Annotated in this window: 50 protein-coding genes and 6 pseudogenes (1 of these 56 running past the window's edge); 35 read left to right on the top strand and 21 right to left on the bottom strand. The window is 65.0% G+C overall.

The genetic code is table 11. The annotated features are described in order from the left end of the window. Positions 1–2,354, bottom strand: the 5' portion of a protein-coding gene (locus ACWDTP_RS04860; RefSeq protein ID WP_450017121.1) for an aldehyde dehydrogenase family protein. Its footprint begins 226 nt before the window's first position; 2,354 of the gene's 2,580 nt are visible here — the first part of the coding sequence; it begins with the start codon at positions 2,352–2,354; the stop codon falls past the left edge of the window. 213 nt (positions 2,355–2,567) lie between these two features. Here ACWDTP_RS04860 and ACWDTP_RS04855 point away from each other — a divergent pair, with 213 nt between their 5' ends. Together ACWDTP_RS04855 and ACWDTP_RS04850 are read left to right on the top strand one after the other, a co-directional pair. Next, positions 2,568–3,530, top strand: coding sequence for a PDR/VanB family oxidoreductase (locus ACWDTP_RS04855; RefSeq protein WP_450017119.1), 963 nt, complete (start codon positions 2,568–2,570; stop codon positions 3,528–3,530). Between the two features lie 217 nt (positions 3,531–3,747). Continuing rightward, positions 3,748–4,935 carry an amidohydrolase family protein gene (locus ACWDTP_RS04850; RefSeq protein ID WP_450017117.1) on the top strand — a complete coding sequence of 396 codons (1,188 nt, stop codon included), beginning with the start codon at positions 3,748–3,750 and terminating at the stop codon, positions 4,933–4,935. Positions 4,936–5,112: 177 nt separating this feature from the next. Here ACWDTP_RS04850 and ACWDTP_RS04845 read toward each other — a convergent pair whose 3' ends face one another. Next, positions 5,113–6,186: a peroxiredoxin family protein gene (locus ACWDTP_RS04845; RefSeq protein WP_450017115.1), complete on the bottom strand. Its 1,074-nt coding sequence runs from the start codon at positions 6,184–6,186 to the stop codon at positions 5,113–5,115. 261 nt (positions 6,187–6,447) lie between these two features. On the opposite strand from ACWDTP_RS04845, the gene ACWDTP_RS04840 reads away from it, so the two are divergent. After that, entirely contained in the window at positions 6,448–7,314 is an 867-nt protein-coding gene (locus ACWDTP_RS04840) for a haloalkane dehalogenase (protein ID WP_450017113.1), read from the top strand. Between the two features lie 83 nt (positions 7,315–7,397). Here the strand turns inward: ACWDTP_RS04840 and ACWDTP_RS04835 are convergent. From ACWDTP_RS04835 to fabG, 3 genes and pseudogenes are all read right to left on the bottom strand, one after another. Then, a pseudogene (locus tag ACWDTP_RS04835) lies at positions 7,398–8,436 on the bottom strand (IS3 family transposase). Between the two features lie 51 nt (positions 8,437–8,487). Next, positions 8,488–9,699 carry an acetyl-CoA C-acetyltransferase gene (locus ACWDTP_RS04830; RefSeq protein ID WP_450017111.1) on the bottom strand — a complete coding sequence of 404 codons (1,212 nt, stop codon included), beginning with the start codon at positions 9,697–9,699 and terminating at the stop codon, positions 8,488–8,490. 37 nt (positions 9,700–9,736) lie between these two features. Continuing rightward, positions 9,737–10,477: a 3-oxoacyl-ACP reductase FabG gene (fabG, locus tag ACWDTP_RS04825; RefSeq protein ID WP_450017109.1), complete on the bottom strand. Its 741-nt coding sequence runs from the start codon at positions 10,475–10,477 to the stop codon at positions 9,737–9,739. 394 nt (positions 10,478–10,871) lie between these two features. Here fabG and ACWDTP_RS04820 point away from each other — a divergent pair, with 394 nt between their 5' ends. From ACWDTP_RS04820 to ACWDTP_RS04810, 3 genes are all read left to right on the top strand, one after another. Next, the gene (locus tag ACWDTP_RS04820; RefSeq protein ID WP_450017107.1) at positions 10,872–11,453 is read left to right on the top strand and encodes a TetR/AcrR family transcriptional regulator; all 582 of its coding nucleotides are present in this window, start codon (positions 10,872–10,874) and stop codon (positions 11,451–11,453) included. A 172-nt stretch (positions 11,454–11,625) separates the two neighbouring features. After that, a complete protein-coding gene (locus tag ACWDTP_RS04815) occupies positions 11,626–12,255 on the top strand; it encodes an Mce protein (protein ID WP_450017105.1) in 630 nt (209 codons plus the stop codon). Positions 12,256–12,300: 45 nt separating this feature from the next. After that, complete coding sequence (locus ACWDTP_RS04810; RefSeq protein ID WP_450017103.1) at positions 12,301–12,936, top strand: hypothetical protein; 636 nt, start codon at positions 12,301–12,303, stop codon at positions 12,934–12,936. 12 nt (positions 12,937–12,948) lie between these two features. Here ACWDTP_RS04810 and ACWDTP_RS04805 read toward each other — a convergent pair whose 3' ends face one another. The 4 genes from ACWDTP_RS04805 to ACWDTP_RS04790 form a co-directional block, all read right to left on the bottom strand. Beyond that, on the bottom strand, positions 12,949–13,884 hold the full coding sequence (locus ACWDTP_RS04805) for an alpha/beta hydrolase-fold protein (protein ID WP_450017159.1): 936 nt from the start codon (positions 13,882–13,884) through the stop codon (positions 12,949–12,951). Positions 13,885–13,897: 13 nt separating this feature from the next. Continuing rightward, positions 13,898–14,008, bottom strand: a complete 111-nt coding sequence (locus tag ACWDTP_RS04800) for a hypothetical protein (protein WP_450017101.1) — start codon at positions 14,006–14,008, stop codon at positions 13,898–13,900. Positions 14,009–14,069: 61 nt separating this feature from the next. After that, a complete protein-coding gene (locus ACWDTP_RS04795) occupies positions 14,070–14,540 on the bottom strand; it encodes a CAP domain-containing protein (protein ID WP_450017099.1) in 471 nt (156 codons plus the stop codon). Positions 14,541–14,614: 74 nt separating this feature from the next. Beyond that, complete coding sequence (locus ACWDTP_RS04790; RefSeq protein WP_450017097.1) at positions 14,615–15,823, bottom strand: cytochrome P450; 1,209 nt, start codon at positions 15,821–15,823, stop codon at positions 14,615–14,617. A 350-nt stretch (positions 15,824–16,173) separates the two neighbouring features. Here ACWDTP_RS04790 and ACWDTP_RS04785 point away from each other — a divergent pair, with 350 nt between their 5' ends. After that, on the top strand, positions 16,174–17,322 hold the full coding sequence (locus ACWDTP_RS04785) for an acyl-CoA dehydrogenase family protein (RefSeq protein WP_450017095.1): 1,149 nt from the start codon (positions 16,174–16,176) through the stop codon (positions 17,320–17,322). Then, positions 17,319–18,407 (top strand): acyl-CoA dehydrogenase family protein, encoded by a 1,089-nt coding sequence (locus ACWDTP_RS04780; RefSeq protein ID WP_450017093.1) that lies wholly within the window; start codon positions 17,319–17,321, stop codon positions 18,405–18,407. Before ACWDTP_RS04785 ends, ACWDTP_RS04780 begins: the two co-directional genes overlap by 4 nt. A 122-nt stretch (positions 18,408–18,529) precedes the next feature. Here ACWDTP_RS04780 and ACWDTP_RS04775 read toward each other — a convergent pair. Next, positions 18,530–19,107, bottom strand: a pseudogene (locus tag ACWDTP_RS04775) (TetR/AcrR family transcriptional regulator). Between the two features lie 106 nt (positions 19,108–19,213). On the opposite strand from ACWDTP_RS04775, the gene ACWDTP_RS04770 reads away from it, so the two are divergent. Further along, a complete protein-coding gene (locus ACWDTP_RS04770; protein ID WP_450017091.1) occupies positions 19,214–20,122 on the top strand; it encodes an SDR family NAD(P)-dependent oxidoreductase in 909 nt (302 codons plus the stop codon). A gap of 311 nt (positions 20,123–20,433) precedes the next feature. On the opposite strand, the gene ACWDTP_RS04765 is transcribed toward ACWDTP_RS04770, so the two are convergent. The 4 genes from ACWDTP_RS04765 to ACWDTP_RS04750 all read right to left on the bottom strand — a co-directional run bounded on the left by ACWDTP_RS04765 (position 20,434) and on the right by ACWDTP_RS04750 (position 24,955). Then, positions 20,434–21,570 carry an acyl-CoA dehydrogenase family protein gene (locus ACWDTP_RS04765; RefSeq protein ID WP_450017089.1) on the bottom strand — a complete coding sequence of 379 codons (1,137 nt, stop codon included), beginning with the start codon at positions 21,568–21,570 and terminating at the stop codon, positions 20,434–20,436. A 31-nt stretch (positions 21,571–21,601) separates the two neighbouring features. After that, positions 21,602–22,723, bottom strand: a complete 1,122-nt coding sequence (locus ACWDTP_RS04760; protein WP_450017087.1) for an acyl-CoA dehydrogenase family protein — start codon at positions 22,721–22,723, stop codon at positions 21,602–21,604. A 128-nt stretch (positions 22,724–22,851) separates the two neighbouring features. Then, complete coding sequence (locus ACWDTP_RS04755) at positions 22,852–24,171, bottom strand: SLC13 family permease (protein ID WP_450017086.1); 1,320 nt, start codon at positions 24,169–24,171, stop codon at positions 22,852–22,854. A 40-nt stretch (positions 24,172–24,211) separates the two neighbouring features. Next, the gene (locus ACWDTP_RS04750; protein ID WP_450017084.1) at positions 24,212–24,955 is read right to left on the bottom strand and encodes an amidohydrolase family protein; all 744 of its coding nucleotides are present in this window, start codon (positions 24,953–24,955) and stop codon (positions 24,212–24,214) included. Between the two features lie 263 nt (positions 24,956–25,218). Between ACWDTP_RS04750 and ACWDTP_RS04745 the strand changes: the two genes are divergently transcribed. Continuing rightward, positions 25,219–26,703 (top strand): aldehyde dehydrogenase, encoded by a 1,485-nt coding sequence (locus ACWDTP_RS04745; protein ID WP_450017082.1) that lies wholly within the window; start codon positions 25,219–25,221, stop codon positions 26,701–26,703. 58 nt (positions 26,704–26,761) lie between these two features. On the opposite strand, the gene ACWDTP_RS04740 is transcribed toward ACWDTP_RS04745, so the two are convergent. After that, entirely contained in the window at positions 26,762–27,949 is a 1,188-nt protein-coding gene (locus tag ACWDTP_RS04740) for a thiolase family protein (RefSeq protein ID WP_450017080.1), read from the bottom strand. A 336-nt stretch (positions 27,950–28,285) separates the two neighbouring features. Here ACWDTP_RS04740 and ACWDTP_RS04735 point away from each other — a divergent pair, with 336 nt between their 5' ends. After that, complete coding sequence (locus ACWDTP_RS04735; RefSeq protein WP_450017078.1) at positions 28,286–28,651, top strand: DUF732 domain-containing protein; 366 nt, start codon at positions 28,286–28,288, stop codon at positions 28,649–28,651. A 36-nt stretch (positions 28,652–28,687) separates the two neighbouring features. Here ACWDTP_RS04735 and ACWDTP_RS04730 read toward each other — a convergent pair. Next, positions 28,688–28,975: pseudogene (locus ACWDTP_RS04730) on the bottom strand (transposase); the annotation flags it as partial. Positions 28,976–29,032: 57 nt separating this feature from the next. On the opposite strand from ACWDTP_RS04730, the pseudogene ACWDTP_RS04725 reads away from it, so the two are divergent. The 5 genes and pseudogenes from ACWDTP_RS04725 to ACWDTP_RS04705 form a co-directional block, all read left to right on the top strand. Then, a pseudogene (locus ACWDTP_RS04725) lies at positions 29,033–29,304 on the top strand (DDE-type integrase/transposase/recombinase); the annotation flags it as partial. Between the two features lie 285 nt (positions 29,305–29,589). Continuing rightward, a pseudogene (locus tag ACWDTP_RS04720) lies at positions 29,590–30,495 on the top strand (type VII secretion protein EccE); the annotation flags it as partial. A gap of 81 nt (positions 30,496–30,576) precedes the next feature. After that, entirely contained in the window at positions 30,577–32,415 is a 1,839-nt protein-coding gene (gene eccA / locus ACWDTP_RS04715; RefSeq protein WP_450017076.1) for a type VII secretion AAA-ATPase EccA, read from the top strand. Positions 32,416–32,463: 48 nt separating this feature from the next. Continuing rightward, positions 32,464–32,667: a hypothetical protein gene (locus ACWDTP_RS04710; RefSeq protein WP_450017074.1), complete on the top strand. Its 204-nt coding sequence runs from the start codon at positions 32,464–32,466 to the stop codon at positions 32,665–32,667. 40 nt (positions 32,668–32,707) lie between these two features. After that, positions 32,708–33,349, top strand: a pseudogene (locus tag ACWDTP_RS04705) (endonuclease domain-containing protein); the annotation flags it as partial. On the opposite strand, the gene ACWDTP_RS04700 reads toward ACWDTP_RS04705, so the two are convergent. From ACWDTP_RS04700 to ACWDTP_RS04690, 3 genes are all read right to left on the bottom strand, one after another. Then, positions 33,315–34,100 carry a sce7726 family protein gene (locus ACWDTP_RS04700; protein ID WP_450017072.1) on the bottom strand — a complete coding sequence of 262 codons (786 nt, stop codon included), beginning with the start codon at positions 34,098–34,100 and terminating at the stop codon, positions 33,315–33,317. The pseudogene ACWDTP_RS04705 and the gene ACWDTP_RS04700 sit on opposite strands and share 35 nt — an antisense overlap. A gap of 366 nt (positions 34,101–34,466) precedes the next feature. Continuing rightward, positions 34,467–35,045, bottom strand: coding sequence for a hypothetical protein (locus ACWDTP_RS04695; RefSeq protein WP_450017070.1), 579 nt, complete (start codon positions 35,043–35,045; stop codon positions 34,467–34,469). Between the two features lie 68 nt (positions 35,046–35,113). Continuing rightward, positions 35,114–35,821 carry a hypothetical protein gene (locus ACWDTP_RS04690; RefSeq protein ID WP_450017068.1) on the bottom strand — a complete coding sequence of 236 codons (708 nt, stop codon included), beginning with the start codon at positions 35,819–35,821 and terminating at the stop codon, positions 35,114–35,116. A 212-nt stretch (positions 35,822–36,033) separates the two neighbouring features. On the opposite strand from ACWDTP_RS04690, the gene ACWDTP_RS04685 reads away from it, so the two are divergent. From ACWDTP_RS04685 to ACWDTP_RS04625, 13 genes are all read left to right on the top strand, one after another. Beyond that, positions 36,034–36,369: a hypothetical protein gene (locus tag ACWDTP_RS04685; RefSeq protein ID WP_450017066.1), complete on the top strand. Its 336-nt coding sequence runs from the start codon at positions 36,034–36,036 to the stop codon at positions 36,367–36,369. Positions 36,370–36,400: 31 nt separating this feature from the next. After that, positions 36,401–38,356, top strand: coding sequence for a hypothetical protein (locus ACWDTP_RS04680; RefSeq protein WP_450017064.1), 1,956 nt, complete (start codon positions 36,401–36,403; stop codon positions 38,354–38,356). After that, positions 38,353–39,084, top strand: coding sequence for a hypothetical protein (locus ACWDTP_RS04675; RefSeq protein ID WP_450017062.1), 732 nt, complete (start codon positions 38,353–38,355; stop codon positions 39,082–39,084). The genes ACWDTP_RS04680 and ACWDTP_RS04675 overlap by 4 nt, the downstream gene beginning before the upstream one ends. 42 nt (positions 39,085–39,126) lie before the next feature. Next, positions 39,127–40,047 carry a hypothetical protein gene (locus ACWDTP_RS04670; protein ID WP_450017060.1) on the top strand — a complete coding sequence of 307 codons (921 nt, stop codon included), beginning with the start codon at positions 39,127–39,129 and terminating at the stop codon, positions 40,045–40,047. 124 nt (positions 40,048–40,171) lie between these two features. Continuing rightward, entirely contained in the window at positions 40,172–40,414 is a 243-nt protein-coding gene (locus ACWDTP_RS04665) for a hypothetical protein (RefSeq protein ID WP_450017058.1), read from the top strand. Between the two features lie 4 nt (positions 40,415–40,418). After that, positions 40,419–43,247, top strand: coding sequence for an ATP-binding protein (locus ACWDTP_RS04660; protein ID WP_450017056.1), 2,829 nt, complete (start codon positions 40,419–40,421; stop codon positions 43,245–43,247). Positions 43,248–43,261: 14 nt separating this feature from the next. Then, positions 43,262–45,265, top strand: coding sequence for a hypothetical protein (locus ACWDTP_RS04655; RefSeq protein WP_450017055.1), 2,004 nt, complete (start codon positions 43,262–43,264; stop codon positions 45,263–45,265). Further along, positions 45,262–46,152: a hypothetical protein gene (locus ACWDTP_RS04650; protein ID WP_450017053.1), complete on the top strand. Its 891-nt coding sequence runs from the start codon at positions 45,262–45,264 to the stop codon at positions 46,150–46,152. The genes ACWDTP_RS04655 and ACWDTP_RS04650 overlap by 4 nt, the downstream gene beginning before the upstream one ends. Then, positions 46,149–46,526 carry a hypothetical protein gene (locus ACWDTP_RS04645; protein ID WP_450017051.1) on the top strand — a complete coding sequence of 126 codons (378 nt, stop codon included), beginning with the start codon at positions 46,149–46,151 and terminating at the stop codon, positions 46,524–46,526. The genes ACWDTP_RS04650 and ACWDTP_RS04645 overlap by 4 nt, the downstream gene beginning before the upstream one ends. Beyond that, positions 46,523–48,358, top strand: a complete 1,836-nt coding sequence (locus tag ACWDTP_RS04640) for a hypothetical protein (RefSeq protein WP_450017049.1) — start codon at positions 46,523–46,525, stop codon at positions 48,356–48,358. Before ACWDTP_RS04645 ends, ACWDTP_RS04640 begins: the two co-directional genes overlap by 4 nt. A 32-nt stretch (positions 48,359–48,390) precedes the next feature. Further along, positions 48,391–48,747: a hypothetical protein gene (locus ACWDTP_RS04635; RefSeq protein ID WP_450017047.1), complete on the top strand. Its 357-nt coding sequence runs from the start codon at positions 48,391–48,393 to the stop codon at positions 48,745–48,747. A 133-nt stretch (positions 48,748–48,880) separates the two neighbouring features. Next, positions 48,881–49,489, top strand: coding sequence for a hypothetical protein (locus ACWDTP_RS04630; RefSeq protein WP_450017045.1), 609 nt, complete (start codon positions 48,881–48,883; stop codon positions 49,487–49,489). A gap of 207 nt (positions 49,490–49,696) precedes the next feature. Beyond that, positions 49,697–50,713 (top strand): hypothetical protein, encoded by a 1,017-nt coding sequence (locus tag ACWDTP_RS04625; RefSeq protein WP_450017043.1) that lies wholly within the window; start codon positions 49,697–49,699, stop codon positions 50,711–50,713. A 103-nt stretch (positions 50,714–50,816) separates the two neighbouring features. On the opposite strand, the gene ACWDTP_RS04620 is transcribed toward ACWDTP_RS04625, so the two are convergent. After that, on the bottom strand, positions 50,817–51,911 hold the full coding sequence (locus ACWDTP_RS04620; RefSeq protein WP_450017041.1) for a DUF3560 domain-containing protein: 1,095 nt from the start codon (positions 51,909–51,911) through the stop codon (positions 50,817–50,819). A 171-nt stretch (positions 51,912–52,082) separates the two neighbouring features. On the opposite strand from ACWDTP_RS04620, the gene ACWDTP_RS04615 reads away from it, so the two are divergent. The 4 genes from ACWDTP_RS04615 (at position 52,083) to ACWDTP_RS04600 (ending at position 54,606) form a co-directional block, all read left to right on the top strand. After that, complete coding sequence (locus tag ACWDTP_RS04615) at positions 52,083–52,460, top strand: hypothetical protein (RefSeq protein ID WP_450017039.1); 378 nt, start codon at positions 52,083–52,085, stop codon at positions 52,458–52,460. 41 nt (positions 52,461–52,501) lie between these two features. Continuing rightward, on the top strand, positions 52,502–52,819 hold the full coding sequence (locus ACWDTP_RS04610; protein ID WP_450017037.1) for a hypothetical protein: 318 nt from the start codon (positions 52,502–52,504) through the stop codon (positions 52,817–52,819). Between the two features lie 3 nt (positions 52,820–52,822). After that, on the top strand, positions 52,823–53,905 hold the full coding sequence (locus tag ACWDTP_RS04605) for a DNA cytosine methyltransferase (RefSeq protein ID WP_450017035.1): 1,083 nt from the start codon (positions 52,823–52,825) through the stop codon (positions 53,903–53,905). A gap of 206 nt (positions 53,906–54,111) precedes the next feature. Further along, complete coding sequence (locus tag ACWDTP_RS04600; protein WP_450017033.1) at positions 54,112–54,606, top strand: DUF2511 domain-containing protein; 495 nt, start codon at positions 54,112–54,114, stop codon at positions 54,604–54,606. A gap of 104 nt (positions 54,607–54,710) precedes the next feature. Here ACWDTP_RS04600 and ACWDTP_RS04595 read toward each other — a convergent pair whose 3' ends face one another. After that, positions 54,711–55,118: a hypothetical protein gene (locus tag ACWDTP_RS04595; RefSeq protein WP_450017031.1), complete on the bottom strand. Its 408-nt coding sequence runs from the start codon at positions 55,116–55,118 to the stop codon at positions 54,711–54,713. 584 nt (positions 55,119–55,702) lie between these two features. Between ACWDTP_RS04595 and ACWDTP_RS04590 the strand changes: the two genes are divergently transcribed. Both ACWDTP_RS04590 and ACWDTP_RS04585 read left to right on the top strand, forming a co-directional pair. Beyond that, on the top strand, positions 55,703–56,437 hold the full coding sequence (locus tag ACWDTP_RS04590; RefSeq protein ID WP_450017029.1) for a hypothetical protein: 735 nt from the start codon (positions 55,703–55,705) through the stop codon (positions 56,435–56,437). Position 56,438: 1 nt separating this feature from the next. After that, entirely contained in the window at positions 56,439–56,882 is a 444-nt protein-coding gene (locus tag ACWDTP_RS04585) for a DUF3846 domain-containing protein (RefSeq protein ID WP_450017027.1), read from the top strand. Positions 56,883–57,671 lie beyond the last annotated feature (789 nt).

Genomic DNA, 57,671 nt, shown 5'->3' with positions numbered 1-57,671 from the left:
GAGACGGTGGTCTCGGACATCGGATGCATGTTCGTGATCACGCATCGACCCCGCTTGCCCAGCAGCGCCATGACCGAGGCCATCAGGTCCCCGCGACCGATTCCGATCGAGCAGACGACCTTGTCGCACATCTGGCCCCACGTCTCCTCGCGGATCGCCTCGATGGATTCCTCGATTGACGAGTAGACGTGCGTAGCACCGAATTTCGGAGCCAGATCGCGCTTGAGCTGGACGGGGTCGATCGCGATGATACGACCGGCTCCCGCTGCTCGCGCGCCTTGCAGGGCGGCCGCGCCGATACCGCCGATGCCGATCACCGCAACGGTCTCACCCGGCTGCACCTCTGCCGCGTACACCGATGAGCCCCACCCGGTCGAAACCCCGCAACTCACCAGGGCGGCGAGTTCGAGCGGGATGTCCTTGTCGATCTTGATGCACGAGAGTTCGTTCACAACACTGTATTTGGCGAAGGTGCCGAGACATACCATCGTGGGGACATCCTGGCCCCGCGCGTGGTGGCGCGCCGTACCGTCCATCTGCAGTCCGTGCGCGATGTTGGCGCCGTTGTCACACAGGTTGGAGTGCCCCTTGACGCACGACGTGCAGTGTCCACACGACGGGATGAAACCCATGACGACGTGGTCTCCCGGCGCGACCCGCGTCACCCCGGCGCCGACCTCGACGACCACGCCGGCCCCCTCGTGTCCGCCGAGGATCGGGTACAGCCCGCCCTGGTCACCCGTGACGAGATGGTCGTCGGAGTGACAGAGTCCCGACGCGGCGAACTCCACGAGCACCTCACCGGCTTTGGGCGGATCCAGGTCGATGGACTCGACACTCCACTCCTCGTTCTGTCCCCAGACGATCGCGGCGTCGGTCTTCAGGCCCGCGGCCCAGCCGGTCGCCGACTGAACGGTCACGTGCGGTGCGGAGATGCTCTTGAGCTCCGTGTAGGCGTCGATCCCCTCACGGCCGAGTTCGCGCCCGAGTCCCGAGTTCTTGAAACCGCCGAACGGGGCCACGAAGTCGGGCATGTACTGGTTAACGCCGTAGGTACCGGCGCGGACCCGGCGCGCGATCGACATCCCCTGGTCGATATCGGCGGTCCACACCGACCCACCCAGCCCGTAGTCGCTGTCGTTGGCCAGCGCCACCGCGTGGTCGACGGTGTCGAACGGGATCACGGTGAGCACCGGGCCGAAGATCTCCTCCCGTGCGATCCGCATGTCGTTCGACGCGTCGGCGAAAACCGTTGGGCGGATGTACCATCCGCGCTTCTGCCCCTCGGGACGTCCGTTGCCGCCGACGACGACGCGGGCACCCTCCTCCTGCCCCAGCGTGATGTACTTCTGGACGCGTCGGTGCTGGCGTTCGGTCGCCAGGGGTCCGACCTCGGTAGCGGGATCGGCCGGATCTCCGACAGTCAGGCCGTCGACCATGGCCGCCAGGGCGTCCACTACCTCGTCGTAGCGTTCGCGACTGGCGAGGATGCGGGTCTGCGCTGCGCACGCCTGACCGTTGTTGGCGAGTGAGGCAAGCTTCAGGCCCTCCATCGTCGTCGCGAGGTCCGCGTCGTCGAGGATGATCGCCGCCGATTTGCCGCCGAGTTCGAGGCTCACGCGCTTGAGTCGCTTACCGCATGCGGCGGCGACCTTCCGGCCCGCCGCCGTCGATCCGGTGAAGGAGACCTTGTCGACTCCCGCGTGACGGACCAGGTGATCGCCGGCGTCGGCCCCACCGGGCAGGATGTTCACGACACCGGGCGGCACCCCGGCCTCTTCGAGGATCTCGGCGAGGATGTAGGCGTCGAGGGGCGCCTCCGGCGAGGGCTTCATAACGACGGTGCAGCCGGCCAACAGCGACGGGGCCAGCTTGGCCATCGCGAGGTACTGCGGCGCGTTCCACGGCACGATCGCCGCGACGACTCCGACCGCTTCGCGACGCACCAGGACATCGGATCCGAAGGCGCCGCTGCGGATCTCCTCGAACGGGTACGCCTTGCCGATGTCGATGAACGTGTTGAGCATCATCCAGGCACCCCCCGCCTGCGCGGCGTTGGCGAAGGAGATGGGCGAGCCCACCTGTGACGTGATCGCCTCGGCGATCTCCGGCACCCTCGGCGCGTAGGCGGCGGCGATGCGTTCGACCACGGCCAGGCGCTCGGCGAGCGGGGTGGAACTCCAGTCGTCGAAGGCCGATCGTGCCGCGGTGACCGCCGCGTCGATGTCATCGGACGTGGCGGCGGGGACCACGGCGATCTTCTGCTCCGTATGCGGGGAGACCACGCGAATCCGTTCGGACGACGAGGGCCTGGCCCATCGGCCTCCGATGTAGAAAGCGCTCCGGTCTGCCATGAGTACTCCTTCGTTGACTGAGCGTTAAGCGTCGTTAATGACGTTTCACTGCTGAGATACGCGTCACTTTAAGCGATATCTGTGACCAATGATAGCTTTCAGTTAACGTTGGTTTGCAACGGCGCTCCATCCGAATCGCCTCGCCTCCGGCCCCGCGGAGGGTGGCCGTCTTCAGGACGCCGACGTAGAAGTCCAGAACTGGAGGTTCGACGAGTGAGCGGGTTGACCGACACGCGGACGCTGCGCGTACGCACAATGAGCTGGGAGGCCGACGGAGTCCTGTCCCTCGTCCTGGCGGGCGACGACGGTGGTGATCTGCCCGAGTTCCTCTGCGGCGCACACCTCGACGTGCACCTGGGGGACGGTCTCATTCGCCAGTACTCCCTCTGCGGCGATCCGTCGACGAGGGACCGGTGGACCATCGCCGTACTCCTGGAGCCGACGAGCCGCGGTGGATCGAGGTTCGTGCACGAGGTGCTCCGCCCTGGCATGGAGCTCTCCGTCGCGGGTCCTCGCAACAACTTCCCGTTGGTGGACAGCGCGCGTTACCTGTTCATCGCCGGCGGCATCGGAATCACGCCGATCCTGCCGATGGTGCGCGCCGCAGCTGCGGCGGACAAGGACTGGACGCTGCTCTACGGCGGACGCCGGCGCTCGTCGATGGCGTTCCTCGCAGAACTGGCCGGCTTGGGACCCCGAGTGCGGGTCCGTCCCGAGGACGAGTACGGACTTCTCGACCCGCAGGGCGAGATCGAGTCACTCCCCGCCGACACCGCGGTGTACTGCTGCGGGCCGGAACCGTTGATCTCCGCGGTGGAGAGCGTCTGCGCCTCCCTCGGGCGCGATGATCCGCACGTCGAGCGTTTCGGGGCCCGTGCACGTCTCGCCGCCCCGGACGAGCGCGAGAGCGGTGAGTTCGTGGTCGTGCTCGCAGGCTCCGGCCGGCGGGTACGCATACCCGCGGGCAGGAAGATCACCGACGTACTGGAGGAATCCGGCATAGAGGTGGCGACGTCGTGCACCGAGGGATTCTGTGGGACCTGCGAGACCGAGGTGATCCGCGGTGTGCCCGACCATCGGGACGATTACCTGTCCGAGCGGGATCGCGCATCCAACAAGTCGATCATGATCTGCGTCAGCAGAAGCAGGTCACCGGAGATCGAGCTGAACCTCTGAGCAGTCCGACTCCCGGTCGCATCGCTCGCCCGGCTGCCGCGGCCGCGAGCGATCAAACATCAGAGATAACAATCGTTTACTTGGTCTATGACCTGTCGATGTGCAATGAAAAACCATTTCAATAGGTATTTGTCTGACTGGCTTGACCTTCTAAGTGAGGTGCAGTTAACTTCATGGCATGAGTACAGACAACGATCGCACGCCGGAACCCTCATGGGTGATCGTCGACACCGATTCACACATCACCGAACCGCCTGACGTGTGGACCTCGCGCGTCTCACAGAAGATCGTTGACGTGGTGCCGCGCGTCGGAGTGCACCCGAAGACCGGCCGCAGGCATTGGCGGGTCGGCGACGTCTGGTACTGGCCCGTCGCTGGCGGCGGGACGAGCCAGGCCGGCTGGCACGAGTTTCTGCCGTCGAGTCCGTGGGAGTATGACGAGATCGATCCGGCTGCGTTCCGTGCGGAGGACCGGCTGAAGCGGCTCGACGAATACGGTGTCGACATTCAATTCGTGTATCCCAACATCATCGGTTTCGTCTCGTCCGCGCTCATGCCGCTCGGGACCGACATCGCGAACGAGTGCGTGCGCGCGTGGAACGACTTCATCTGGGAGTGGTGCTCCGCCGACCACCGCCGGCTGCAGTCGCTGGCGATGCTGCCCTTCTGGGACATCGACGCGTCCGTCACCGAGATGCGGCGTTGCGTCGAAATGGGCTTCAAGGGGGTGCTGTTCGCGAACAAGTTCGAGCGAATCGGCCTGCCGGCCTTCACGTCCACCCACTGGGATCGCGTGTACGCCGCGGCGCAGGACTTCGACGTGCCGATCAACTACCACCTGGGGTTCGAGGCCATGGAGGACCGGATGGCGGAGGACACGGGCGCGCGGGCGAAGATCCGCGAGGGTTCGGCCGAAGAGGCCGTGCAGTACATCGTCGGCGGCATCGACGCCTTCATGACGCAGCCCGGAGTGATCGGACGTCTGCTGACCAGTGGCCTCTGCGAACGATTCCCCCACCTGAAGTTCGTGAGCGTCGAGACCGGGTTCGGGCAGTTCCCGTTCTACCTCGAGATGCTCGACTGGTACTGGAAGCAGTACAACGGCAGCAAGCTTCTACCTCTGCTGCCCAGTGAGTACTTCCGACGCCAGTGCTACGCCTCCTACTGGTTCGAACAGTCGACGTTGGACAAGCTGCCGCTCTACCCGGATAACTTCATGTTCTCCACCGACTTCCCACACGGCACGAGCCTGTCACCGGGCCCCTGCGGCGGCACCACGCTGACTCCGGCCGAGTTCGCAGCCCAGGGGCACGGCGCACTCGATCCGCTGCTCCGGACCAAGGCGCTCTCCGGTAACGCCGCGGCGGTCTACAAGCTGGATGTCTCGACGCCCGCGATGAGCTGACGCGACTGCGCAGCCCGGTTGGGGCGAGGGGGAGGGCTGCCGGCGTGGGCCAACACCCGCGCCGGCAGCGCGCCGCTGCGGGAGCGACGACCTGTGCGAGGCTGTCGGAATCGGCCTGCAGACGGCTGTGGCCCGCGACAGCTGCTGGTAAGCCCTTTCAGTCGCAGCTGGATGAAATCAACAGTCCTCGCACACATCGGCATTCGGCTGATTGCGAGTTTTCGGCTCAACCGGGAAGTCAAGACTGCAAACGGGCTCTTCGACTGCGTTCGGTCCGTTCGTACCGAGTGGCCCGTCGTCGCCCGTAGAGACGTACTGACCATCGAAAACATGAAGGAATGTGTCCGGATGTGGCCGGTTCCTGTAGTGCTTGGGTTCATTCAAATACAAGACGCGGTTGTCCTCGTCAAGTCCTATCACGGTCGCCATCACCGTGTCCTTCGGAAATCCGACCATGGCAGCCGGTGTTCCCCCGACATCCACGATCTTCAGCGCTCGAGCCGCAGAAAGGGCACGGTCGTACAGGATCTCGAAATGTAATGGCAAGTCGAGCTTTCGCGCAAGCTCGGTCGATCTGGTGACAGGCTGATTGGATACGAACTTCACTCTGACGTTGGCTGACGCCAGCCGATCAGCACGTGCACGAATCTCTTTCAACTGTCCCATGCACAGCGTGCACCAATTCGCTCGAAAAAAGACTATGAGAGTCTTGCTGTCGACGAATGACTCAGAAGTGATCTGCTCGCCGTCGAGTGATTCGAACGTGAGCTCCGGAAGCCTGCTGCCCGCCTTCAAATCGGGGTTGACCATCCGATCGTAATTACCGTACAGCCAGGTGTACCAGAAGATTATCGCGAAGCCGGCCACCGCGAGGGCAAGCGGCCAATACGTCGTTCGCGAATGCACGTTCGGTGAGAGGAATGTGGAGAACGCCGCGACGATCAACCCGATAAGCGAAGGGATCTGTGCCCAGTATATGCGAGCTGAGGTACGCCTAGTTGCCGGCAGGAACACGCTTAACACGGTGTATACAAAGAACGCGCCGGCGGCGATGGACGTTCCCACCCAAGTCAGCTCCCAGCCCGACATCACGGCTTGGAAGATCGAAAGCCCAAATATGAGGGTATTTAGTACGCCCAACGGGACCAGTATCGTCTGATTGATTCGCATGTTGCCACTTCCTGACATCTGGGTGGAAGTTTGCGCCGGGCCCGGCATCGTTGTGCCAACCCCGGCCATCCGGAGCTGCATCGCAGTGTGTCTAACGCACCACACCATGTTTTGTCAACCGTCGTTCACTTTCTCTGATCGGCGTTGCCCCCGTTTGGCACGTACTGCGTCGAAGCATGTGATCACCGTAAAAGCTGCGATTCACACGACTCGAAACCGCATTGTGCTCGCCGACTCCCACCACGTATCGGCAACCATAGTTAACCACTATTAAAATTTTGTACGCGGTGGTTTACTGGTCGGACGGGAGATGATGGCGCGGAAGACTATGGAGGTGCCCGATTGCTGACCAAGGCGTTTGTCGAGGTTCACGGTGCGCAAATGGCGTATACCGACGTCGGCGATGGCGACCCGCTGCTTCTGCTTCACGGAAACCCGATGCACGGTTTCCTTTGGCACGCATTGGTACCGCATATCGAGACGCTCGGCAGGATAGTCATTCCCGACCTCATAGGGATGGGCGACTCGGAACGACTCACGGCCGAAGACCCCCACCGATATAGCTTTTCGACTCACCGCCGTTATCTGGACGCCTTCCTCGAGGCCGTCGGTGTGAGCGATCGGGTCGTCGTTGTGTGCCACGACTGGGGAGGTGCTCTCGGCTTCGATTGGGCGCGGCGACACAGCACGAAGGTCAAAGGCATTGTGTATTTCGAGACCCACGTCAACACATCCAATGTCGCTGCAACTCCTGGTCTTCCGGAGTTCGTACGATTCCTGCGCTCGGCTGACGGTGAGGAGTCGGTGCTTCACGGCGATGTGTTGTTCGATTTCTTCTTGTCCTCCAGGGGATTCGGCGTACCCCTCGACCGCGCTACGAAGGCGGAGATCCTGAGGCCGTGGACCGAACCCGGAGAGAATCGCCGAGCGATGCTAAGCTGGATCCAGCAAGCGCCCATCGATGGCGAGCCCGCCGACGTCTACGATGCAATCAATTCGTACACCAGCTGGCTTCGCGCATCCCCGGTGCCCAAGTTACTCATCACAGCCTCAGATGGTTTCGTTGCAGGGAGTCTGCTTGATGAGTGCAGGCAGTGGCCGGAACAGACGGAGGCACACGTACGCGGTGCGCATTTCGTCCAGATCGACTCGCCGGCCGATGTCGGACGAAGCATTCGTCATTGGCATCGGAGACTAGACCGAATGTGACGAGGCCGTGAAGCTACGCGATTAGCTCTCGAGTTCGGGAACACCGTCAGTCTGAAATGCCCTGGTTTTCCCGGAGGCTCGGGCTATTGGATTTCGACCAGGGTTTGGTCGTTCCGTGATGCATCGTAGAACGCGGCTTCGAACTCGATCGGCGGAACGTCGTTGAGATAGCCGTGAAGGCGGCTGGTGTTGTGCCAGTACACCCAGCCCAGGGTGGCCAGCTCGACGTCCTCGACGGTCTTCCGCGGCCCGGTGCGGGCCGGCCCGTAGATCAATTCGGCCTTGTAGTAGCCGTTCACCGTTTCGGCCAACGCGTTATCGAAGCTGTCCCCGACGGTCCCAATTGTGGGGGTTGCGCCGATCTCGGCGAGACGTTCACCGTAGCGGATGGAAGTGAACTGCGACCCGGAATCGGAGTGACATACCAAGTCCGGCAACATGTTTCCTCGTGACCAACGGGCCATCTCGATCGCGTCGAGGACCATAGCGGTGCGCGTGTGCGAAGCGACCCGCCACCCGACAATCATCCGTGAGTAGGCATCGACGATGAAACAGACATAGGCCACCCCGGCCCAGGTCGGAACGTAAGTCAGGTCGGTGACCCAGAGTTCGTTGGGGGCGGTCGCGGTGAACTTGCGTTTGACCAGATCGGGGTGCCGGGTCGCGCCTGGATCGGCCTTTGTGGTGCGGACCTGTTTGCCGCGTCGCGCCCCGCAGATGCCGGTGGCCCGCATCAGGCGCCCGACCTGATCGCGGCCCACGTCGTGACCGGCCCTGCGGGCAGCTTTCCACAGCTTGCGTCCGTCCCGAAGAAACTGGCCGCCCGCTTCAGTATTTCATTGGCGCGCTTAAGTTCTCGCATCTCCTGCTCAAGTTCTTTGACTTTCTGGGACTCCGACGTCGTCACCCCTGGAGCATGCCCGTCATCGATATCGGCCTGGCGCACCCAGGACCGCACCGACTCCACCCCGTAGCCCAGCTGGCGGGCCACCCGTGAGACCGTGCCCTGCTCGGTACCCAACTCGGTGCGCAGCGCGCGGACCATGCGCACCCGGCGGCCTTCTCCTCGGGGCTGTACCTGCGACTGGTCGGCTTCTTTCCCGATGACGGTTCCGTGGGCATACCTGCATCCTCGTTTCCAAGGTCAGGAGCCTCCGGGATTTCCAGGGCGTTTCAGTCAACGGCTTCGAAGACGGCCGCAAGACCCTGCCCGCCACCGATGCACATCGTTTCGAGTCCGTACCGCGAGCCTCGGCGTCGCATCTCGCGGGCGAGCGTCGCGAGCATGCGTCCGCCTGTCGCGCCGACGGGATGCCCCAGCGAGATTCCTGAACCACGCACGTTGGTGCGCTGCCGGTCGGAATCGGTGAAGGCCCATTCCCGCATCACCGCGAGCGCCTGGGCCGCGAAAGCCTCGTTGAGTTCGATGAGGTCGATGTCAGCGAGCGTGAGTTCGAGCTTGCCCAACACTGTCGCGGTGGCCGGAACGGGTCCGATGCCCATCGTCCTCGGGGGGACCCCCGCCGCAGCCCAGCCGGCCAGCCGCACCAGGGGTGTCAAACCGAGCTCATCGGCCCGATCCGGTGTGGTGACCACGCACATGGACGCCGCGTCGTTGATCCCGCTCGAATTTCCCGCGGTGACAGTCGATTCCGGGTCCTGATCCAGGCACACCGGCTTCAACCCGCTCAGGGACTCGATAGATGTCGAGGCCCTTGGGTGTTCGTCGGTGTCGATGAGCCAGTCGCCGTCACGAGCGGGCACCCGAACGGGAATTATCTCATCCTTGAGCACCCCCTCTTCCTGTGCGGCGACTGCCCGACGATGCGACTCCAATGCCAGTTCGTCCTGTTCGAGCCGCGTTATCGCATACTCGCGGCGCAGGTTCTCGGCGGTTTCGAGCATGCCGCCCGGCACCGGGTAGAACGTTCCGCCTGACGTCGTTCGCGACCGGATGAGACCGTCGTGAAGCCGCACACCGCCGCGAGCCCCGCCCCATCTCATGTCGGTCGAGTAGAAGGCGACGTTGCTCATGCTCTCGACACCCCCGGCGATCACCAAGCGGTTGTTGCCGCTTTGCACTTGCATACACGCCTGAATCACGGCCTGCAGCCCCGAACCGCAGCGGCGGTCGACTTGCATGCCGGGAACGGTGACGGGCAGACCCGCATCGAGTGCGACCAATCGTCCGATGGCCGGCGCCTCGCTGTTCGGGTAGCACTGTCCGAGGACGACATCGTCCACCGAGTCAACCGGAAGGGCGGTGCGGTCGAGCAATCCTTTGAGCGCCGCCACCGCGAGTTCGACGGCGGTCAGCGGCTTGAACATGCCGCCGTAGCCGCCGATCGGCGTGCGTACGGGTTCGCAGATCACGGCATCGGGCATGGACTCCCACACTTTCTTCTGGTTTCAGGACGAGTGCTCACATGAACCTGCCGCCGCCGACGTCAACTACCGCACCGGTCACGTAGGACGACAAGTCCGACGCGAGGAAGAGCGCGACGTCGCCCACCTCGTGCGGTTCGCCGGCGCGCCCGAGCGGGATGTCCGCGACCTTCTGGGCCCAGATCTCCTCCGGCAGCGCCTTGGTCATCGCGGTTCTTATCAGGCCGGGCGCGATAGCGTTCACCCGAACCCTGTGTCGCGCCAGTTCCTTGGCGGCTGCCTTGGTCATGCCCACGATGCCCGCTTTTGCCGCCGAGTAGTTGGTCTGCCCCAGGCCACCGACCTTCCCCGAGAGTGAGGACATGTTCACGATCGAACCGCGACGCTGCTCACGCAGGATCGGAGCCGCGGCACGTATTCCGTTCCACGTGCCCTTCAGGTGTACGGCTATCACCTGGTCGAACTGATCCTCGGTCATCTTGCGAACGGTCGCGTCGCGGGTGATCCCGGCGTTGTTCACCACAACGTCGAGCCGACCGAAGTGCGTCGTCGCGTTCACCACGAGTGCTTCGAAGTCGGCGCCGACGGTGACGTCGCATCGAGCGGCGATCGCGGTGTCACGACCTCCGAGCGCATTGGCTGCAGCAACCACCCCGTCGAGATCGACGTCTGCGAGCACCACCCGGCAGCCGTGTGCGACGAACCGTTCGGCGATCGCGAGCCCGAGGCCCTGCGACGCTCCGGTGACGACGGCGACCCTGTCGGCGAGAAGAGACACCTGTTGCCATCCGTTCTCCAGTCCGTCTTCCGACGGCGGTCCTCGACGTGGAATCGTGTCCGAGCCCAACTGACTTCATCACGATCCCCTTGTGAACTGACGTTAACACACGGCTCACGCGGCGACCATATCGACGCCGCCGACGGCGGTGGAGGAATTCGCCCGCACCCGACCCGCGCGGGCGGGGGCCGCTCGGCGGGACCGCATCGACGTTCCCGTGCGGAGCGGAAACGGGCACCGAGAGCGTGCCTGAACTGCTGCGACGCGGCCCTGTACTAGAGTGATCTTCTGTTCACCACCGAGCTACTCGCACGCTCGGTGGCGCGCGCACGAGGTGCCGCACTGAGTACGTGGGCCCGATCGGCGGGCCCGGATCGACAGGCAGGAGACGGGTGTGGCCGACGCAGTCGTGCAGGGCCAACCGATCACCCGGCGTCAGGAGTTGCTGGGGATCGCCGGAGAGTTGTTCGCGCTCCGCGGATTCGCGGGTACGGGTGTGGACGAGATCGGCGAGGCGGCCGGAATCACGGGCCCGGCTCTCTACCGCCACTTCGCCAACAAACAGGCAGTTCTCGATGCCCTCGTCATCGAGGGCATGCAGCGACTGCTCCAGACGGCCCAGGGCGTCGCCGATCCGGAGGGTGACGCGAGCGCGTGGCTGGACGCCTTGATCGAGGTACGACTCGATTTCGCGTTCGGACCCGATCGCTACGCATTCGTCATCCACCGCAACGAGTACGACAGCATCTCGCGCACAGCCCTCCGCAAGGTCGCCAAGGCGGAGGAGACGTACCTTTCGGATTGGCTTCGCGTAGTCGCGGAACTACGGCCGGGTGTGCCGACCGCCGTCCTCCGCCGAGCGATCCACGCGGCCCACGTGTTCATCGGTTACATCGCGCTCGAGGACAGCATCGACGACGTGGGCGAGGTGCGCGAGCACATCACGGCAATGGCCCGCGCGGCGCTGTTCGCTTAGCCGCCCACTCGCGTTCCGGAGCGGTCGGCACTCCCGGATCCGGGGTGTCGGTCCCGACGTGCAGGGTTTCGCCGTTCGTCGTTCGCCTTCACAATTGAGTTCACGGTTGTTAACATCGAGATCACCAAGTGAACTCGGCACGGGAGTCGCCGACGTTGAGGTGAGGAATGGCATGGCACTCGATTCCACGTCCCCGGCGGAATGCGAACCTCGTACAGACACCGCCGACGAGGGCGCCGTCAATGCGCAGGACGCTGAGTCGTCGGTTGGCGAAAGCGCCCATCCACCAGCCGGCAACATCAGGCCGCGCCACCGGCGATGGTCGCGCACCCGCGTCGGACTTTGCGCGGGACTGATCATCGTCCTGGCTCTGGGCGGGCTGTTGGGCTGGGTCGGTTACGGCCTACACCGTGAGCACGCGGTGACGGAGCGTCGCGACGGCTACCTTGCGGTGGGGCGGCAGGCCGCACTCAACTTGACGACGATCGACTGGCAGAGCGTCGATTCGGACATCCAGCGCATCGTCGACTCCTCGACGAGTGATTTCCGCGACGAGTTCACCGCGCGCTCCAAACCCTTCGCCGAAGTCGTGCGACAGGCTGGATCGAAATCGGTCGGTACCGTCGTCGCCGCAGGTGTGCAGTCCGAGTCGGACGAAGGCGCACAGGTTCTCGTGGCGGTGTCCGTGAAGACCGCGACCAGGGTTGCGCCCCAGCAGGATCCCCGCAGTTGGCGCATGCAGATTTCGGTGCAGCAGACGGACGCCGGAATGAAGGTGTCCAAAGTTCTCTTCGTCGGCTAGCGCTGTTTCCGTTGACAGGAGAAACCGAGGAATTCAGGAGTGGTCATGAACGATACGGAGAGCACGAGTAGCCGCGAGCTTGAGATGGCTCCGGTGACGAACGACGTGAGCGTCGACGGAGCGGATCCGGCCACGGACGACGCGGCCGTCGAGGCAACGGAACCGGCTGCCATCTCCGCCGACTCACGACGGCGGACTCGGACCTGGGCCGCGGTGACCGCATTCGGTGTCCTCCCCGTAGTGGGTCTCGGCCTCGCGCTGGGTGCCGGCTACTGCCGCTGGCAGATCGATGTTCATCGGAGTTCCGAGGCCGCTCGATCCGAATCCCTGCAAGCGGCAACCGATGTGACGGTTCGGATTCTGTCGTACCGGCCGGAGAGTGTCGAACAGGACCTCACCTCTGCGGAGAACATGCTGACGGGTGAGTTCAAGAACTCCTACGCGTCCCTGATCCGGGATGTCGTGATTCCCGGTGCCAGGGACAAGCACGTCTCCTCGGTGGCCACCGTGCCGGCGATCTCCTCGATATCCGCTACGCCGCAGCACGCGGAGGCGCTCTTGTTCGTCGACCAGACGGTCACCATCGGAAAAGACGCGCCGACCGGAACGGCCTCCAGTGTCAAGGTGACGCTCGACAAGGTCGACGGCCACTGGATGATCTCGGGCTTCGACCCGGTGTGACGGTGTAGAGGATCAGCGGATAGTCGAGGTCACATCGTCAGCCATCGCCGCCAGCTGCGGACCCCAACTGCTCCAGTCGTGTTCGCCGAACGTGGGGAAGTCGAAGTGGCCGTTGTCGCCGAGTGCGGTGCGGTAGTTGGCGTAGAACGACTTGTTGCTCCCCTGCGCCTGATCGCAGTACCCGATCATCGCCGCCGGGTCAGTGCAGGTCAATGTGCTCGGGCTGAATACCCATATGCGAGTGGCGTTCTCGATGAGTAGCCGGATGTGAACATTCGGGTCGTGCGGCTTCCAACGGCCCAGTTGCGCCGCTCCCCACATGTCCTGGGTGTTGACGCCGCCGAATCGCGCCATTCCAGCCGTGATGGCGCCGTTCAGGGCTGTCGCGGACGGGGTCAAGAATCCGGACATCGAACCTGCGTACCGGAATAGATCGGGATGGAACTCGGCGAGCGACAGTGCCGCGGTACCGCCCTGCGCCGCACCGACGATCGCGTGGCCGCCGGGAGCCAGACCGCGGTTGGCCGCCAGCCAGTCGGGGAGTTCAGTGGTCAGGAAGGTGTCCCATTTCCTGGTGTCGTCCAGTTCCCAATCGGTGTACATGCTCCATGCACCGCCGGCGGGCGCGACGACCGAAACCCCGCGACTCCCAAGGGTCTTCAGCGCGTTACCGGCTGTCACCCAGTTGCTGACGTCGGGTGCCGCGTTGAACGCGTCGAGCAGGAACACTGCGTGAGGTCCGCCCTGCTGGAACGTGACGGGGATGTCCCTGCCCATCGCCCGCGAGGGAACCAGGAGGTACTCGACGTCGGTCGCTCGCGCCTGTCCGGTGCTGAACAGGCAGGCCAGAAGAATCGAGACCAGGCAGAGGCGCAGGGCGAGCACCGCCACGCGGGGGCACCCGGTGTCGGCGCCGTTCCCACGGCAGGCCGGATTGCGGAGTGACATCGCGGTCACGGGTTCACACCGGGGGGTACGCGGGAGGCGGATAGACTCCGCGCAGTATCCAGGCGAACCAGTTGATGCCGTACTCCAGCTCATCGCTGACGTCGTAGTCGGGTGTCGGGTCCATCACCGCTCCAATCCTTGTTCGCGAAACGTGAACGCTTCGATGTGCTCTCTGCGGCAGGCACTTACGCCGGTACGCCGTACACCGCGACGACCACGGTGCGGTCCAACCTGTTCTCCGACCAGACTCCGATCTGGGTCATGGAGCAGTCCCGCATGACGGCGAGGGCCTCGGGATCGCCGAACCAGCGGTTGATGAGCTCCATCCCGCTCATGGCCAGCGCCGGGTTGACGGCGACGGTCTCGGACACGCGACCGCGGTATCCGGCGTTGGCTGCGCGAACGGAGGGAGTGGAGCCGTCCGATCCGATGTCTCCGTTGAGGTCGGTGTTGTTCAGCACGTCGACGGCCTGCCACTGGGCAGCGAGTCGCAGCTGCGGGTTCACGCGCAGATGCTCGGTGCAACCCGCTTGAACTCGGACCGTCCCGACCGCCTCGATGACGTTGACGTTGTACTTCCTGTTATCGGCTGACGCGGCGGGAGCGGCCAATGCGGCGGCGGCGATCGCCGCCAACGCCAGCGCGACGACGGCCACGGGTGCTGAGGGCGACGCGGTGAGAAGAGTCGAACCTCGGGAACGGCCGGGTGGGCACCCGCCCGTCGGCCGGATCACGGACCGAGCCGAACGCCGGGGGTGAACTCGATCGTCAGGCCGCTCAATCCCCATGTTCCGCCCGCGTGCACCGTCGGGCCGTCGTGGCCGATCACTCGGAAGTCGGGTATGCGCTGCACGATCTCCTCCAGAGCCACTCGGATCTCGAGTATCGCCAGGGGTGCTCCGACGCAGCGGTGGATTCCGTGACCGAAGGCGAGGTGAGGATTGTGCTTCCGGTGCAGCAGGAACTGCTCGGGCTCGTCGAACTTCCTGTCGTCGTAGTTCCCCGATCCGAACAGCAGTAGTACGCGATCACCCTCGCGTAGCTCGACCCCGTCGACGACGGTATCCGCCCGCACCGTCCGGGCGGGGCCGTGGACGGGAGACTCCATGCGGAGGACTTCCTCGACGGCCTGCCCGACCAGAGACGGATCGTCGATTAGCTGCTTCCGGGCGGAGGGGAAACGATCGAGCAGCAGCACGGAGGAGGCGATCGCGCTGACGGTCGTCTCCATTGCTCCGACGATCGAGGTGATCAGCATCCCGGCGCACTCCTCGTCGGTGAAGTGCTCTCCGGAGTCGGTGACGTGGGTGACGATCGCGGAGATCAGATCGTCGCGGGGCGCGGCACGGACGATCGACAACGCCTCCGAGATGAACGCCCCCAGGCTGACGACGGCCTCGGCCGCCGCGGCCTGATCGCCGCCCGGCGGGTCCATGAACGTCGTGACCCACCGATAGCAGCGTTCTCCGTCGTCGGGCGTCAACCCGAAGAATCCGGCGACCACCTGTGCCGGTAGGCGTTCGGCAAACTGCGCCATGAAGTCCGCTCGCCCGTCCTCGATGAACGAGTCGATCAACGCCGTCGTCTGCTGCCGGATCACGGGTTCGTACGTCCGCACCGCGCCGGGCGTCAGAAAGGGAAGGAAGACCGAGCGATAGTCGGCGTGCAACGGCGCGTCCGACTCGGTGGGTATCGCCCGCACGGGAATCGGAAGAGGTGGTATCACCACGCCATCGCCCGAGGCGAACAGGTCGGGCTGCCGCAGGAGTTTGATGATCGTGTCGTACCGGCTCACCACCCAGAATCCGTCGTGCTGGTCGGAGTGTGCGACCGGGCAGCGTTCGCGCATCGCGCGGCATCGATCGAGAAGGGCGGCGGAGTGGGCTGCGCTCGTGTGGTCGAAGTGCTCGTTCAATTCGCCTAAGTCGACCGCCGTCATGGCCATCCGCCTCCACTTTGTCGGTAGTTCCCGGAAACACGTGAGATGTGACGGTAACAACAACACGCTGGTAGGTCAACGATTGTTCACTTTGGCATCACCATCGTCTAGTGAGCTACCAAATGGCGTCTAAATAACGCTTTATGGACGGCATGGCGCCATTCGTCTCTAGTAAACTACGCATCACTGTGTGCGGGTCCGCCGTATGCGGTCAGGTGGCCGGCGGCTATCGTGAACGCCATGATCGTCGCAACGCGTTCGAAGCAGGCCGTGGCCCCGACCGGGAACCGAACCACCGACGATCCCGCGAACCCTCGCGGTGACGGCACCGGGCCGGCGAGGGGGAATCGATGAGCTCCCCATTCGATTTGCTGTGTCTCAACGACGGCGAGTTTCGCGAGACACGGAGAACTGCAAGAGATTTCATCGAGAACGACCGTATGCGGTTCGGTTGGACACCCGCGGTCGACTCGTGGCTCTCCGGGTGGGATCCGGCTTTCAGTGCGCGGCTCGGAGCCGAGGGGCTCCTCGGCCTGACCATCCCCACCGAGTTCGGTGGTCGTGGGATGAGCCATCTGCACCGATACGTCGTCACCGAGGAACTGCTGGCGGCGGGCGCCCCTATCGCCGCGCACTGGATGGCCGATCGTCAGGTCGCCCCGGGCATATTGGCCTACGGCTCCGACCGTCAGCAACGAGAGCTGCTGCCCCTCATCGCGGCCGGGAGACTGTACTTCGCCATCGGCTTGAGCGAGGACGGCGCGGGATCCGATCTGGCAGCCGCCAAGACGAGGGCGTCGCGCGTGCACGGCGGGTGGTCGCTGCGCGGGACGAAGGTGTGGACCAGCGGAGCTCACGTCGCCGACTACATCGTCGTGCTGGCCCGCACCTCACCCCTCGACGAAGGGGATCGCCACGCGGGCTTCAGCCAGTTACTGGTGCCGCGTGAGGCGAAGGGTGTGACGGTCGAACCGATCGTGACGATGTCGGGCGAGCACCATTTCAACGAGGTCGGCCTCGATGACGTGTTCGTGCCCGATGCGGACGTTCTCGGCGAGATCGGACACGGCTGGCATCAGGTCGTCGCCGAATTGTCCTACGAGCGCAGCGGACCCGAACGCATTCTCACAACGGCACCGCTGATCTTCTCAGCCGTCAGCAGCATCGGAGGTCTCGACCCCGACACGTGCGCGACGACGGCGCTGGGCGGGGTGATCGCTCGAATGATATCCCTGCGACAACTGTCGATCTCGGTAGCACGCGGCTTGTCCGAGGGCCGATCGGCCGAATTGAAGGCCGCCCTGGTGAAGGATCTGGGAACTCGGTTCGAACAGGACTCGGTCGGCGTCGTCGAGGCTGTACTCGCGGACGCGGTCAGGCCGCCGGAGCTACAGGAGCACCTCGACACCGCCTGGACTCATCGCCCGATGTTCACCCTGCGCGGCGGCACGAACGAGGTACTGCGGGGAATGGTCGCTCGAGGATTGGGATTGAGATGAACGTCGCGACGATACTGGGGGAGGGGCTCCTCGGCCCTGACGGAGTCGACGAGAACGCTGAACTACGTGCGCTCGTCGACACTCTCGGACGCAGCGCGTTCGACGCGCGTGCCGGTTCCACACGCCGGCCGGAGGTGCTCGACGACGCCTTGTGGCGGCGTCTGGAGGATGCGGGGCTGACCCGTCTGTGCAGCCGAACCGAACCGGGGGTCGGGCCGATCGAGGTGGCCGTCGTGCTGCACGGACTCGCGCGTCACGCCGGTGCGGTACCCATCGCCGAGTCCGATCTGATCAGCGGGTGGCTAGCGGATGCGGCGGGCGTGGCCGTTGCGGGCTCGGCAACGGCCGTCGCCTTCGCGTCGGTGGAAGTGAGCAACGGCGAGGTGCACGGCAGGGCGCTCGGTGCGCCGTGGGCGAGTCAGGCTCCCGTGGTCGTCGTGATGGCGGAGGCAGCCGACGGCGCATACGTCGCCTCACTCGGTTCCCGGGATCTTCGCGTCGCGGAGGGGACGAACATCGCGGGCGAGCCGCGAGATGTCGTCGAGTTTGATCTTCCTCTCGCCGTGTTCGCCCGCGTCGACGGCCCCGTCGGCGAGGAAGCGCACCTGCGAGGAACGTGGGCGCGTTGCATTCAGGTCGTGGGTGCCCTGGAGGCCGCTGCGGAGCGCGCGATCGAATACGTTCAGACGAGGGTTCAGTTCGGGCGCAGTCTGAGTCGCTTCCAGTCGGTACAGCACTCCATCGCCGCTCTCGCGGGCGAAGTCGAGCGGAGTAGGGCCGTCGTCGCGCTGGCCGTTGCCGCGGCGGCGACCTCCGGCTTCCGTTCGGAACAGACGAGATTCGCGGTTCTTGCGGCGAAGGCAACCCTCGGCCAGACCGTCGACGCGGTCACGTCCGCCGCGCACCAGCTTCACGGTGCGCTCGGCGTGACCATGGAGGAGCACCTCTGGTTGCACACGATGCGTGCCCAGAGCTGGGTGGGTGAGTTCGGAAGTCCGACGACGTGCGCTCGCGCGCTCGGATCCGTTGTGCTCGAGTGTGGTTCACCGTGGGATCTGGTGGTGGCGTCCGGCCCTCGGGCCTGACCGCCGTCGGGCCGGAGGGACGTCGAACCGCCGACGATTCCTCATCAGGCCAGTGCGAGCGCCCGGGATCACCGCGCGCGACACCTCGTCCTCGGTCACACCGGTGCAGAGGCACGCGAACATCAGTGCGCCAGCGGGTCGTCCGCCTGCACCCGGAGCGCCCGCAGTGCGGTGTCGGTGATCTGTGCGGCGGCGGCGGAGCCGCTGAGCTGCACTGCCTGGCAGCCCACGACGAGGGCCCTGAGTTCATCGACGTCGACGCCGGTCCTGGCGCTGCCGGAGCGTTGTGCCGCCATCAGCAGGTGGGAGAGCAGCGTGCCCAGCTCTTCGTCGGCCTCCGTCACGCGCGCCTCCATCCGCGTCCCGGCGAGCGCCTCGACCAGTGCGCGGTCGCAGGCGCTCCACTCCAGAGCCAGCGACCTGACGAACACGAAGAGCGCCTCGGCCGGACCCACCGCCTCGATCAACGCGTATCCCTCGACGGCGATGCAGTGCATGCGCTCGGCGACGACGGATCGGAAGAGGGTCTCCTTCGTGGCGAAGTGGCGAACACGGTGCCGGGACCGACACCCGTTTGACGGGCGATCTCGTTGATCGACGCCGAAAGCCCCTCTGAGGCAAAGGCTCTGTATGCGACCTCCATGAGCCGCGCGCGGTTGCGGATGGCGTCCGCGCGCTTTGCCCGTTGCGATGCGGTCATGCGGTCGGTCCTTCTGGGCTGCGGTTTGACAAGGCGGGATGCGTATTCCGTATGCTATCTAAACGGGGCGATCGTCCCGTTTAAATCAGTATCACAGGAGCGTGTCATGGCGAAGTGGACGACGGAGTCGATACCGAGTCAGGCCGGTCGCGTCGCCGTGATCACCGGCGCGAACACCGGTTTGGGTTACGAGACTGCGCGTGCACTGGCCGCCGCCGGCGCCCGCGTTGTTCTCGCAGTGCGCAATCCAGACAAGGGCGCGAACGCATCTCGCCGGATCGAGCGTGAAGTGCCGGGTGCGGAGATCAGCGTGCAGCAACTCGACTTGGCGTCGCTGGACTCGGTGCGCGCCGCCGCGGAGCGGCTGCGCGCCGATCACCCGAGGATCGATCTGCTGGTCAACAACGCGGGTGTGTACCTTCCGCCGCGTGCCGCGACGACCGATGGTTTCGAGCTGCAATTCGGAACAAATCATCTGGGGCACTTTGCATTGACCGGTCTGCTGGTCGAATCGATGGTGCCGGTGCCGGGCTCGCGGATCGTGACGCTGAGCAGTCCGGGGCACCGGATCCGAGCCGCCATCCACTTCGACGACCTCCAGTGGGAGCGGAGCTACAGCAGATTAGGGGCTTACGGTCAGTCGAAACTCGCGAACCTGCTTTTCACCTACCATCTGCAGGGCCTCCTCGCGCCGCACCAGACCACTATCGCGGTGGCGGCTCATCCGGGCGGCTCCAAAACCGATCTGTACGACGGCCTGCCGCCGCTGATCGCTGCAGCGCACGCGATCGGCAAGCCGATGATGCAGAGCGCGGCCATGGGTGCGCTTCCGACATTGCGCGCCGCCACGGACCCGAACGTGTGCGGCGGCGACTACTACGGTCCGGGCGGACTCGGCGAAGTCCGCGGATACCCGAAGAAGGTCGCATCGAGCGCGCAGTCTCACGACGTGGAACTGCAGCGGCGGCTGTGGGAGAAGTCGGAGGAACTCACCGGCGTCGAATACTGGCTGTAGTCCTTCCGATTCGCGTCGGCTACGGCCCGTTGGGTCGCCGAAGCCGGGATCAGCCTACGCCGTCGGTGTCGAACGCCGTGGTGACGGCAACTCTCTCAATTCTCGCCCTCGGGGAGAACTCACCGGGCGAGAACGGATCTGGTGAATCGTCCTCCGTTGCGCGGAGGGAACGCAGACGGTGTCTCGCGCGTCCCACGGCACACAGTCGCACGGCAGCACGGGTCGACCCGCATCGACGACGGCCTCGAAGTCGGGGAACAGGGGCCGTCGGTCCCCGGCGACGCACAACCGGTGGACCGTCGCCCGTACCGCTATCGGGGGCCCTTCGGCAGGCCGAGGACGCGCTCGCCGAGGATGTTCCGCTGGATCTCGCTCGTGCCGCCCAGAATGGTCTGAGCCCGGCCGACGAGCATCGCCTGGACCAACTCGTTGTCCTCCGGGTCGACGCATGCGTCGACGCCGAGCACCTCCGTGGCCATGTCACCGAGATCGCGCGCCGTCTCCGACGTCATGAGCTTGAGGGCGGCCAGCGCCGAATCGCTCCGTTCGGCGACCGCGCGTTGCCAGGTGTAGCGCAGGAGCCAGATTCGCGACCACAGGCGCGTCATGGCTCTGGTGAGAACGGGATCCAGCAGGCCGCGCGCGCGTGCTTCATCGACCATTCGGCTGTGGAGTCGGAACATCGCCACCGCCTGCGCACCGAGGGTGAGGCGTTCGCGCCCGAGCGTCGCCATCGCCACGACCCAGCCCTGTCCCGGAGCGCCGATGACCGCGGCGTCATCGAGTTCGACGTCGTCCAGGAACACCTCGTTGAACTTGCTCTCTCCGTCGATCTGCCGGATGGGTTGTACGGAGACGCCCGCGGCGTCCATGGGGACGACGAACATCGTGAGGCCGCGGTGTCCGGCCTCGCCGGTCCGGGCGAGGAGCAAACCGTACTGCGAAGATTTCGCCGCTGAACTCCACACCTTCTGGCCGTTGATTCGCCAGGCGCCCTGAACCCGCTCAGCCCGTGTTCTCACGTTCGCCAGGTCGGAGCCCGCGTCGGGTTCGGAGAACAGCTGCGTCCACACGTGCTCGCCTCTGCGGATCGGGCCCAGGTAGCGCGCCTTCTGATCGCCGGTTCCGAACTCGATGAGGATTGGCCCGACCAATTCAATTGCCGTGAAGCCCAATTGGCGCGGGACACCGGCGCGGGCGCATTCCTCTGCGAAGATTCCGAGCACCTCCGCGGTCACCGCCGCGCCGCCGTACCCCGTGGGCCAGTCCAGGCACGCCAGCCCGTGCTGGTCCAGGTATCGGTGCCATGCGCGTCCGGACTCGATATCGTCGTCGGTCGGTGTCGGACCGTAGTTGCGCAGGCCTGCGGGCTTCGGCGCAGCCTCGAGGAAGGCGCGAATGTCGGCCCGCACGCCGCTGACGTCGTCGCGGTTGAGATCGATTGGCATGGTGCGTCCTAGGTGATCGAGGTGCTGGATCTCACCCCTGGTGGAGCGGTAGAGCGTGCTCCGCCAGACGAGTCCAGTGCGATGACGGGGTGCCGAACAGAACTTCGTCCGTCCTCGCGCGACGGAGGTAGGGATGAGGCGGGCCCTCCCACGAGAATCCGATCCCGCCATGGACCTGCACGCTGACGTGTGCTGCTCGACGCAGTGCTTCCGAACAGACCGCCTTCGCCAGCGATGCGCGCCAGATCATCTCGTCGAGGTCGCCCTCGTCGGCGGCGAGCAGCGCGGCGTCGGAGGCCGACCGCGCCCACTCGAGCTCGACCAGCACGTCGGCACACATGTGCTTGACTGCTTGATAGCCGCCGATGGGGTGCCCGAACTGCTCGCGGGTGCGCGCGTACTCCGCGGTGATCTCCAGAGCTCGTTCGCAGGCTCCGACCTGCTCCGCCGACAGCACGGCGATCGCCCGCGCCACGTTGCGTTCGACAGCCTTCGTCGCCGGCTCGCTCTGCAGAAGCAGTTGCGCCGGCGCTTCGGTGAAGGTGACGGTCGCCATGGGACGTGTGCCGTCGAGTACGCGCTCTGTGGCGGTGCTGACTCCGGACGCCGAGCCATCGATGAAGGCGACCACCAGTTGACCGGCGTTGTCCGCCAAGGCCACAAAGCAGTCCGCAGACTCACCGTGTAGGACGTGGCGGGCGTTTCCGTTGACGATCCAGCCGTCGCCGCGTCGTGCGGCTGAGAGTCCAACCGACGACCGATTCCATGAGCCACCGTCCGATGTGATGATCGCTGCGGCAGTGATCTCACCATCGTTCAGCGAGGCGATTGCGTCCTCTGCCTCGCTGTCGACCAGTAGTCCCGATGCCAGGACCGCTGAGGCGACGAAGGGAACGGGCGCCAACATGCGGCCGAGTTCCCGTGCGACGACTCCCTGCGCCACAGCGCCGTAACCCTCGCCGCCGAGGTGTTCGGGAATTCCGATGCCTGCGACGCCGATGTTCCGGCACAGGCTTCGCCAGAGCTCCCGACCGAACCCGCTCTCTCGCCCGAGGGCGAATGCGCGGATGCGTTCTTCCGCAACGAATTCCACGCATGCGGCTCGGACGGACCGGGTCAGCTCGCCAGCCACGTCGCGGTCGAGCGAAGTCACGTTCGTCTCCTCGGTCGATAGCGCTGTCATGACGTTAACGAAAGTTAACCTATGGTAGGGCCTGTGCCGATGTCAATCTCACATTCGGCGGGGTTGAACCTCGCGCGGGACCACGGCCCGCCAATCGATCAGGTCGTAACCGGAATGACCACGGCCGACCATGCCAGAAGCGGCGCGGTGAGCACAACGTATCCGGAGTACGCGAATATGGAACGCCGGAATGCCTGGAGGTTCGCGACCTTCGCGCAACCGATCACCATGGCGCCGTTCGTCGTAAACGGACTGATGTCTGCGACCAAGGCCGCGAAGCACATCGCCGCGACGAGGGCGACCGCAGTCTGCGGGTGAGACTGCACGACCGATCCGGCAAGCGGCAGCACGATTCCGAGAGTCGCCATCGACGATGCGACCGATGACATGAGGGCGGCGACCGCGCAGAGCACCAGCATGGTGAGGATCGGCGCTCCGAGTGAACTCGCGAGCGCGCCGAGGTAGTCGATGGTGCCGTTGGCTCGCAGCACGCCCATGAAGGTGAGGACTCCGCTGACCACGAGCACGACCGACCAGTGGACGCTGTCGAGTGCGGCCGCATGGACTCTCGGTGCGACGAGGAGTAGAACCGAGGCGATGACGAGGGACGACGCACCGACGTCCGCTGAGAGCAGTGCCGAGACCAGAAGCGCCAGCAGCCCGATCAGGGTGATCATGCGCAGAGGGGTGAGCCGTCGGTTCAGTGTGATCGTGTCGGCTGCTGCGGGCGATCCGTCGGCCGCTTCTACTCGGCCGGGTGTACCGGGCTGCCGTGCGCGATCCGAACAAGCGGGATCCTCCGGCGAGGGGTAGTCAGGTGGATCGCAAAGCAGATCCCGTCCCCTGACCAGAAACAGGGCCAGAGCCATGACGAAGTTGAGGCTCAGTGGGATCACGTAGAGCAGAACCGGGTCGGTCGGCAGACCCGTCGACGTCATCCAACTGTTGGCGAACGCGCCGTACACGGTGATCGGGGAGAACGCCGCGCCGACCACGCCGTGGCACGTCATCATCCCCATGAGAAGTGGATCGATGCGGTATCGCTCGGCGATCGGCATCGCGATCGGGGCGAGCAGGGCGAGTGCGAGCACCGCTCCCACGGTCATCAACGCCGCGCCGAGAACGAACATGAGCCACACGAGTGCCCAGCGTTTACCGCGCATGAGTCGAAGCGCCCAGGACACCAACAGGTCGACGGTGCCGTTGCATCGGGCGACGCCGAACAACACCATGATTCCGAGGAGGATGATCACGATCTCCTTCGGAAAGAGGCCGACTATGTCACCGGTCGTCAGGTCTGTCGACCGGTTGCCGATGACGAAGGCGGCGCCGAAGGCGAGAACTCCGATGTTGATCGAGGTCGTCACTCCGACGGCGAACATCGCGACGAGAGCCGCGAGCGAGACGACCTGAACCATTCGGGGACGGGGCCTTTCGTGCCGTCGAGGCAGGCGTCGCTCAGCCGATACGGAACAGTTCGCGGGCCGCGTTCCCCAGAAGCAGCTCGCGGGCAGTCGGTTTCAGGTCGAGTGCGTCGATTGCGGGTAGGGCTTCCTCGTAGGTGAGGACGGGGAAGTCGGTGCCGAAGAGAACTTTTCCGCGACCGCGGCCGTTGGCGAAGTCGATGAGGCGCGCGTCCCAGTACTTCGGGTGATGGGCTGATGTGCCGATGTGGACGTTGGGATGTTTCCACGCGACTGCCGTCAGCTCCTCGATCCACGGCCATCCGGTGTGCGCTGCAACGATTTTCAGATCCGGGAAGTCGAGTGCGATGTCGTCCAGCAGAATCGGACGGCCCAACTCGGATGGCATGCGCTCCGCCGAGTGACCGACCTGCATGACCACGGGGACGTCTAGTTCGACGCATTTGGCGTAGTAGGGGTAATAGCGTCGGTGGTTGAGCGGAATGCCGAAGCCGTAGGTGTGCAGGTGTGCTCCGACGAAGCCGCTGTCGGTGACACTGGCGGCGAGCTGTCGTACGCCGGCCATGCCCTTCGTGGGATCGATTCCGCTGAGGCCGAGAATGCGCCCCGGAGCGAGTGCGGCGAGCTCCGCGACCTCGTGATCCGGTACGTCCCAGACCATCCTCGCGCTCTCGTGCGCGCGCATCTTCACCGACGGAACGAGCACGACGTCCACACCGGTGTCGTCCATGTACTGGGTGAATTCGCCAGGCGTTCGACCGACCAGGCGCGACTCCATGTGCCACCACCGAACTACTTCGGCGATTTCGGGCGTCTCCAACCAGTACTTGGTGAACGCGGCTTCGGTGAACGCGTTGCACCAGGTGTCCACTACGACCATGACAGCAGGGTAGGGCGTGGATCGCAGATAGTAAACAGCTGCTAACAAAGCTAACAATAATCGCGTTGAACTGCGTATATAACTTATGTAGGTAGTTAGCATAAGTTCATTGCTGTGTTAGCGTCGAAGGGGAAGAGTTCCAATCGAAGGAGTTGACCGAGATGACCACGTTGTCCGCACCAGTGCAGAACGGCGACAGCTTCTACATCGGAGGAGAGTGGGTCGAGTCCGCGTCGGGTGCGTCCCTCGACGTGTTGGATTCGGGCACGGGAGCTCTGTACTACCGAGTGGCCGAGGCGAATGCGGAGGATGTGTCCAGGGCGGTCGGTGCGGCCCGGAAAGCCTTCGACGACGGGCCGTGGCCACGGATGTCGCACGCCGAGAGGGCCGTGTACCTCATCGCGCTCGCGCGTGCGATCGAAGCGCGCACCGAGGACCTGGCACAGCTGTGGACACGCGAATCCGGGGTCATCTACTCGATCGCCCAGCGAGGGGGTGCGATGGGCTCGCACGCCCTCGACGCCTACGCGGAGCTCGCGTCGAGTTACGCCTTCGAGGAGCCCGGACTGACGAGCATGTGGGGGGGATTCGGTCTCCTCCGGCGCGAACCGGTGGGCGTCGTGGGCGCGATCTTCCCGTGGAACGGCCCGTTGGAGTACATCGTCCACAAGGCCGGGCCCGCGCTGCTGGCGGGATGCACGGTCGTGCTCAAGTCGCCGCCGCAGGCACCGGGAGCCGCCCACGTCGTGGCGGAGTGCGCGGCCGCGGTGGGCCTGCCGCCGGGTGTGCTCAATTTCGTCACCGCGGACAGGGAGGTCTCCGAGCTCCTGGTGACCGACCCGCGTGTGGACAAGATCAGCTTCACCGGATCGACTGCTGCGGGCCGTCGAATCGCATCCCTGTGCGGTGAGCGGGTGGCCAGGGTCACGCTCGAGTTGGGAGGGAAGTCGGCTGCCGTCGTGCTCGATGACGCCGACATCTCGGCTGCGGCGATGGCGATCGGCGGCATGGAGTGCTTCCTGACGGGACAGGTGTGCGCGTCGCTGACCAGAGTGGTGGTGACACGGGATCGGCACGACGCGATGGTGGAAGCGCTTGCAGGCATGTTCTCGCAGGTGAAGGTCGGCGACCCCTTCGATGACGGCACGCAGATGGGCCCCTTGGCAACGGAGGCTCAGCGTGAGCGAGTCGAGCGGTACATCGCCCTGGGGTGTTCGGAAGGTGCGACACTGGCCACGGGGGGAGGGCGCCCGGAAGGTGTGCCAGGGGGCTGGTTCATCGAGCCGACCCTTTTCGGCAACGTCGACAGCTCACACACGATCGCTCAGGAGGAGATCTTCGGACCCGTCCTGAGCGTTATCGCCGCCGAGGACGAGCGTGACGCCGTGCGAATCGCCAACGACACGATCTACGGGCTGAACGCGGCCGTGTTCACGACCGACGCGGACAGGGCATTGGACGTGTCCAAGGAACTCCGCTCGGGCACCGTCGGCCACAACGGCTTCAAGCCCGACTTCGGAATCGCCTTCGGTGGTTACAAGCAGTCGGGTATCGGCCGCGAGGGAGGCAGGGAGGGCCTTGCCAGTTACCTCGAAACCAAGACGGTGGTTCTGGATTCGGCTCCCTCCGGCTACGGGGAACACTGAACCGGCCAGCGCGCCGGCGAGATCGGCTCGCCGGCGCGCTGGTTCTGCGGCCCGCGTCTCAGTAGCGTTCCAGCACCGAGGCGTAAGCCCCGCCGGCGTCGGCGCCCATGGCCTGCAATCCGTACCGCCCGCCGGTGGCCTCCAGCGCGCTCAACATGGTGGTGACCTGCCGAATGCCTCCGCATGCTCGCGGGTTCCCCAGGCCCAAGGCTCCGCCTCGCGGGTTGAACAGGTCGGTGTCGACGTGGAACTCGTCCAGCCACGCCAGTGGGACGCAAGCGAACTCCTCGTCCACCTCGATGTGATCGAACCTGGTCACATCCATCCGTGTCGATTCGAGAACGAGCTCGGTGGCCCGAAGCGGGGCGTCCAGTGGAACCCGCGGCGTTCCCTGCGCGATCGCGAACCCGTGAATGCGAGCCCGCGGGGTGATGGCCAAGTGGGTCGCTCGTCGCGGACTCATGAACAGTAGGGCAGATGCTCCCACGGCGTGGCGTGCGCAGTTGCCGTCCGTCATCGACCAGGATATTTCAGGGTGTCGTTGCGCCACGTCCTGATCGATGAAGGCGGGTTTCATCGATTTCAGTTGTGCGAAGGTGAGATTCGCGTTTATCGTCTCGTCGCGAGTGACGATGCAATCGGGCTCGCCGCGGAGCCCGCGGATGAGCACCGGTGCGATCTCGCGATCGAACTCACGCGCATTCGCGACTTCGGCGGCCCTCCAATGCGAACGCACCGTGTACTCGTCGAGCTGGTCCCGAACGATGTGCTTCACCGACGCGAGCATCTCCGCGGCGAGTCCCCGCGATAGCCCGTCCACCGTGTAGTCGCGGCTACCGCCGTGCCCGTTCTTCGCACCGCGGTGCACCGGGTCGGGGTGATCCGACGACTCCACGCCGACCACGACGACGATGTCGTTGAGCCCCTTCACGATGGACCGCGCTGCGTGATGCATCGCCCGCTGCCCGGTGCCGCACCAGCGATCGATCGTCACGGCCGGCATGCGCGTCGGGAGCGACGTCACCGGCCAGATCAAGCTGCCGGCGCGCTCGACATCTCGCGCAGCCCGGTCGCCGAACTGCACCAGAACGCGGTCGACGTCACCGGTGTCGATGCCCGTGCGTCGTAGAAGGGCGGTGATCGTCTGCCGCGCCAATTCCATTGGTGCCGTGGCGCTCAGGCTGCCGCCGCTATCGAAGCACAGCGGGGATCGAACGGCGTCGATCAGTAGAGCGTCTACGGTCACGGCTCGTCTCCCTCATCGCACATCAATACCCTGCACGGCGCACACCCCATGTTAACACTCGTTAAACTCGCCGTTGGCGGGTACGAAACCAGTCCTTCGGCCGCGAGGGCGGTACATCATCCGCGAATCCGGACGCTCGCCGCGTCACGTCGTCGACACATCGGCGGACGGGCTGTACCGGGCCCGCAGCCGTCGACGTCCGGCCCTCCGCGACGTGGCTCACGAGGGGTGATCACGATGGCGCGAGTGGCCGCGGTTCCGGTGTGCGAACCTGTCGCCGCAAGGTAACACGTTGTTGAACTGTTTCTCAGTTTGCATCTGTGCGAGGCTGATTCGATGGAGGGAATCAGGCGATGGTGCACTGCGGCTGCGGCGGTCGGCCTGACGACATGTTCGGTGCTGGGCGTCGCACCGCAGGCGCACGCCGTTCCCGCACCTGAAGTCGAGTACGTGTACAACGTCGTCGTTCGGCGACATTTCGATTTTCCGAACAACGACGCGCTCGGGTACGGCTGGGGGCTTTGCGACAAGGTGGCGCAGGGGATTCCGTACGACCAGGTGATGGCAATGACGAAGCGGGATGTGTCTCCCAACGACGAGCAATCGGGGAACTACGTCGTGTCCTCCGCAGTGGGAATCCTCTGCCCTGCCCAGATATGGCGATTGCGGAATTCGGCGGCAGGCTACCGTCCTACCGGGTAGGCCGCACCGTTCCCGCGGCCCCTCCGCGCGCATCCCGAACGTCGAAGCAGATTTCAGAATACCGTTGGACCGCTTGAGTTCTCGATTCTCAGCTCGCAACCGCCGCAGCTCCTCGGCCATGTCGCTGCTCACCCCGGGGCGGGTACCGGAATCGATCTGATCGCGGCGCACCCAGCTCAAGAGTGTCTGAGGCGTGCCGATGCCCAGCTTGGCCGCAACCGACTCGATCGCCGCCCACTCCGAAGCATACTGATCGCGCACCTCAGTGACCATCCGCACTGCACGCTCACGCAGCTCAGCCGGATACTTCCTCGAACCTGCCATGAGTCCATCCTTCACAAGAGATGAAGTCTCTGTACTTACCGGGGCGATTCAGACGTACCAAATCGGTTGTGGCTCAGCGATATCACCGAGCATCACACCGGCGACGCAAGCTCTACCGGTGTGCGATCAAAGACGTGTTGTCCAACCGGATCGTGGGGTATTCGATCGACTCCCGGATGAAGTCCCGGTTGGCCGCCATCGGAAATGCGGTGGCGCGCCGCGGCGCAGTCGCCGGATGCATTACGCACAATGATCGCGGATCTCAGTTCAGGTCACGAAGATTCGTGCACACACTGGGCCGTTATGAGAAGGTCGGATCGATGGGTCGGGGTGTGGCGGGGCGGCCCCGAAATCGAGGTTCCGGACGAGTACGAAACGCTCAGGGTGGTTCTCGGGCCGCAGATTGAATATGGGCCACCCGCCACGAGCGGTCTCGAAGCACATGCAGGCGTTGTTCGGGTGCCGAGTTGAAGATCTGCCGAATGGGGAGGGGTGGGGGGAGGACACCGTAGTGATGAGCAGCCACTGCAATACCCATGTTGACGCGCCGTTGCACAGCGGAAGTCTGGTCGAGGGCCGACCCGCCCGGACTATCACCGACATCGGCTTAGAGGGGCATGAAGGGGTTGGAGGCCTCAGCGCAGCGGTGGAACACACTGCGTGGCGAGAACGGCTGGCTGACCACCTACGCCTACCCGGCCGAGGCGATCACGTCGGAGGTGTTGGCTGAGGCGTGGGCGCTGCGCGTCGACGAAGTGATCCAGAACGTGACCGTCTACCCGAATGGCACCTGCACCGCGACGGTGACCGTGCGTACCCCGCAGCCGCTTCCTACGCCGCCGAGCGTGGTGCTGCGCAGGCTGCCCGGAGAACAGGCCGCCGCTGCGGCGGCCAACATGTGCGGTCCTCGCCCGCGTGTGCGGGGACTGCGGCCCAGTCCGCTGCCGGCCAGCCTGCTTACCGAGGTGGGGCCCTCAGGGGTGCTGCTGGGCAGGTTGAGCAACGGCGACCGGCTGCTGACCCCGCTGACCGACGTCGGGGAGCTGAGCCGGGTGTTCATCGCCGCCGACGATCCGGTCGCCAAGCGCATCATCATCCGGACATCCGGTGCCGGGGAGCGGGTCTGTGTGCACACCCGCGACAGGGCGCGGTGGGCCAGTGTGCGGATGCCTGACGTGGCGGTGGTCAGTGAGCCGCGGCCGGCGCCGCGCACCACGGTCAGTGTCGTCGATGGTGTACCGAGGGTGGTGCCCAGCGCGGACGGGACAGGGCGGAGCGTCGCGATCGATACGCCGTTGGCGCCATCGCCGCGGCCGGCCACTGTCATCACCGTCGTGCCGGCCGGGACGCCGCCGCCGGAACGGGACAGCAGTGAAGTGATCATTGAGCAGGTCAACCGCTCGGTGCTGCGGGTGACCGCGGCCGGAGACCCGCAGCCGTATCTGGTGGAGATGGACATGTTCCGCGCGGAGAACCGCTACGTCAGCCAGGAACCGCTCGCGGTGTCGATGGCGCAGTAGTGGTCGATGCGCCGGCAGCGCCAGGGCGGCTCGACAGGCACGATGACGTAGACGATGACGGATGTGGGGAGAGCACGGGGCATGAATGACTTGCTAGCTGCGCGTAGGCATTTCAACCAAGCGTTCGACATCATGGATCGCCAGGGGAAGGCGGCCGCGCTCGATGAGTTCGTGGCGGCGACCGACGCCGCGGAGTCGATGGCCGATGCGTGGCTGGGCCGGATCGCCTGCGGGGACGACAAGCTGGCCACACTGGAGCAGCTGTGGGGCCACCGCGACACGTTGCACCGTGAGACCGCGCGATTAGGCCGCAGTCTGGCAGCCGAGATCCAGCTGGGCCCGTACCTGTCGATCACGGTGACCGACGCCTCGCACGTGGGGTTGGCGTTGGCGTCGGCGCTGACAATCAACGGGCAGTATGACCGGGCCGCCGAGCTGCTTGGGCGTGAGGACTTGCTGGACACCTGGGGCAACTTCCAGTGGCGGCAGCTGGCCCAGACGTTCCTGATGTCCACCACACAGCGCTGGCCCGACGTGTTGGCCGCGGCCGCCGAGGAGCTGCCGCCGAAGGCCACCATCATGCCTGCGGTGACCGCGTCCATCTGTGCATTGGCGGCCTACGCTGCGGCCTACCTCGGGCAGGGCCGTGTCGCGCTGGACTGGCTGGACCGTGTCGACGTCGCCGGCCAGGAACGCTCCTCGGGGCGGTTCGGCGCCGAAGTGCTGACCGCCTCGATCGGGCCGACCGACATTCCGCTGCTGGTCGCTGATCTGGCCTACGTGAGGGGCATGGCGTACCGCCAGCTCAAGGAAGAGGACAAGGCGCAGATCTGGCTGTCGAAGGCCACCGTCAACGGTGTGCTCGTCGAGCATGCTAAGACCGCGCTGAACAACCCGGACCTGATTCTGACGGTCACCGATGAGGAGACGATCGGCAGCCGCACCGACCGGTGGGACGCCGGCAGCGCCAAGAGCCGCGACGAGCTCGACGAGGACTCCGCGCAGGAGCGGCGCGCCGAGCTGCTCGCCGAAGGGCGCGAGCTGCTGGCCAAGCAGGTCGGTCTCGCGGCGGTGAAGGAGTCGGTGGGAGCGCTGGAAGACCAACTCGAGGTGCGTGCGATGCGGATCGAGCATGGGCTGCCGGTGGAAGGTCAGACCAACCACATGGTGTTCACCGGCCCGCCCGGTACTGGTAAGACCACCACGGCCGAGGCGGTCGGCAAGATCTACGCCGGGCTGGGGATCGTGCGCAACCCCGACATCAAAGAGGTTCGGCGATCGGACTTTTGCGGCGAATACATCGGGACGTCGGGCCCGAAAACGAACGCTCTCATCGAGAAGCACCTGGGTCAGATCCTGTTCATGGACGAGGTGTACTCGCTCGTCGAGCGCCATCACGACGGCAAGCCGGACATGATCGGGATGGAGGCCGTCAACCAGCTGCTGATGGCTCTGGAAGTCCACCGGTTCGACTTCTGTTTCATCGGCGCCGGCTACGAAAAAGAGGTCGATGACTTCTTCGAGGTGAACCCCGGCCTGTTCTCCCGGTTCAACCGCAAGATCCGGTTCGAGTCCTACTCGCCGGCCGAAATCGTCGAAATCGGCCACCGCTACGCCAGCCCGCGCGCCAGCGTGCTCGACGACAGCGCCCGCGATGTGTTCCTGGACATGGCCTCGACGATCCGGGCCTATACCGCTCCCGATGGCAAGCACGGGATCGACGTCATGCAAAACGGCCGGTTCGCCCGCAACGTCATCGAGCGGGCCGAAGGCCTGCGGGACAGCCGTGTGGTAGCGCGCAAGCGTGGCGGTGAGGACATCACTGTCGACGATCTGAAACTCATCAGCGGCGTGGACGTCGAGGTCGCGGTGCGCGAGGTCTGCGCGCAGAACCGCGACATGGCCGCCATCGTCTGGTAAGACGAGCATCAAATAAGTGTTGTTCCAGCCGATCCCGCAGCCGAGCCGATGACGTGGCGGCATTCGGTCAAGGGTTTGATCACCGGGTGGCTGCGGTGGGAAGACGACACCTGGGCCCGGATCGAGCTCGTCGGTGACCACACGCTGCGGTATGGGTCGGAGAGCAACCGTGGCCGGATCGACGAGGCCGGTTCGACGCTCACCGTCCGCAAGTCGCGCCTCAAGCAGATCCAGCCCGCCACCACCCGTTGACGGCTGGGCGGTTGTCGGAGCCTGTGGGGACACTGCGGCCATGAGATCACCGGCTCCGGCGGCGCGGGTGCCCGTCGAGCAGATCCCGCGCCAGGCGGCCGAGCTGCCGCTGTGGCGATACAAGAACGTGATCTGGCGGCTCATGGAGTACGCCGAGCTCGCCGAAGTGGACTGGCAGATCATGGGTCTGTCCCACCGGCCTTGCCGGATCGGCCCGTCAGGTGGACAGCAGCGCCACGTCGGTGCGACGGCGGTTCTCGGCAGCGACAGCCACTACCACCTGATGACCGCGGGAAAGCTGGCCTGCGGCGAACCTGACTCCGCCGGTGTGGTTCACCACAGCAGGCACTACCGGGTCTTCAAGCGTGACAACAGGTACACCGCCAAGCCGGTCATCGCCAATGCAGCCGAGCAAGCAGAGTGGGAAACGGTTGGGCGCGAACATGAGTGGACGTTCACGCTCACCGACGTGGTTCGCGAACCCAGCCTGACCCACACTCGCGAACGCTGCGATCGCGGCGTGTGGCCGGCGTACTTCAACCCCAACACCAAGCTCGGCAAGATCACCCGGATACTCGTCGAACAGTTCGGTGCCGACTGCCACATCTGCAGGCGGGCGCCGGAAATCGTCGTCGACCACGACCACCTCACCGGGGCGGTGAGAGGCCTGCTGTGTGCCGATTGCAACGGCGGCGTCGAGTACTGCGCGCACCTGTTTGGATGCGTCTTCGCTGAGTACCTGAACGCGCCGCCGGCCGCCGAGCTCGGGCTGCACTACGGCAAGTACAAGAAGACCGAAGCCGACAAGCGCAAAGAGGCGCGTCGATGGTGTAGTCCAGTTGGCGCTGCAGGATCGCGAGGCGCTCGTCTTTGCGCAGGACGCGGAACATGGCCACCTGGTTGAGTCGGGCGTAGTCGGCGCGGGCCGCGCGGACGACCGCGAGCTCGCCGGCGGTGGTGAGGGCCAGGACGCCGACGTGGTCGGGGATCTCGGCCGCGGCACGGGGTGCCCTGGCTTCGGAGGTCACGACGTTGACGTGCTCGAAGCAGAACGAGTAGCTGAACAGTTGCAGTTCGAGGCGGCTGAAGCTGTCGAGATCGGTTTTGATCTCGTAGGCGCTCGCGGTGTCGTTGATGATGACTGTGTCGGCGATCGACATCTGGACAGGTAGCTCAATGATGGCGTTGTCGGCCGCAGTCAGGCCCTCAACCAGGGTGTTCTTGTAGATGTACTCGCAGCGATAGTTGTTGCGCACCAACGTGTATGCCGCTTCGAATGCGTCCCTCAGTGGGGCGGAATCGTCGACCAGATCGAGGAGCGGTTGGAGCCGGTCCAGTGGGAGCGGACGGTGCTGGTAGGACCGTTCTCGGATTACCCGGGTAGAGAAGGCCTGGGCAAGTTGCCGGGCGTGCTGATACTGCAAGGTCGTCATGGTTGGTCGCAGATGGTGCGGGGCGGGGCGGCGTTCACTGGGTTCGTGGTCGGCTGATGCCTGCTTCGCGCCTGACTGCGGAGTAGAAGTCGATGTGGCCGCACGGGTTCTTCCAGCCGTCGCAATTGAGTCGTCGTGATCCGTCGTAGGACAGCGTCCGGAAGATGTCACCGCGCGGTCCGCCGCATCGTGGGCATTCCCACAGGAGGGTCACCTTCACGCTGTGCAACCCGTCGTGTTCGTCGCGGCCGGGAATCTCCACAGTTCGAACAGTGGGGGTGTCGGCATTGTCAGTTGTTGACGCTGGTACTTGATTCGTCGCCATGTCAGTCAGTTCCTCTCAAAGTCTGCGAAAGTTCGTGTAGGTCAACGTCGCAGCGGGACTGAGCCGGTGGTCTCGGGGTCGGGTCCGGCGGGGCGGGTCTGGCTGGTGGGTTGCTCGCTGTTTCGTTCGGAGCTGAGGTGTTCGTTGTAGGAGTAGGGCATTTCCCACTGTTGGCGGCCGGCGTGCCAGACCACGGTGTCGACGTAGAGGTGATCGATCGAGCTGTAGTGCGGCGGGTGGGGTACGTAGGCGTTGACGAAGACCCTGGCGTCGTGGACATGCAGTTGGGTCTCGCGGCCCCAGCGCGAGATCCTGCCGGCCTCGGTCAGTGCGCCGGCGCAGAGGCTGGGGGAGGCCACCTCCAGCGTGGGCAGGGCGCCGCGAATCATGGTGGCCCAGGTGTTGACTTCGGGCTGGGCCAGGCAGGACAGGATCGCGATGCGCCGGCCGAGGGATGCTGTGTCTGCGTTGAGTTGTGCGACCAGGGCGCGGGTTGCGGCCTCGTCGAAGCTGCCGAACTGGGCGGCCTGGGCTCTGGCGCGGCGGCCGGCGGCGCGGCGCTGCAATGGTCCGGGGGTGGTGAGGGTGTGGCATTTCTCGAGGCTGGTCAGTGTGGGCATCGGTATCACCGCTTTCTCTCCTGGGGCCATTGGTGGTGTGGACGGTTGTTCTTGCGGGGCGGGTTGTTTCAGGTGGTGTGCGCCCGGAAGTAGGTCAGTGCGGCGGGCAGCGACATCGCGTAGCCGCCGGGGTAGGGCTGCTGGAAATGGCCTTGCCACAGGCCGACGATGGCCACGTAGTTGTCGTTGATCTTCATGTAGGTGGGGCCACCGGAATCGCCGGATTGGCCGGTCTGGGTGACGGTGATCAGCGGGTTGTCGACGCTGCTGACGAAGCCGCAGATCTCGCGCTTGGAGCCTGCGCCGAAATGGCAGACCCAGTCGGACTCGCGGGCGTTGACGTAGGTGATCACCTGGTAGTTGGTGTTGGCGATCCGATCGGACCAGGCGACGTCGCCGAAATCGATCAGCCACCAGTCTTTCTGGGGAGGCTTGCCGTCCCTGCCGGGGGTGAAGCTGATGCTGACGGTGCGGCCGCTGACTCCGGCGTCGAGATTCTTGATCGGCTCATCGGATCCTGCTGAGGCGCAGTGGCCGGCGCTGACACCCATCGTGTGCCCGGCGACGCGGTAGACGTAGCCAAGGGTGCAGCGAGTGCCGTCTTGGACGATCACATCACCGGCTGTCACAGGGCCGGAGGGACGTGCCTGAGCGTGCGGAGCAACCGCAATTACGGTGAATGCAAAGAATGCTGAAAGCACGAAAAAGAATTGCGCAGTGAATAGCGCAATTCGTCGCAACCGCTGGGGCGGGGCGAGGTGTCGGTGGTGCGCCACCAATCGGACGATATCGGAGATTCAGTTTTCCCGTTTCACGCCGCAGGAGTGGTGGTAGGCGGTGGTGTCGGGGGTGGGGCGCATGGTGGCTTGGGCGGCTGCTTGTCGAGGTGTGGTGGCCAACGTGCATACAGACAGGCCGAACAACCGATATGCTTGAGTCAGAGTTTCAGTCCGGCGTTGCCGGGTTTGCTGACGAGGGAAGGCTGGTCATGGGCGAGGAGCCGCAAAACATAGCCCCGCCGACAGCCGCTCACCTCGAAACCGGGCAGGAGCGGCGTCGCCGTCAACGGCGCGAGTACCACCAGCGCCGCACCACTCGCACTGCTGGAGGCCAGGAGCACGGCCGCCGGTGGACGATCGCCGACGCCAGAATCGCCCTCGACATGCGATTGACGGTTCCTCAGGCTGCGACGCAACTGAGCCGCTCGGCCAGCGCTGTGGAATCGCTACGCAAACGGTGGCGCAACGGAACGCTGCCGATCGGGCTGACCGATCAGGTGCCACGCGCACCGAAACGTCCCGACGCCGACCGCTCAACACCCTGATCCATCCATCCACCAGCAGGCAGGCTTTGACATGGAGTACCTGGTCACCACACCCACCGGGACATACCGCATCGAGCAGAGCGCCCCCGAAGTTGACGACGTCATTGCGATGCTGGATTGGCTCGTGGAAAAACACGCCATCACCGGCCCTGGGCCGCTGGCGGTGCACTCACGTCAGCAGGTGCTAGCGGCCTTGGGTCGACCCACAATTCCCGACGACAAAAACAACCCCTTTCCCGAGCCCGACGTGATCGTCGGAGAGGAAGCCGCCGGTGCATTCACCCGCGGCTGGCTGGAGTGGAGAGCCCAGGACTGGCTCGACGGGAAGTACCGAAAGGCCGCGGCCGCCCTCGGCGATGTCGACACAGACCTGCCCGAGGCGGAGGCGACCCCGGCCGAAGCTGCGGACGACAGCGGCAACGACACCACGCCGGCCGATGGCGAAGGGCCGCCATCGAACGCACCCGTGCCCACCCAGTCGGACGATCCGGCGGCGTGGGTCAAGGGTCGCCGCGTGTGGGAAGCGCCTGGAGCCGCTGATGAGCGGGTGGTCATCATGTCCTCGCGCGGCGTCGCTGTTCCCTCCGGTTGGGTGTTGACGCGTCATCTGCCCGAGGCGCGCAACATCCCGCGATTCCTGAACTGGCATTGGCGCAAGCCCCCGGCCAACGGGCTGCCGCAGATCTGGTTCACCGCCGAAGCCATGGACGCGATCGGCATCGCGGTCGAAGATGCTGACCCGGACGAGGTCAAAGAGATCGTCGCTGAGCACTTCGGATGCCGTGTCAGCTGGGCACAGTCAGGGTTTTTCACCTGCCGCTGGGGAACCGGCACCAACGCCGACAGCGACGTCGACGAGGACAACGAGAACGGAGCATCAGCCCCGACCCGGCGATCCGCGCAGCTGGTTTTTGTGCCCTGGCTCCCGCTCGATCCGGCCGACGCTCGGCCCAACGATCTCGGAGTGGCAGGCACCCTGGACACCGATACCGAGTTGCCCGAAGACGAAGACGAGGCCGTGCCGATTCTGGCCGAGCGTATTGCCTGGATCGCGGGCCTGGGCCAAGGTGTTGCGCCGGCATCGCGGTGGAGCACCGTGGGTGCGGCGTTCGCCGATGTGAAGCGCCGCGGCAGCACCATCAAGAACGTCAAAGGCTGCCCCCTGCCGGGGGAGGTTCAGGCCACCCAGTCTGACCTCGACCCAGACCTGCACATCAGCAAGCGGCCGCACAAAGCGCGCGGTGAGCACCGCAAAGTGGAGACAGACCAGCGGTCGGCGTACCTGGCCTCAGCGATCACGGGCGAGTTCGGGTACGGCGATCCCACCCGTGTCGAGCACCCCGAACCTGAGATGTTCAACGCCCAGAACCCGCCGTTTGCGCTGTGCCGGGTCACGACACCGGCCGGCGACAAAATCGACGGGCTGGATCGGCGCCTGCCGCTGCCTATCGAGTACATGGCGTGGGACGAACCGCGCACGTTCTGGACCACCACTCGCGGTGTGCGGCACCTCATCAGCCCAACCGATCTCGGTGGCGCCGGCCTGGCCCCCGTCGAGCTCGGCATTGACGCGGCGTGGGTATGGCCGCACCAGTCGCGGCTGCTGCGGTCGTGGGCTGATGCCATCCGCAAGCGACTGATCGAGGCCATTGCCGAGGGCCGTAAAGACCGCGAAGACATGCTCAAGGCGGTGTACAAGGCCTATCTGGGACGGATGCGGTCGGCCAAGTGGTCCCCGCAGCAGTACCACCACCATCAGCCGGTGTGGTTCGCGGCGATCACGGCCGACACCCGTGCCCGGGCCATGGCGTTCGCCGTGAACATCGCCCAAACCCACAACCTGTACCCAGTGGCCGCCGACGTCGACGCCTGGATGTACTGGCTGCCGCCCGAGATCGATCCGTCGGTGCTGGCCGAAGAATCGACTGCCAACGGCAAGTACCGCATCAAGGCCATCGAAGAAACCACCACCGGTGAACAGCCATGAGAAAAATCCGCCGCCGCACCGGCGGGCCGGAGGCGCCACCGCCTGCGCCGCCTCCACCAGCGCCGCCACCGCCGCAGCCGCGCACCTCCGACGAGCTGGTCGACGGCCGCAGCGGGGTGAGCGCCGCACTGTGGGGCCTGGCCAAGCGCAAGCTGCGTGAACTGCGCGGGCGGCGCTGGGAAACCGCTAAAGAGCACGAGCGGGTCGCTGAGGCCGACCGCCGCGCGCGCCAGGAGCTGGCCAAGAGGATCGAACGGGAAACCGGACGCCGCCCGGCCGAGCGGACGCTGCGCCGGCACAAGTCGGCCGGCAGCGCGCCGCGAGGCGTCGATGAGGAGAAGATGGCCCGCCAGGCGGCCATTGACCATGCCGGCAGCATCGCCAAGTTCGGCCGCCAGTTCGGTATGTCCACCTCGGCAGTCAAACGTTGGCGCGACCACGGCGGTGACCTGCCCGAGGAGATGCCAGAAAGTTTGCGGTTTGAAGTCGCGATCGTGGCCACGCTGTTCAGTAAGGGCGAAAGGTACAAGACTGACCAGCTGTGGCACACCGATATCTACGTCGACGGAGACGCTGTAGCGCGTATCGCGGAGGCTTCGCGCACCGGTGACTACGGCGAAGTCGCCGATCTCATCGGCGGCCTGGCCGCTGACCAATTCCCATGGGTTGGGTCGGCTGAACGCACCTTTGAAGTATCGGAAGTTATCGACATCACTATTGCCGAATAACGGTGAAACGGGGAAACCCCTAATGCTGTTAGCATCCGGCCTATGTGGCGGTCGGATATTGCGCGCTCAGCAATTAGGGAGAATTACCCGCGGTATGTCTGGTTTGTGGCATGGCCGCTGATTCTGCTGGCGCTGGTCGGATCGTGCTCGCGCAGCTGCTCGACCCCTGACACAGTGGCCAGCCCGGACTTCGTCGACGCGGTCACGGCCTCGGGAGCCAACGCGACGTTGGCCTACCTGACTGCCAACCCTGGAGATGCCGAGCGGCTCAAGGCGATCTTTGGTGCGAATCTGATCAAGGCTCCCGAGGGGCAGCAGGGTATTCCGTTGCCGCGTAAGACCGTTCTTTCGTCTACGTCGAGCGCTAAACGCATTGACGGCGAGGAGGGTAAAGCGCCTGACGGCAAGGACGGTTCAGTCTGGTTGGTCAAGGTCAGCATCGTCACTCCGGACGGATCGGAGGTCTGGCAGACCAAGATGCGCGCCACCGCGGGCCCGGCGTTCCGGCCTGTCGAACTGCCCGGCCGGCGGCCCGACGAGCTGGCCGGGCCGGAAGTGGCCCCAGTTGCCGTGAGCTCGCTCGACATCAAATGCGCCGATCTGAACGAGAAAGAGGGCTGCAAGGACTCCGACAAGGCCATAGTGGTGACCCTGCGGGACTTCTTCGACGCATGGCTTTGTGGCAAAGGGGATTTGGCGCGCGACGCCGACACCGCAAAGGTTCCGGCGTTCGCACGCCCGCCCTACAGTCGAGCCCAGATGGTGTCGGTGACCGCAGCGGCGGCCGTGCCCAACAAGGTCGAAGGTGTGCTGCCCGTACAGGTGATCGTCTGGGCGTCGAAAACCTCGACGGAGGAAAATTCCTACACTCTGACCCTCACCGCCTCGGCTGGCCGATGGGTGGTTGCCGATATCGCTTCGCCACCGCCGGTGAAGGAATCCAAATCCGATGCAACCCGCTAGTCGTGAGCTGCCACGTGGCATTCGTTATGTGAGCGAGAGGAATTCGATGAGAACCACGATCACCCCGGACGTCACCGGTGGTGGCAGAGCTGATGACGAAATCCGAATGCAGGAGGTGTGAACGATGAACCAAGCACAAAGTCTAATGATGTCGATCCTCAACCTCGGTCTGATGGCCGCAGGGGTCGCCTGCTTCCTCAAAGGTGGGTTTGCAGTGCACTCGGGAAACGACGGCAATGACGACGTCAATATCCGTGGCTGGAAGAAAATCAGCTCTTGGTGGGCGCTGGGTGCCGTGATGATCATTCCCGGTGCCTGGGGGCAATTCGGCGGGCTCATCCAAAACATCTGGCATTCGCTGTTCTGAACCTATGTTCATCTACACAGCGATTCGACACGTCAAACGGCTCGTCGGCACGACAGGCCGCGGTGAACCACTGTTCGGTGGACCCTACGAAGGCACACGCGACCTGCCAGTCGCCGCGGCCGCAGTGTTCCTGGCCTGCTCGATCGTGGCCGCCGGATTCACACTCGGCCGGGTCACCGGATCCACCATGGGCGGCTTGTCACTCGGAGTTCTCGGCGCCGGCGTGGTGCTCTACATCGGCGTCAAGATCATTCGCCGGCTACGGCGCATGCCGAGGGATGCCTCGGTGCAAGACTGGCTGACCTCGCGTGTGGACATGATCCTGGCCCGACCAACCCAGTTGTCCGGGGCCAATCCGTTCCACCCGGCACAGCAGCGCGACAAGAACCACCCGCTGTTGGCCGCTACTCGCATCGTGCACGGCAACATCCGCGACGTCGGCGGCAAGTTCTGGGCCGAGTACCGCGTGCCCTTCCCGCTGCCCAACGGGCGGGTGACCGACGAGCACAGCTTGCAGGTACTGGAGGAACACCAGCTGCTGTTCCGCGTCCTGCTGCGCCACGGGTTTCACATCGGCCTGCTCAAGGAACCGCAGACGTTCGAGGAGCTCCTCGAGAATTCGTTCACCGAGAATGAGCGGGCTGACGAGGCTCTCGACGAGATCGGCATGTACGCCGATGCCACAGTCGGGCTCCTGGAGCAACTCGTCGCCAAGGCCCAAGACGACGCATCGACGTGGCCGAGCCGAAACGTGTTCACCGCAACCATTTACGTCGGCGACGATGAGGCCAAGGCGGCGATCCGCCGAGACGAGATCATCTCGCATCTGCCATTCACCTGGCACCTGAGGCCCGCCACACCAGCCCAGATGTACTGGGCGTTCTATGCCCACGCAGTGCGCGGCGCCGAGCTGGTCCCCACACTCGGTCGCACCGACCTTCCCGAGGCACTGCCCGACATCGAATTCGACGACGGCGCGATCAGCGATGTCTCACTACGCCGCCGGTTCAGCCTCACCGGAGAGTACCTGTCGCCGGTGCTCAAAATCACGACCGGAAACACCACGACATACCAGGCCATCCTCACCGCGAAACTGCCCGACGTGATCGACTGGCCCGACACCGATATTTTCAGCACCTTCGCCCACATGGAAGCGCCGATCGACGTCGCCATCCGGTGCAGCCCCAAAGACCGCGGAGTCGTCGAAGAGGAAAACAAAAAAGCCAACACCATCATCACCGACAACCAGGACGAAACTGCCCACCTCAGTTCGGCGGTCAAAGCGTTCAGTCGGGAAGAACAACTCCACCAGCTGTACTCGGAAAAACTCGCCGAAGACCCTGACCTGCACAGCGTCACGTTCAACATCTTCATCGCCGTCGGCGGGCGCACACCCGAAGACGTTGCGCAACTGGTGGAATCGCTCAACACCACGTTCTCGCGGTCCAAGATCAAATTCCGGCCGCCGCTGCCCGGCCAGCAGGAGCAGCTGTGGACCGCGATGCAACCAGGCGCGCCACGCAGCGCGATGCTCGACAACATCGTCGACGAAACCACGATCGACGAATTCGCCGAGTTCATCCCGTTCACCACGGCGACCATCGGCCACGAGACCGGCCCGATCTGGTGCCAGAACCTCACCACCGGCCTACGCGATCTCGTGCGGGTCGACGCTGATGAGATCCTGCAGTCCAACCGCGCCAGCACCATCGCCCTCATCACCAGCCCCGGCGGTGGAAAATCCTCGTTCGGCAAAGTGCTGGCCTACCAAGCGCACGGCCGGCGTCAATCATGGGGCGCCATCGACCGCAGCAACATCAAGGTCCAACTCAACCCGCTGCGGCATACAGGCGAATGGGTGAAGTTCGCCGAAGCGCTGCCGCCCGACGAGGTCCAGGTGATCGACGTTGCCGAACCACCCGGTTCGATGGATCCACTCAAGGTCTGGGCGCATGCCCCCCAGACGGCGTCCCTGCGCGCCTTTGCCCTGCTGACCGAGCTGCTGACCCTGGCCGACGATGAGCAAGAGCTGGCGCTGCGTGAGGCCCTCAACCCAGACAACCTGGGGTGCGGCAAGATCGAATCGATGATGGCGCTGTCGCGCTATCTCAAGGCGCAGCCCGAACGGGCCGCGAAGCTCGTCGGCCGCAAGATCGCGTCGTGGGCATACAACCCGTTCGCCGCCGCAGTGTTCGACGAGAGCCTGCCGGCGCTGACGCTGACCGCACTCGGCACTGTGTTCCGCACCCACGGATTTGCCCTGCCGAGCGCGCAGCGAGTGTTCAACGAGCACCTGTACAAGAAGCTGCAGCCCGAGGAGCGCTACGCACTGGCGATCTACCCGCTGGTGGTGGCGTTCCTGGATGCGGCCTTCGAGCAGCGCGACGGCACATCGTGGCTGTTTATCGACGAATCGTGGACAGTGACCAGGACGCCGCTAGGTCACCAGATGATGGAGCCGAAACTGCGCGACGACCGCAAGCACCGGAAGGTCACGGTGTTCATGTCGCACGCGGGCCAGGTCGACCTGGCTGACGATATCTACAAGCTGATCACCATCAAGTTCCTCGGCAAGGCCGAAGACCGCGACCTGGCGATAGCCAATCTTGAGTGGTTCCAAGCGGTTCCGATCAATGAAGGAACCATCAAGGAAGTGATGGAGATGAAGAACGGCAGGTTCTTCATGTCGATGATCAACGATTCCGACGACGTCGAGGGCGACGGTGTCGGTGTCGCCCAGGTCGCTGAGGTGCAGTCCCTGCTCCCGGCTGATCCCAGGCTGCGCGAGGCGCTCAGCACCACACCGATCGATCAGCGTAAAGGTCGCGAATGAAGCGAGGCGGCAGCATGATCCGGACTGTTCGGCGGCTCGGTGTGATCGGGGCTGCGTTTGTCGGTGTGGCTGTTGTCGGCGCGTTGGCCGGTGCGCCGGCGGCGTTGGCTGACACTGGGGACGGGATCGTGCCCGCCGACTCGCACAGCATTCCAATCACCGAGTATTTGTTCGGATTCAACTACGGTGCAGGAGTATTCGGCGTGGCGGCCACTCCGACCACGACGATCCCTGCCGCGTTCGCCATCGTGATGTTCGGGCTGTTCATCGCCGGCTGGTGGTTGGCGTTCTGCGTGTTCAACCTGTTCCTGAAAATGGACTGGCTCAGCCCGATTGTGCGGGTGGCTGAAAGCGTTGCTACCTCGATAAGCAACCAGTTCGGTGACCAGTTCGTGTTCGGGGTGATTGGCGCCACCATGCTGCTGACCATCACTGTGTTCGCGCTGCGCAACCAAGCCGGCCGGGCCTGGCATCACGTTGCGCTGACCATCGTGTGCATGGGCATCGGTGTGCTTATGGTGCTGCCGGTGGGGGAGGCCGCCCACCTGCTCAAGATGGGGCGCGATATCGCGGCCGAGACCGGCTCCTCGATCACCGGACATCCCGCGGGAACAACCCCGAGCGCCGGGCTTGTCGATGAGTTCGTCCGCAAGCCTGTCCAGCGCTGGCAGTACGGCCGCGATATGGACTCGCTGGGGTGTGGCTCGGCCTGGGACCAGAAGATCGCCGAAGGCGACGCCGAGAAGATGAAAGACGCGCCGCTGATGTGCCCGGGCGGCGATGTCGGCGCCCAGATGCACGCTCACGCGATGAATCCCGCTGCGGCACTGCCGTCGAGCTTCCTCTACCCGATGTTCATGATCGTGATTGTCGCTCTGGTGTTCATGATCGTGAAAAATATGGGCTCCACCGCCGTCGGGGCGCTGATCCACGCGGCATTCATCAAACCGGGCCTGGTCGCTGTTGGTACCTCGATCGGGCAGCGTTTCCTGATCCGCAACGGCATCGACGGATTCACCGCGGCATTCGTGTTCGGCGGGTACCTGCTGATGTTCTTTATCAGCGCCGCCCTGGTCGGCATCCTGAGTGCTGCAGTACCGGCATCCGACGTCGGCATGCTGATGACGGTGCTGGTGATGATGTTCACCGTCGGCGGTGTGCACTACGCCGGGCAGAACCTGCGGAGCATGAAGAACGCCATCGGTCAGGCGGTCCTGCCCGCGGGCAGCCCGAGCATGTACGGCGCGCCGTCGCGGGCGCCGGCGATGGCCCGGCAAGCCACCCTGCACGCCGCGCACGCGGCGGCCAACGAGGTTCGCACTCGTCGGCGGATGGCGAAAGCCGTTGCGGCCAAGACTGCAACCAAGGCCGCCAGTGACGTGGTCGCCCCCGAAGTGGCCATCCCGGCGCAAGTCCTCAACAGCTTCGCGCACGAAGTGCTGCGCACTGCCCACCACTACCGCACCGTGCACCACGGCGGGAGTGGAGTGGGTGGCGGCTACACCGGCAGCGGCAGCGGCAGCGGCAGCGGCAGCGGCAGCGGCGTGGCCGGCGGGCGCAGCGGCTCCCGCTCGGTCAACTACGGCGGATCCGGTACCAGTGGCGGGAGCGGCGGTGTCAATGCGCGTCAGCTGGCCCGGCGCAGCAGTCAGCGGCGGGCCCAAGCGCGCGCCGCCGAATCTGGCGCCGCAGGACCGAACCGGGGCAGCCGGGCCGTCGAGCGGCCGCCGGCGTTGCCGGCGCCGCTGCGCGGTGGCAGTGGTATCCGGCACCCCTCCGGGGCTGCGATGGTGACGCAGGGCGCTGCACCGCAGCCGGTGGCCGGCGGTGGCTACAGCGGAGGCTCGGCGCCTGGCAGAGCGCCTGCGGTTTCCGGCGCCGGCCGAGGCGGGCCGTCGTCGGGATCCGCGGCGTCAGCAGCACCACGGCCGACCGGTTCCAACCAGGCCCTGCGACGTGCAGGAACGGTTAACGCTGCGCGTAGTGCGGCGCGCAACTTCCGCAGGGGCCGTCAGTGATCAAGGTCGTGGTCTTGGCGATGGTGGCCATGTTCTCAATTCCGTTGGCGTTCATCGTGTTCTTGGTGGGTCCACAGTCGGTCAATGATCTCAACAACATGGTGGCGGCCTGCCGAACCGTGCTTGGTATGCCGCCGCGGCCTGACACCACCGTCGCCGAGATCGGCGGCGCAGACGCCGACGAGGTGGCCACCACGCCGCTGACCACCACCAGCGGCGGTGACGCCGAAGACCCCAGCGCCACCCCGACGACACTTGTCGAGCCGGTGCCCGAACTTCGCGGATTCACCGCCTACGACTTCGTTTCGTCGCTGAACACGATCGACAACTGGCGCGAGCTACCCGCCGAGGAACTCTTACGCTGGGCGCTCAACCCGCCGGCCTCCCCGCTGCCGCCAGGTGCCCAGGTATTGCCAACCCTGCCTGAGACCCTCACCATGGCCGACCCTGTCGAATCAGCACCGCAGGACAGCTACAGCCGTGCCTGCGCGGCCGTTGTGAGCCGCGCAACCAAGAGCGAACCCCCCAACGGTGAGAACCGCACCGTCAGGCCCACACCGGACGCACTGGCCGCCACTGAGGGCACCACGACCGACGCGCTCGGACTGCTGCGCGTCTCCGACCCCGCGGCCGCTCAGTCCGATCCGCGCCAGTTCTATCTGCAGTACTGGCCGGTGACGGAGGTCAAACCCGGCGACATCGTCTTGTACGACTTCACGACCGCTGGCCCCGCTCACTTCGGCCTGGCGCTGAGCGCGCAAGTGATGCTCACGACAGGCAGCTGCTGCGTGCCTGGCCCCGTACAGCGGCGACCCATTCCGACCAACGCCAGCGCGCTGAGCATCACCCCGATAGGCCCCGCAGCACAGGAGAACCCGAACTCATGACACCGATCGACTTCGCGATCATCATCGGCGGCCCGCTGGCCATGCTCACGCTCAGCTACGGGATCCCGGCACTGGCCGACCGGCTCACCGCCGGCCCGGGCGTCTCTGAGGAGTACGTGGCCCCTTACCAGCGTCGCTATCTGCTCGACGTGGCGCCGGCCGAGGAACCGCGCCGCGGCGTGCTGCACGGCATATCGAACTGGCAATCCCTGCTCAGCACCCTGCACATCAAAGCGCCAAACGCCCTGTGCGGTGAAAGCCTGGTCGGTGACGAACAACCGGGCGCGCCCGGTCGAAATCTGCCCAGGTGCCCGCAATGTGTGGTCCGGGCGCCATGGGCGCCGGCATCGGCCGTGCTGGAGCCCGCGCAATGAGCCCCGGTGTCGTCGCCATCATCGTGGCCGTGGCCGGGTTAGTCGCCGTCGCACTCAACGCGATGCGCCACAACGTACCGGTGACACGCTTGGGCCCCTACCTGGCGCTGGCCGCGATCGGTGGTTTCATCGTCACCGCTGTGGCCTACCTGTACGTTCCGGTGTTGTGGCTGGCCCTGGCGTTGGTCCCCGGAGTGGGGGCCTGGTGGCTCAGCGACGTCATCGGTGCGCGCAACTACCACCGTCGCGCGCACCAGTTGCTGCTGCTGGCCCGGTTGAAAGAGGCAATCCCTGGGTGGGAGGGCCACTCGATGCTCATTCAATGGGACGGCGGATACAACCCCGCCGATATCGTCGAGATCAAGGTTGGCCTTCCCGCGAAAACGATGCCCGCCAAGGTCATTCCCAACATCAAGACCGTTGTCGTCGAGACCGTTGGCGGCCACTGGTCGGCGGGATCCAAGCAAACCGTCGTTACCCTGCGCCGCAGCACCCCCGTCGTTGACGCTGAGCCGGTGCGCAAACTCAAAGACGTTCTCTCCGACAATAACTGCTTCGGCACCGATTTCAAGCTGCCGTTCCACAAGCTGTCCGACGACGGATCGGTGGTCGAGGAATACAAGGTCGCCTACGGCAAAGGCAACCTGTTCGTGACCCCGCAGAAGCGTTCTGGAGTGGAGCGGATCCTGCGGCAACGCATCCTGGTCCCGTCCGGATCGTGGATGTTCGAATGGAACCTCCCGGCCGCCGAGATGAGCGCCAAACGCTCAGCGTTCGAGCCGATCATGTACGCCCCGCCGATCAAGCACTTCGTCGCCTCCCGTCAGGAAGCCGCCGAACGATACGAACAGACCCGGATCATCATGGGGCAGTACGGCGACGGCGAAGATGTGATCTGGAACCCCGTCGCTGAGAGCGCACCGCACTGCAACACCTGCGGGGCGTCAGGCAAGGGCAAGACGTCATGGGCGCACAACCTGCTGCAGCAGACCGCCGCCGCCGGCTGGTGCAACATTGTCGCGGACTTCAAGCTCAGCAAGAGCTTCCGCGGCTTCCTCGACTGGCCGAACTGCCACGTCGTCACCAACGGCTTGTACTCCAACGTCAAAACCATCTACTACGTCGTCGAGATCCTCAACCGGCGCCGCCAAGACAACGCCGCCCACAACGGCATCAACACCGATGTGCCGATCCTGTTCCTGATGGACGAATACGCCGAGTTCGCGATGCAGATGACCAAAAACGTCTGGCCCCGGTTCAAAGACAAGAACGCGCCGAGCCAGCCGCCGGTGCTCGGCGAGATCGACCAGCTGATCATCATGGCCCGCGAATTCCGCATCCACATCGTGACCATGCTGCAGAAGCCAGCTGCCGAGTTCATCAACACCAACATCATCTTCAACTCCGGCAAGAAAATTCAGGTCGGCCAGATGCCCGGCGCGATGTCGAACGTCTACTGGGGCAACTACGAGATCGGCTCGTCTATCCCCGACCTACGCGGCCGCGGCCTGGTCACCGACTTCGCCGACGGAGTCCCAGCACGCGAGTTTCAGGCCTACTACACACCCGACCCGGCGAAAGCCCGCAAACCCGAAGACCTGGCGATCCTTTCCGAACTACTCCCGCCGGAGTCTCTGTATCCCCGGGTGGTCTTCGACATGCCCAACCCCTACGACATTACCCAGTGGGAACAGATCATCGAGTCGCCCTGGGAGCTGGCCGACGACCGGCCCGATCTCGACCCGCTATCACCGCACTACGTGCACCCACCGATCTTCACCTACGACACCTTGAAGGACTTGAACCCGGCCTCGATGAGCGTTCAACGGTGACGACCAACCCAACGTTATTCTGGAGACACACGATGAGTAGCCGCACCGCACCGCGTGCTGACAGCACGACAACCGGTGTCGAGCAACACCTGACCGAGATGGCTCACGGCCTCTTCGGCAAGACCGCCGCGATTGTCGACGTTGCGGTAGGCCCTGACGGTGCGCCGTCGGCCTTCACGGTGACGTTCGACGCCCCAGCCACCAGCGTGCTGGCCGATCCACAGCGGCGCCGGCACGCCGAGTGGCGGCTGGGCGACTTCCTCGATCCCTCCGGCACCAACCCCGCACTGTGCGTGTGGGATCTGCCGCATTCCACGGTGACCGTGACCTCCGGTCACCTCCGGGACGGCGACAGTGGGACAGTGGCCGATACGGACGGGCGGGCGTAAACGAATGCGCACCAGTGTGACGAATCCACACCAGTCGAGCAGCGGCCCCACTCGACAGCAGACCGGCACGGGCCGGGGTGCGGGAAACGTCAGCATCCTCAACCGCCCTGAGGCAGCCAGCTACCCTCAAACCGTGACCAATCAGTCCGAGGGAGACACCGCAGCCGGAGGTGGCCAGGCCGCGCCATCCGGCGAAGCGGCTCCCTGGGACGTGCGTGACATCGCGCTACCGCGCTACGTGACGGCAAGTTGGGTCGACGAGATCATCGGAACCCCCGAGGGCGATGACCTCGTGCGGGCCAACATCGTCTCGCACAGCAAGGACCAAGGCCAGCGCATCGCGTGGAAAGTGCTGTGGCAGACCATCAGTTTCGACACGCGGTGGCGCCAGCACGTCAGCAGTCTGCTGCGTGCCGATCGCCGCTACGCCAAACAAGCACTCGACGGAGGACTGAAGGGCAAGGCCGCCGGCCGGGCCCGCGACTACCTCAACAACATCGATGGCGCGCTGGCCCGGATCCGGCGTGAGGCCGGTGGACCGCTGGCCTGGGGACCGGCACGCTACGCGAAATACTCCGCCGAGGCGCGCGAAGACATCGAATATCTGGCGTTGTCGATCGCCGAGCACCGCGCCGGCGCGCTCACCAACGAGGAGCTCTACGCCGTGCTGGCCGATCTGGGCTTGGACCCCAAGGGCCGGCAGGTGCCCGGCGAGGCCTGGCCTGGAGATCGCGAACAGTAGTTACTGACGGATAGCTGCTCGACGTAGTCGCAGCTGAATTCTCGGCGACACGCGCTCCACCTGCGAATGGCGGAGTGAAACGCGTTCGTCGACAAACTGATATCGTTCACCACATCATCCGCCAAGGCGCTGCTTGTTTGCACTGTGCGCCAACGGGATTCACCGCAATTACCTGCGACGACTGGTTCGAATGGGAGAGCCGCTGACATGACGACCACTCTGGCCGAACGCCCCACCCGCAACGGGTCTACTCCGGCGATGCCCGAGCACCTGCCCCGCACGGCTGACGCCGCGGTGGTTGCGCCTGCGCCGCCCGCCGTACCGAGCGCGACGCCGCCGGCATCCGAGCCGAAGGCCTCCATAGCCGATGAACGAGAGACAGCGCGCCGCAGCTGGTTCAGGTTGACCAGAACCCCGAAACCGAAACTCGACGAGGAAACCGCAGCAGTCGTTGCCGCGCAACGGTTCTGCTGGGCATGGCTGGCGTTCGCCACCACGATCTCGATCGGCGCCAACTTCACCCACTCATGGATGACAGCACCCGAGAACATCCGGGTTCTGGCCTCCATCATGTCGCTGTGCCCGCCGATATTCCTTTTGGGCTCAACACATCACGGCGTTCTGATGATCAAAGCGCGTCGCTTCGGATGGCCGTTCGTGATGTCGCTGCTGATGACGATACTGCTCGCGGCGCTGTCGTTTCGGTTGAGCTACGACGCCATCAGCTCCCTGGTCACCATGCTTGGCACCGCACCGCAGCGCGCTGGCATTTGGCCGATCATCAACGATCTGTCGATCGTCAACTCAACGCTGGGACTGTTCGTCCTCACGCGAAACCGAAACAAGAAACGCACAGCTGGCAGCTCGACGAGCACGGCGGGCCTGCGCGGCTGGCTGGCGGCCAAGATCGCCGGACCGGCCGAGATTGACCTCGCCGGCCTGCTCGACGGCTCGCCGATGAGCGCGCCCGAGCGGGAACTGTGGTGGCACCGCGTGGCCACCGTGGTCAAGGCCCGCAACGAGCACGTCAAGGCCGTGGCCGACCGCAGCGCCGACGAGATCGCCACGGTTCTGCGGCTGACCTTCGACGATGATGTGCCGCAGCGCAAGATCGTGGACATGATGCCCAACGTCAACCATCACCGGATCGTGCGGGCCATCACCAACGCCGGTGCCGAGGTGCTCAAGCGCACCGCGCCCGAGTCGTCGGAGTCCTCCGAATAACCCACGGGGCGGCAGGAGCCCCGTAGCAGTGCCTGAACGACGTGCCGGCGGATCGAAATCGATCCGCCGGCACGTCTTGTATAGCGAGGGCATCGCAGCGCCGTCACGGCGCTTCCAGCGGTTGCGGCGACTCTGCGGCGGGCCGGTGCCCCGACAGCTCGTGGTAACCGATGGTGTTGGTGAACGATGCCCCCTCGAACAGGCGCACCGAGACGGTTTTCGCGTTCGCTCGTACCACGGCGTACCAGCTGCTCCGGTACTTAACCTCAGCGCCCTTGCTGACGGTCTCGCGGCTGTAGGTGTTGGCCCGCCCCTCGGCCTGCAGTTCGGCGTAAACGCCCTTCCAGTACTCAATCTGATCGAGGGTCTGTGCCAGGCGGGCGGCGACCCGCTCGCGGTAGTCGCCGGTGGCCGGCGGGAACTCGTCGACGTACTCGGTGTTGGCGGTGCGGGCCACGACCCGGCGGTGACCGTCGAGGACGCGCTGGTCTCGGCGCTGGTCGGCCTCGAGGCGGTCGATTCGGTTCTTGACCGTGACCGGGCTGTAGCGGTGTGAGGTGGTGTGCGCCGCGGCGTCTGCCCGGTGCGCCGCGTTCTTGGCAGTGTCGGTGGCGTCGATCGCGCGGCGAGTGGCGTCGTGGGCCCGCTCGATCGCCCGCCGATGCCGGCGCTCGCTGTGGTGGCCGATCTTAATTGGCTCACCCCCGGGAGGTAGGGCTGCGACGGCGCGAGCCTCGGCCTGCCACGCCGCATCGGCGGCCTGGGCCTTGCGCTCGGCCTTGTCGCCCAGGGCCTCGACGCGGTCCTCCTGACGCTGGGCCCGATCGGCTTCGGCGAGCTCGACGGATCGGTGCCCGGTGCCGATCCGCTCACTGACCTGATGGCCGGCCTGGCGCAGGGCTTCGGCGGCCCGGCTGATCTTGAACATGTTGGGCTGCTTGTCGCGGCTTGACGGGATTCCCCAGAGTCCCAGCGTGCGGAACCAGCGAAACCCGCAGGACTTCAGGATGGTGTTGGTTCCGTCGCCGCGGCTGGTGCCGTAGACCAAGGTGCCATCTTCGGCGTTGTGCACAATCTCAATCGTCGGAGCCTGCTCCAGCGCTGGTAATGCCCTGTCGGACGGCGCGATTGCCGCCCCGTCAACGGTGGCATTGATGTCGGTCTGAGTGGTGGAAGTGTGTTCGTTGTTCATCATCATGACTAGATGGTATCTAGTCATACCGACAAGTTGTGTCGACGCAGGGCAACAACTACTGACTTGACAATGTCTAGTCAAACAATGCAGAATGAAGACACGAGCGACGAACGAGGAGGCCCCGGCCGGACGTTCACGAATCGCCACCAATCACCCCAAGGAAGGGAGCCCTCGATGGCCCGCCACCTGCACGCCGTTCCCGACCTGCCCGCTCCGGCCGCGCCCGTCGCAGTCCCCTCGATGGAACGCGACGAAGCGATCACCGCCATTCGCGCCGCACTCAAGCAGCGCAGCGACAAGCGCTGGAGCGTGCGAGGCGGCCGCGGTACCTCGTGGGGCTGGATCACGATCATCGCCCCGCCGGCCCGCCGCGGCGAGTGTGGCGAAATGACCAACGAGGACTGCAAAGAACTCGGCGAGCTGTTCGGCCTAGACCACCCCGCCCACTTCCAAGGCATCACCGTGCCCGCCGGTAGCGACTACCGCCAGGAATACGTGGCACGCGCCGAAGGTCGCAAGCCCGAAACCCTCGGCAAGCCCTACTGGGACTGACCCCAAACCGACTGAGAAGCAACGACGAAAGGACGCCCACGATGGCAAAGACACTGGAGGCCTTCGCCGGAGCCCAACGCTACAACTACTGCACCTTGCCCACCATCGACGTCGAGATCCTGCCCAACATCCGCCACTGCGAATGCGGCGAGCCGGTCAGCTTCGACGAGAGCATCGGATTCTGGGGCGGCTGGGTCCACACCTCGCCCGACGTCCCCGACCACGGCCGCGTCGCGGTGAAACTCCGCTGCAAGTACTGCAACAGCGAGGACCACGTCCGATCAGAAATGCACGCCTGGTTTGACGCCATCGAATGCGACCGCTGCGGCGGTGTCGACGGACACGCGATCGGCGACTGACCCATGACCATCCCCACCATCGGCCCCTGGTCGGCCGGCGCCCCGGCTCCGAAAGTGCTCGACGCTTTCGCGGGCCCGGGCGGTTGGGACGTCGGCGCGTCCATCCTCGGCATGGACAACGACGAGATCCTCGGTATAGAGATCGACGAGCGCGCCGCGGTCGCCGCCACCGCCGCCGGCTTCCGCCGAATGGTCGCCGACATCGCCACCATCAACCCGGACGACTACCCCGAGGTCACGGGGTTCATCTGCTCCACACCGTGTCCCACATTCAGCTCATCAGGCCGGCGCCAAGGCATAGCCGAAATCCAGATCGTGCTCGACGCGATAACCCACGCGGGTTTCGAGGGCTGCGACTGCGCCTGGGAGGAGATCGCCGAGGAGCTCGACGCCGCCAGCGACCCGCGAACCGCCCTGGCCGCCCAAACAATCCGATTCGCACTCGGCCTGCCGAACCTGCGATGGCTAGCCTTCGAGCAGGTCGCCAACCCCGCCACGATCTATCTTTTCGAGGACATCGCGGCCGAGCTTATTGAGGAGTGGGAAGGCGTCAACGTCTTCACCCTCGATGCCGCCAACCTCGGACTGCCGATGCGCAGAACACGAGTGTTCCTGGTTGCCAACCGCTACGAACCCACCGGCCGCGCCGGCTCGGCTCCCCAATGCGTGCGGCTCCAGCAGCGCAGCATGGCCGGCGTGCTCGGCTGGCCCGAAGACGAACAGATCAGAACCCGAGGCAACCGGCGACCCACAGGCGGAAACCTGTTCCGTGCTAACGGTATTGGATGGTGCCTGACCGAAAAAGCCAGGTCATGGACACGGGAATCCAACGGGGAGCGGCTCACGGCCGCCGAGGCGGGTTACCTGCAGGGCTTCCCCCGCGACTACCCCTGGACAGGCAGTCGGACACGGCAGTTTCACCAACTCGCCGACGTTGTCGCACCCCCGGCCGCCGCCGCGGTCCTGGGCACGGCCACCAATCGCCCGTGGAGAGCCCACGTCGAGCGGTACCTGGCCGACCTGTACGGCGACCAGGCGCTCACCACGGGCGCCAGCAGACCGCTCACACGCCCCGTGGCGTCCTGACGCCGTTACCCCCCGGTACAGCGGCCAGCCGCGGTTCTAGCGCCAGGTGGCGGCCCGACAGGGCATCGGGGCTGACCTTACGACCGGCCTGGCCGCACTCCCCGGGGGCACGACACGGGAGCCCTGCCGAGAACCTGCAAACTGCTGCTGGGCGCTAGTGCTGTCGGTAGTCTGCCCCCGTCACGAAATGGGGGAGGTGGTCGGCAATGCGGCTTTCGGTGAGCGCGGCTGGTTTCACGTTGGTGATGCTGATGGCGTCAGGCTGCAGCACCGGTGGTGACGTCGCGTCGAAAACAACGACACCTTCGGCGATCGCGACGACCGTCTCAGAATCATCGGCGGCACCCTCTGCGCCAGCGACAGCAGAGCGGCCGGCGGGCTATGTGAGCCGCGAGACGTGGTCGGACGGCCCATGGCCCCTCACTGTCGACGAAGCCGTGCTCGAATGTCAGGGCGACGGGCTCGTGACGATCACAGCCGGAGAATCGAAGTACTCCCTGAACGCAGCGGCCAATACCCAGACCGGTCTTCCCGACTACGCCGACCCGATCGGCCTTCCTGACCCGAACCGGTCCGGCTTTCACATCGACGGCGGACCGCTGATCCAGCGCGGACTGGCGCTCTGTGGTGGCCCTGCCGACCCAACTACACCCACCGGTGGCTCCAACAAGCTGGCCGGCCTTGTGGAACGTCAAACGTGAACGCCCCAGGCCTGAAAACTGATATCGGCCCGATGATTCAGCGTGGGCTGACATTGCGCGGGGGATGACCAGGCGCCAGCAGCAGCCGCGACGTGCCGCAGGGACTAGCCGAATTCGTGGTGTGCATCGCGCATTGCCCGGTGGCCGACCTCGGTCACCTGGCATAGCAGCCCGTGCGCCAGCTCAGGCGACAGCTGCAGCCCCTCGACACCGCTGAACCCGATCGTTCGGCGGGCCAACTCGCGCAGCTCGGTGATGTGCTGATCGAGCGCCGCTGAGGCCGGCAGTGCGCTGAGGTGGTGGCTGAGAAGCCCGACCGCGGTGAGCACGTCAACGGCGGCCCGATCGGCGCTGACCTCCGCTGCCCGTGTGCCACAGTGCGACAACAGCCGCGCGACAGAGCCGGCGACGTGCGTGGTGACAGGAGACCGGTGGGTTATCAGCGCCCGGCACACCTCGATGATGTCGTCGACATCCAACCGCTGGCCAGTGCCCTGCTGGTGTTCGCTCATACGTATCGAGCGTAGTGATCGGAAAGGCTGAAACAGCGAGGTTTTTCGACCAATTCCAGAGGGTCGGTTGACATTACCTGCTAGAGGGTGCTCCCTCCCTACCCACCCTTCAATGGTAGCGCAGGGGTCCGACAAGTCGACCCCCTGCGCAGGGCACCCCCAGCAGGGTCCGGCAGTGTCGGGCAGTACGAAAAAGATTGGGCCACAAAGGGATACGCACACCCCTAGGTCGCGAAAGGCGTTGCAGCGCAGCGACATTCGCCGAGCCATCTGCGTGAATGACGTTGGGTGACAACAGTAGCCAGTGCCGAACATGCATATAGGAAGGAAGCGACGCACGGTACAAAAGTTTGCTGTAAATCGGCCGGCAAAGCGCGTATTCAGCTCGGGGTATGTCGAGAGGGAAAGTGTCATTTCGCGCTGAATGCGCTGTTAGACAGTCAGAGTTGTCGGTGGGTGTCGATATACTAAAAGTGTCTCGGGCAAGAGTTCCGGGGCGATCAGAATAGCGGATCTGACATTTGCTAGTTCGGTAAATGGTTGGGCTCGCATGAGCAGCCTTGGGAGGGCTTGTGTCTGTTGTTATGGAAACCAATCCAGCATCGGTCGACATCGCCGCTGATAGCGGTGCGGACGGTTTGGGTACCGCGGTCGTCAAACCGGCGGTGAGCATGATGCTGGCGAAGGATCTTCACGCGGCAGTGTCCAACGCGCTGAACTGCGCAGCGTCTCCGGCCGATGGAATCCCTGCGATCGCCGCGGTGCGAATCGAGGCCAGCGAGAGCCAGCTGGTCACCGTTGCCACCAACCGGTTCATTCTCGGCGCCACTCGGGTCGACTACAGCGGAGCACCGTTCACGGCCACGTTGGCCCACGACGACGCCAAGACGTTGGTGAAGATCGCGCGCACCCTCAAGCGGGATGAACGGATCCGCACTGTGGAGCTCGACGTAGCCGACGACCGGGTCACGTTCCGGTTCATCACGGGTGAGGCGCTGACGGTTCGCGATGCCGATGTCGAGTTCGTGAAGTGGCGGCACCTGCTGCCTGCAGACATGGAACGCATGGGCGCAGTGACCGGTGTGCGGTACAACCCGGATCTGGTCGCCAAATTCGCCAAGGTTGTCGGTGACAGCCCGATGGTGATGATGCCGACCACCGGGCGCGGCGGTGAGCCAGGTCCGACCTTGGTCCAGATCGGCGAGGACTTCATAGGCGTGCTCATGCCGGTTCGGTCACCCAACGGCGAGACAGAGACCTATACCCGGCCGCTGTGGGTCGACACCGTGCCAGCGGTGCAGACGGCGGAGGCGAACTGAAATGGGCGCGACAAACGACGCTGGGGCCGATTTCAACGCCAGTCAGGTCGGCCCCCGGTATGGGCTGCGGGTCGACGTCGACTGGACAGTGAGCCGCGTCGAGATGGCCGATGACGAGCCGGGTCGCAGCGCGAATCTGATCCGAGAACAGATCGGCTGCCAGTGGTTCGATGTCGTGGAATTGGACGACAAGCCCGGCGACGAGCTCGACATGTGGGTCGATGATGAAGGCATGTTTAGCGCCCCGGTCAACGGCCTGGCGTCGCTCATCGCGGCCCGCCACGGGCTCACGCACCAGCTCTACCACGGTATAGCGCTGTTCACGAGCCGCAACGGTGGCGCGACGATCGGCCTTGGCGGTGAACAGCTATCCAGGATGGAGGCGTTAGCCAAACAGCTGATGAACGTATTGGGTGTTGGACCCGGTGGTGTGCTCGTGAGGTAGACCCAGGCCTGGTGGGGGCCGGCCCCTGCCGGTCCTGCCGGGTCTCCACCGGTGTCGGTGTGTGAGGGGTTTGGGGTGGTGGCCCGGGGTGGGTGTCGTCCCAGGTTTCTTTTTGGTGGGTGGTGTGTGGTGTAGCCGTTGGTGAGTGTGGGTGGTGTGTGGTGTGTGGGGGATGGTTGTAGAGATGTGTGACTCAAGCATAGTGATCAGTGGTAGGTGTAGCTAACTTGTTGGGGGTGGGCGGGGGCGGAGCCGGTCGCCGGGTGGTGGTCAGTGGTCGGTGGTGGGTGTGGGTTACTGGTGTGGTGTGAAAGTGGTTGGTGCACAGTGGGTTATTGTGTTGTACGCCGTAGGCGGGCAACGGTTTTGGTGGTGGTGAGGGATCGGCAGCGCCGAGACTGATTCGTTTGCTAGGTGCGGTGGTGATGTGGTAATGATCTGTAAAGTGTTGTGGTAGAATCAGATATATGGAAGCAGAGCGGCCAGGCGAAGCCGGACAGCGTAGTAATGAATTATGTTGCAGTAAAGCAAGATTCATGCCGCGCCGCAACCGCCGGCAGTGAGGGCGTAGCCCGAACAGAACGGTTAAGCATGAAAACTGTTGTGTTACAACGATACTCAGGTGGCACCGAGGGCGCCGGAGGCGCCCGACCAGGGTTTGCCGCGCCGGAGGCGCGGCCCCGAGGGTCGGCGAAGCCGAGCCGGCGGGAGATCGGAAGAGCACACCGCTGAACTCCAATCACAGCGTTCTTCAACTCGTATTTTGTTCTTAGCATTTAAAACGTGGGG

Source organism: Mycobacterium sp. NPDC003449, assembly GCF_053588415.1.
The sequence above is the reverse complement of the archived record's forward strand: the minus strand, read 5'-3'. Positions and strand labels throughout refer to the sequence as shown.

Coding starts and splice junctions, on each gene's coding strand:
- ACWDTP_RS04800 (WP_450017101.1), bottom strand. CDS start 14,008: ATGGACCCGACACCCGACTACGACGTCAGCGATGAGCTGGAGTACGGC.
- ACWDTP_RS04735 (WP_450017078.1), top strand. CDS start 28,286: ATGGAGGGAATCAGGCGATGGTGCACTGCGGCTGCGGCGGTCGGCCTG.
- ACWDTP_RS04815 (WP_450017105.1), top strand. CDS start 11,626: ATGGCACTCGATTCCACGTCCCCGGCGGAATGCGAACCTCGTACAGAC.
- ACWDTP_RS04805 (WP_450017159.1), bottom strand. CDS start 13,884: ATGTCACTCCGCAATCCGGCCTGCCGTGGGAACGGCGCCGACACCGGG.
- ACWDTP_RS04830 (WP_450017111.1), bottom strand. CDS start 9,699: ATGCCCGATGCCGTGATCTGCGAACCCGTACGCACGCCGATCGGCGGC.
- ACWDTP_RS04675 (WP_450017062.1), top strand. CDS start 38,353: ATGAGAAAAATCCGCCGCCGCACCGGCGGGCCGGAGGCGCCACCGCCT.
- ACWDTP_RS04615 (WP_450017039.1), top strand. CDS start 52,083: ATGGCCCGCCACCTGCACGCCGTTCCCGACCTGCCCGCTCCGGCCGCG.
- ACWDTP_RS04640 (WP_450017049.1), top strand. CDS start 46,523: ATGAGCCCCGGTGTCGTCGCCATCATCGTGGCCGTGGCCGGGTTAGTC.
- ACWDTP_RS04685 (WP_450017066.1), top strand. CDS start 36,034: ATGGGCGAGGAGCCGCAAAACATAGCCCCGCCGACAGCCGCTCACCTC.
- ACWDTP_RS04595 (WP_450017031.1), bottom strand. CDS start 55,118: ATGAGCGAACACCAGCAGGGCACTGGCCAGCGGTTGGATGTCGACGAC.
- ACWDTP_RS04780 (WP_450017093.1), top strand. CDS start 17,319: ATGAACGTCGCGACGATACTGGGGGAGGGGCTCCTCGGCCCTGACGGA.
- ACWDTP_RS04660 (WP_450017056.1), top strand. CDS start 40,419: ATGTTCATCTACACAGCGATTCGACACGTCAAACGGCTCGTCGGCACG.
- ACWDTP_RS04625 (WP_450017043.1), top strand. CDS start 49,697: ATGACGACCACTCTGGCCGAACGCCCCACCCGCAACGGGTCTACTCCG.
- ACWDTP_RS04635 (WP_450017047.1), top strand. CDS start 48,391: ATGAGTAGCCGCACCGCACCGCGTGCTGACAGCACGACAACCGGTGTC.
- ACWDTP_RS04695 (WP_450017070.1), bottom strand. CDS start 35,045: ATGCCCACACTGACCAGCCTCGAGAAATGCCACACCCTCACCACCCCC.
- ACWDTP_RS04810 (WP_450017103.1), top strand. CDS start 12,301: ATGAACGATACGGAGAGCACGAGTAGCCGCGAGCTTGAGATGGCTCCG.
- ACWDTP_RS04620 (WP_450017041.1), bottom strand. CDS start 51,911: ATGATGATGAACAACGAACACACTTCCACCACTCAGACCGACATCAAT.
- ACWDTP_RS04745 (WP_450017082.1), top strand. CDS start 25,219: ATGACCACGTTGTCCGCACCAGTGCAGAACGGCGACAGCTTCTACATC.
- ACWDTP_RS04585 (WP_450017027.1), top strand. CDS start 56,439: ATGGGCGCGACAAACGACGCTGGGGCCGATTTCAACGCCAGTCAGGTC.
- ACWDTP_RS04845 (WP_450017115.1), bottom strand. CDS start 6,186: ATGCAGCTCCGGATGGCCGGGGTTGGCACAACGATGCCGGGCCCGGCG.
- ACWDTP_RS04590 (WP_450017029.1), top strand. CDS start 55,703: ATGGAAACCAATCCAGCATCGGTCGACATCGCCGCTGATAGCGGTGCG.
- ACWDTP_RS04765 (WP_450017089.1), bottom strand. CDS start 21,570: ATGCCAATCGATCTCAACCGCGACGACGTCAGCGGCGTGCGGGCCGAC.
- ACWDTP_RS04680 (WP_450017064.1), top strand. CDS start 36,401: ATGGAGTACCTGGTCACCACACCCACCGGGACATACCGCATCGAGCAG.
- ACWDTP_RS04700 (WP_450017072.1), bottom strand. CDS start 34,100: ATGACGACCTTGCAGTATCAGCACGCCCGGCAACTTGCCCAGGCCTTC.
- ACWDTP_RS04790 (WP_450017097.1), bottom strand. CDS start 15,823: ATGACGGCGGTCGACTTAGGCGAATTGAACGAGCACTTCGACCACACG.
- ACWDTP_RS04755 (WP_450017086.1), bottom strand. CDS start 24,171: ATGGTTCAGGTCGTCTCGCTCGCGGCTCTCGTCGCGATGTTCGCCGTC.
- ACWDTP_RS04605 (WP_450017035.1), top strand. CDS start 52,823: ATGACCATCCCCACCATCGGCCCCTGGTCGGCCGGCGCCCCGGCTCCG.
- ACWDTP_RS04655 (WP_450017055.1), top strand. CDS start 43,262: ATGATCCGGACTGTTCGGCGGCTCGGTGTGATCGGGGCTGCGTTTGTC.
- ACWDTP_RS04645 (WP_450017051.1), top strand. CDS start 46,149: ATGACACCGATCGACTTCGCGATCATCATCGGCGGCCCGCTGGCCATG.
- ACWDTP_RS04670 (WP_450017060.1), top strand. CDS start 39,127: ATGTGGCGGTCGGATATTGCGCGCTCAGCAATTAGGGAGAATTACCCG.
- ACWDTP_RS04610 (WP_450017037.1), top strand. CDS start 52,502: ATGGCAAAGACACTGGAGGCCTTCGCCGGAGCCCAACGCTACAACTAC.
- ACWDTP_RS04785 (WP_450017095.1), top strand. CDS start 16,174: ATGAGCTCCCCATTCGATTTGCTGTGTCTCAACGACGGCGAGTTTCGC.
- ACWDTP_RS04770 (WP_450017091.1), top strand. CDS start 19,214: ATGGCGAAGTGGACGACGGAGTCGATACCGAGTCAGGCCGGTCGCGTC.
- ACWDTP_RS04710 (WP_450017074.1), top strand. CDS start 32,464: ATGACGTGGCGGCATTCGGTCAAGGGTTTGATCACCGGGTGGCTGCGG.
- ACWDTP_RS04750 (WP_450017084.1), bottom strand. CDS start 24,955: ATGGAGTCGCGCCTGGTCGGTCGAACGCCTGGCGAATTCACCCAGTAC.
- ACWDTP_RS04665 (WP_450017058.1), top strand. CDS start 40,172: ATGAACCAAGCACAAAGTCTAATGATGTCGATCCTCAACCTCGGTCTG.
- eccA (WP_450017076.1), top strand. CDS start 30,577: ATGAATGACTTGCTAGCTGCGCGTAGGCATTTCAACCAAGCGTTCGAC.
- ACWDTP_RS04600 (WP_450017033.1), top strand. CDS start 54,112: ATGCGGCTTTCGGTGAGCGCGGCTGGTTTCACGTTGGTGATGCTGATG.